Here is a 57,671-nt window from a genome sequence, read left to right on the forward strand (position 1 = left end):
GCGCGGCTTTCGCACAGCACGCGACCGTCATCCAGCTCCAGCGCCGGTATACGCGCCATAGGACTTTTTTGAACAAAGTCTGGCGACTTGTGCTGGCCTGCATTGAGGTCCATATTGACCAAGGCAATGGCGTCATCGGCTATGCCTTTTTCGGCCATGAACATGCGCACGCGCTTGGGGTTGGGTGCTCGCACCGATGTGTACAACTTCATGGCATGTCTCCTGCAGGGTTTAAGGTTTCAGGGTCACCCAGCGGACTCAACTAGACGGCTGTTGCTGTGTTTAACAGGTCTCGCGTTGACAGCGCCACTGTTCTGGCTGCTTGGGCAAAGTCAGTGCCGCTTGATGCATACAAAATAGCACGCGATGAGTTGATTACTGCCATGCCATTGGCGGTACTGCCCGCTTTCACGGTGGCATAGGCATCACCACCTTGCGCACCCACGCCAGGAATCAACAGCGGCACTGTGGGTGCCAACTCTCGCACGCGTGCAATTTCAGCGGGGAAGGTGGCGCCCACCACCAGCCCCACCTGGCCATTGGTGTTCCACTCGGTTTGTGCCAAGCGGGCCAAGTGCTCAAACAGCTTGGGCTGACCGGGCACATCGGCCAAACGTTGGTTTTGCAGGTCACTGCCGCCGGGATTGCTGGTGCGGCACAGCAAAAACACGCCTTTGTCGGCATACGCAAGATAAGGCTCTACGGAGTCTCGCCCCATAAAAGGCGACAAGGTCACTGCGTGCGCACCGTAGCGCTCAAACGCCTCACGCGCGTATTGCTGCGCCGTACTGCCAATATCGCCACGCTTGGCATCCAAAATGACCGGCACATTGGGTGCGCGCTCGCGCATGTAGGCCATGAGGCGCTCCAGCGTCGCCTCGGCACCCATGGCTGCAAAGTAGGCAATTTGCGGCTTGAAGCTACACGCCACATCTGCGGTCGCATCCACAATGGCCTTGCAAAACTCAAACACTGCGTCCGGCTTGCCTTGCAAGTGAGCGGGCATTTTGGCCAGGTCTGGGTCCAGGCCCACACACAACAAAGAGTTATTGGTGCGCTGCGCCGCGCTTAGCAGTTGGGTAAATGTCATGGCTAGATTGTAGTGAAACACTCGCATCTATCCACGCGCGCCACTGCTCACACCAAGCCTGCGCAAGCTCGTCAAATGCAAACACGCCCAGCATTTGCACACGCGGGTGCTGACCGGGCAGCACGCTGGGCGAACGCAGGCCGATGGGGTCATGCAAATCATGACAATGACCTTGACTAACGGGCCCCAGCCACTCGGCACGCTGCAACAAACGACACTGCCAGCCCGCTGGCAACAGCAAGCTGCGCGCTTGCGCCCAGGTCGTGCGCGGCCCAAACCGGGCGGTGTGACCGCTAAACGCCAAAGGCGTTGAGGCTTCTTCACCTGTTGCCCCCCTGGGTAGCGCCTGTGACCAAGGTCCTTGGCCCAGCAAGGCGGTCCATTGCTCATGGTTGGCATGTGGTGTGGCGGCCCACTGCCGCAGCGCATACGTGCTGCGTGCAGGCACAAACCAACGACCGCGCACATGCGCCAACCGCTGCACTGGCTCGTTTGCCCAAGGCTTGGGCAGAGCATGGGTCAATTGCTGGTGTGTGAGTTTGTGCCACTTATGCTGCCAGTTTTCGTGGCCATCCGGGCCAATGGCTTGCAGCGCAGATTGCTGCCAGTCACCGCCCAGCAGCGCTGACTCGTGCGCCAGCGCATAAAACTTCACTGCCAACTCGCAGTGCACCAACTGGCCCAGCTCATCGCGCCACACATAGTCCAACTCCCCCAACTGGGTAGCGGTGGGCTCGCCCTTTGCATTGCATTCAAACAGTTTGACGCCACTGGCTTGCCACTGAAACGCCGGGCTTTGACGCACCGCGTAATCCATCAGCGCTTCGGCCAAGCGCCCCAAACGCGGCGGGTTGGGCTGTACACAGCTTTGGCCGGCTGAGTGGGTCGCCGCATGGTTATCTGTCTGTTGGCTGGGTTGTCTGGATAGGTGTAACAAGCGCTTGGCACTTGGCTTGTGGGTAAGCGCCTGTTGTACGGCCTCCACCAATGCATTGGGGGTAGTGGCTTGTGCATGCAACCACTGCGCCATGCTGGCGTCCTGGCTGCGCGGCCACAAGGCCTGGCCAAACATATGTGCAGTGTCTCGGGCGTGAGCCTCAGTCCAAGGCCAAAATGCAGGCGCCTTGAGCAGCCAGTACAAGTCTCGGGCATATTGATGGGTATGCGCCCATAAAGGGCTCCACACAGGCTGGCCTGCCGCGTTATTGGCCACTTCCGGGCACACGCACTGTCGCGCTTGCTTGAACATGCACCATGGCCATACACAAGTCAGCCCACACCTTGCCTTTGTCTATGGGGTTGCGCAGCAAAGAAGCCAGCGGGTAAGTCACCGCTACCGGCGTGGCTGCATGGTCGGCCGGTCGATAGCTGTGCAGTTGGCTGCGCCACTGGCCCAGCGCTGCAAACTGCTGCGCAGACTGCGCCAATAAGGCTTGTGCCACAGGCTGGCCCATGGCAACCACCATGTGCGGCTGTAACAAGGCAATTTGTCGTTGTACATAGGCCACACAGGCTTTTGCCTCAGTTGGTCCGCCCAATACGCCTGGCAGTGGGCGACATTTGGTCAGACTTGTCAGATAAACGTCGTCTGGCGTCAGCTTCATAGCGCGCCACATGGCTTGCAACAACTCCCATTCGTCACCGTTAACAGGTTGTTGACCTTGGTCAGACGGGGCCAGGCTTTCCACCACAAACAACCACTTGGCGCTGCTGCTGCCCCAGCCTGCGACACGCGCGGTGCTGCCTTCGCACAGCTTGCAAACTTGGCAGGCATCAATACTGGCTGGCAGCTCGTCCCACAGCGTATTGAACACACTCACAGCTGGGCGCAACAACTGCTCAACCGCTGCTGGTGGCGCGGTCTCAGGTTCAGGCGCAGGGGCAACAGATGGCCTGCTCACACCAGCGATGGGGCTTGCGTCTGCTGGCGTTTGTGAAACCGACTGGGCAGCTGCTGGCGCAATTGGTGCCGGCACATCCGCTCGCTGGGCCGGGGCAGCCTCCGACGAGTTGGGCCAAAACCACTGAATACCCATGGCTTTCAGCATGGCGCGCGCGCGCCTGTCCAAGCGCAGGCTTTCGGTCAGTACGGGCGTGGGCACGCCGTCGCTGCCAGGTGGCGCGGGATCAAGCGTGGTTGGGCGTGGCTCGGACATAGCGGGCTATTTTGGCATGCGCCAGTCGGCCAGTGGCAAACGCATCACTTGCGCATCTTCGCGCTGGGTTTTGTTCAAAGGGTAGTAGCGCTTGCGCACGCCAACAGGCGCAAAGCCAAGGCCGGTGTACAGCGCAATAGCCGCTTGGTTGCTCATGCGCACCTCTAACCAAAGCGTTTGGGCATTGTGACCTTGCGCCCATACAGCAAGCGCTTGCATCATCACAGTAGCCCAGCCCTGGCGTCTAAACGTGGGGGCTACCGTGATGTTTAACAAGTGCGCCTCATCCACGCCCATCATGGCCACAAAATAACCCACTATGACCTGGCCTTGGCTGTTATGCCAGGTAGGCAACTCGCCAGGTAGCGGCTCACTCACCAACAGTTGTGCGTGGTTGCGGTGCGCCACGGCGTCTTGTAAATGATTGTGCGTCCACGGGTGGGTGTAGGCGGCTTTCTCAAGGTCGGCAATGACCGCCACGTCGTTGGACGACATGTCGACAAATTTAACGCAGCGCGCGGTCATCGGTACGCCGTCACTGTGCGGCGGCTTGCTCAGCCTTGGCTTGCATGCGCTGCGCTGTAGTCAGTGCCACTTTGTCCCGCACATAAAGGGGGCGCGCCATGGCCGCTGGCACCGCAGCGCCGCTGGCTATCAATGCAGGTACCAGCGTGAGCATGGCGCAAGCGGTGGGCAAGGCTGGACACCACGATACCCGCTGCGCGTGCTCGCCCAACTCCGCGCCGTACACCGCCAGTGCATTGCCACACAAGTGTTGCGCCTGCGCGTTGGTAGCCAACAAGTCTGCCGGCTTGACCAGGGCAGGTGCGGCCAATTGCTGGGGTAGCGTGGTGCTGCCGTCTGACTCAGTCAACGCATAGGTCGCCGTATAAATTTCACCCATGCGCGCGTCCATGCACGCACCAATCACCATGGGCGTGCTGCTGCCCAACTGCGTGCGCGCGGCCTGAGCGCAAGCCATAAGCGTGTTGACCGGCACCACCTCAATGCCACCCGGGCGCGCCGACACGGCCAAGCCTTGCGCCACCGCACAAGCCGCGCGCAAGCCCGTAAACGCGCCAGGGCCCTGCCCAAACGCAATAACATCCAGCTGCGCCACCGCAATGCCAGCCTGCGACAACAGGTCTGCAATGCGCGCCAACATGGTGGACGACGCAGCCGCTGCGCCCTCACCGTCAAACGCATACACGCGCCCCGCACTTTGCAAGGCCAGCGATAAGCGGTCTGTACTGGATTCGATTACTAAAACATGCTGCATGGGGTCCAACTTAATTTGAAATAACGCACAATAGGCATACAAAATGTACTGGGCAGCCAAGCCGCGGACAGCACAACGCCTGATGCACATAGCAGACTATTTTGACCTTTTTTAAAACGGCATGCTTTTAAAAACACGCAGATGTAACTCAAGCGGATGCGCGTCGCAGCAGCGCGCCGCGTTACCCGTTGGGCGAGCCGCCACAGCATTTGCTGCTGGCTTGTTGGTATGTGTCATCGCCGCACTCAACACGGGCTGCGCCACGGCAGCTGGTTTACCGGACAACGTGCAGGCGCGGCTTAGCAACATTGGCGTGCCTGCCAGCGCCGTGTCTGTGGTGGTGGCTCCGGTGCAGGCGAATGCGCCAGCGCTGTTGAGCGTCAACGCGCAAACGCCACGCAACCCTGCGTCTGTGACCAAACTGGTAACAACCGCTGCGGCGCTGGACACCTTGGGTCCAGACTTTATGTGGCACACCAACTTCTACGCCACTGGAGAGGTGCAAGCGGGCTTGCTGCTTGGCAACATGGTGATTCAAGGCGGCGGCGACCCCAAGTTTGTCATTGAGCGCATTACCGAGGCCATGCAAACCCTGCGCAACAAAGGCCTGAAAAACATAATGGGCGACCTGGTGCTGGACAACAGCGCGTTTGCCGTGCCCACCACAGACGCAGGCAGTTTTGACGGCGAAGTGCTGCGCCCCTACAACGTACAGCCCGACGCCCTGTTGGTGAACTTCAAATCTGTCATTTTGAAATTTGACCCAGGCACCAAAAAAGGCGTGGCCACGGTAACGGTAGAGCCACCCATGGCTGGCCTGGATGTGCCCAGTACGGTGCGCCTGCGCAATGGTCGCTGCGGCGATTGGCGCGGCAAACTGGGCGGCAACCTGGAGCAAGCGCACGCCTACACATTCAGCGGGCGCTACCCCAAGTCTTGCGGCCAGAAAGAGTGGCCTGTGGCCTATATTGCACCCGATGAATACGCAGGCAAAGCCTTGTTGGGTATTTGGCGCTCAATGGGCGGCACACTCAGCGGCACTGTGCGCATGGGCACCACACCAGCCAATGCGAGACTGTTGTTATCGGCTACGTCTTTGCCACTGCGAGACATCATTGCAGACGTCAACAAGTTCAGCAACAACGTGATATGGCGCAGCAAGTGTTTTTAACCATGGGCCTGTCCAACCCCAAGCAATTGGCAACAGGCCAAGTCCTGCACACCAAGGCTTTAACGGCATCTTCCAACACGCCTAACAAGGCGCGCTTACTCAGCAACGCTTTTGAGGCCATATTGCCTGTAGCCAATGCGGCCGCCCCTGACAACACAAAGCCCTGGCAAACCCAACCCGCCACGTTTGACACCGCACGCAGTGCAGTCCACAGTTGGTGGTTGTCTCAGGTGGGCAAATCCCGGCCCGACTTGCCTGCCCCCCTAACAGACAACGGCTCTGGCCTGTCACGAGACGGGCGCATCACGGCCAACAGCCTTATTGCCTTGCTCAGGCACGAGGCATCAAAGCCCAACTTTTCAGACTTTTACAACTCGCTGAGCATTGCAGGTGTTGACGGCACTGTTAAAAATATGGGCAGAGACGGCAGCACGCCAAACGCCTACGGCAATGCCCGCTTAAAAACCGGCACGCTCAAAGATGTGAGCGCCATTGCGGGCTATGTCACTGGGCGAAGTGGGCGGCAATATGTGGTGGCCGCACTGGTAAACCACGACGACGCGCCTAAAGCGCGTGCCGCGCTGTACCAGTTGGTCGAGTGGACAGCCAGCCAATAAGCTTGGCAGGCCTGATGGGCTTGGGGCTTAAGCGCTTGCGCGTTGCAACCTGTCGCGCACACCCTCCCAGGCGGCGTTTGCAGGTGGGGCCTGCACCCATATGCGCGCAACACCTGTTTGGTCTAGCGCACGCAATTGCGCAAACAACTCATGCGCGCAATCAGCGGCCAATGCGGGCATGGCGCGACACCGGCCGGTATCAAGGCCACTGGCACTGACCACGGCTTGGCTGGCATACACCGCATCGGTTGGCAACACCTCGCCAGCGGCGCAAGCCTGCAACAAGGCATGTTCAGCCAACACCAGCACGCGGGCACTGGGTGCGTAGTGAGACGCCAGCGAGCCAGACACTTGCGGCGAATGCGCATTGGGCAACGCCAAGCTGCAGCCCAATGCGGCCTCTAGCTGGGCTTTCGTCAGCACGCCGGGGCGCAGCAAAGCGGGTTGTGCTTGGCTGAGATCAACAATGGCAGACTCTATGCCCACTTCACAAGCGCCACCGTCGACCACCACCAGCTGCAACGGCGCCTGATTAATGCGCACGTCTTCAAACTCACTGAGTACATGGGCTGCCGTAGTAGGACTCACGCGACCAAAGCGGTTGGCACTGGGCGCGGCCACACCCAACACGCCCTTAACTGCGGCAGCTTGCAGCACTTTCTGGGCGACTGGATGAGCCGGGCAACGCACACCAATGGTGTCTTGCCCGCCTGTAGCAGCGCTGCACACACCAACACGGCGAGGCAATAAAAGGGTTAGCGGACCTGGCCAAAAAGCATCAATGAGCTTGTAGGCGCTGGCGGGCACCTCGCTGCACAGCTGGCCCAGCAACTGCTGCCACGCCTCGGTACTGGCACAAGGTGCGACGTGCACGATAAGCGGGTGGTTGGCAGGCCTGCCCTTGGCTGCAAAGATATTGGCAACCGCCTGCTCATTGGCTGCATCTGCAGCCAGGCCGTACACCGTCTCAGTCGGCAAGCCCAGCAGTTGGCCCTGGGCCAACGCGCTGGCAGCCACTTCTATGGCTTGCGGATCAGATGCGCTGATACAAACCGCCATACTCAGTGCCACAAGCCCAAAATAGCCTGCACTTGCTCAGCGACTTGGCGCGCCTCGTCAATGGTGTTGCCCGTGATGGTGATGTGCCCCATTTTGCGCGCAGCGCGTGCTTCCAGCTTGCCATACAAGTGCAAATGAGTGCCGGGCAAGGCCAGCACCTGGTCCCAGTCTGGCGTGCGCAGCTCGCCGGTGTTCAGCCACACGTCGCCCAGCAAGTTCAGCATGACGCTGGCGCTGTGCAGACGTGGCTGCACCAGCGGCAATGCCGCCATGGTGCGCACTTGCAAGGCAAACTGCGAGACGTCGCAGGCCTCAAGGCTGTAATGGCCGCTGTTGTGCGGGCGCGGTGCCATCTCGTTCACCACCAAGTCCAGGCCTGCATTGGTTTGCACCACAAAAAACTCAACACACAACACACCCACATAGCTCAAGTCGGCAGCTATGGTTTGCGCAGCTTGCACAGCACGTGCAGCCAAAGCGGGGGCTACGTTGCCATCAAACACCTCGGTACGCGCCAATATGCCGTCAACATGGGTGTTGCTTTGCACCGGCAAGTAAACGCATTGGCCGTTATGGCCGCGTGCCACGACAACAGATATTTCTGCTTGCAAGTCCAGACGCTTTTCCAGCACGCAGGGCACGTGGTGCAGCTGTGCCCATGCCGCACTTAAATCTTGCAAGCGCCCAACGCTTACCTGACCCTTGCCGTCATAACCCATGCGCGCGGTTTTTAAAATGGCGGGGAACAACGATGCGTCCACGGTGGCTGTATCTGCCTGGTCTTGCAACACCGCATAGGGCACAGGACCTACACCACTGCTGGCAGCGCTATTGGCAAAGTGTGCTTTTTCTTCTACCCGGTCTTGGGCAATGGCCACTGCTCCCGCTGGCGGTGAGACTGGCGTGGTACTCGCCAGGCTGCGCAGCGTTGCGGCGGGCACGTTTTCAAACTCAGTGGTGATGGCGTCGCACAAGCGGCCCATGGTGGCCAGCGCTTGCGCGTCGTCAAACGCGGCCATGATGTGGTGATGGCTAATCAGACCTGCCGGGCTGTTGGCGTCTGGGTCCAGCACGGCGGTACGGTAACCCATGGCTTGCGCCACTTGAACAAACATCAACCCCAATTGGCCACCCCCCAACACACCCAACGTGGTGGGACGGCCCTCTGTGGCAGCAAATGCGGGCAGTATGGGCACTGAAAGTTCAGTCATGTGTGTGTTGGAGCTGGGTTGAGGTCAGGTACTGGCCGGGTTTAAAGCATGCCGGTTTAGTTGGGCAACGTCATGGCCTTGGCTGCAGCCGTTTGCTCAGCACGAAACGCCTCAAGCGCCTTGGCCAACGCTGGCTTGTGCAACGCCAGCATGGCCACGGCAAACAAAGCGGCATTGGCAGCACCAGCCTGGCCAATCGCAAACGTGGCCACAGGTATGCCCTTGGGCATTTGCACAATAGAGTGCAGCGAATCGACGCCTTGCAAGTGCTTGCTGGCCACAGGCACACCCAACACAGGCACAGTGGTTTTGGCGGCCAGCATGCCTGGCAAATGAGCTGCGCCACCAGCGCCTGCAATAATGGCTTGCAGACCACGCTGTTGCGCGGCCTGGGCGTAGGCAAACATATCGTCTGGCATGCGGTGGGCCGAGACCACCTGAGCCTCAAAGCCCACACCAAACTGTTTTAGGATGGCGCAGCAGTGCTGCATGGTGTCCCAGTCGCTGTTTGACCCCATCACCACGCCAACTTCAACGCTTGATTCACTTGTTTGCATGCAGACTCCGTTAAAGTTGACATTTTACGGGTCACCCTCATGTTGTTGGTACACAGCTTGCACATACCCGTAACAACCCCATAAAACTGTTTGAGAGCCCACATGATTGACGTCACCGTTGCCAATTTTGAAACCGAAGTCATCGAAGCTTCCAAAACCATTCCCGTGCTGGTGGACTTTTGGGCCCCGTGGTGCGGCCCTTGTAAAACGCTAGGCCCCTTGCTTGAAAAGCTGGAGGTCGATTACGCCGGACGCTTCAAGCTGGCCAAAATTGACTCTGACCAAGAGCAGCAACTCGCTGGTGCTTTTGGTATTCGCAGTATTCCCACTTGTGTGTTGCTGATCAACGGCCAACCCGTTGACGGCTTTACCGGCGCCCTGCCTGAGGGCCAGCTCAAAACGTTTCTGGACAAACACCTGCCTGCCGCTGCAGAGGCGGCGCCCGAAGCAGCGCCAGAGCCATTGGATGACGAAGAAGCGCTGGACAGCCTGGCGCAAGCCGCTGTGGCCGACCAAAACGACGATGAGGCGCAGTTTGCCTATGTGCGCGCCCTGTTGCTAATGGGTAATGTGGCACAAGCCAAAGCCGTGTTTGAGCCACACGCTGCCAAGGCCTTGGCGGTACGCAAACTGGCGTCGCTTCAGATTTGGATGGCCGCATTAGAGGCCACAGGCGACGAGGCCGCCATGCGATCAGCCATCGAAGCCAACAAGCGCGACTTTGCAGCCCGCTACGCCCTGGCCCAGGCGCATATGCGCGCACAGCGTTGGACAGATGCCATGGACGAATTACTGGACATACTCATGCGCGACCGCGCCTGGAACGACCAAGCGGCACGCAAGTGCTTTGTCGCGGTGCTAGACATCATCACGCCACCCACACCAAAGGTCGCCGAAGGCCAGGTGCCACCGGAGGACCCAACCGTGGCGAAATACCGCAGGCGGCTTAGCAGCGTGGTACTCAGCTAAACCTGCAGCACCCCAACAGGCTGTCTCAACACACTTCATCTGGTGCTCACTGTCGCGCGCCAAATGACCACGGATCAACCGTGGCACACACAATGCAACGCCGCCTTTGTGCGCCCTGGAGGGCTAGCCCACCAAACGGCTTAAGGCCTCTTGGTACTTGGCCGTGGTTTGCTCAATCACCGCTTGCGGCAGGTCTGGTGCCGGGGCAGTTTTGTCCCACACCTGTGCGCCCAACCAATCCCGTAAAAACTGCTTGTCATAACTGGGCGGGTTGCTGCCCGGCTGGTATTGGTCTGCAGGCCAGTAGCGTGATGAGTCGGGTGTGAGCACTTCGTCCATCAGCACCAAGTTGTCTTGCTCGTCCAGACCAAACTCAAACTTGGTGTCAGCAATGATGATGCCTTTGGCCAACGCAATGACACTGGCCTTGTTGTAGATGGCAACGCTGGTGTCGCGTATGCGGGTGGACAAGTCAAGCCCAATGGTGTTGACCATGCGCTCAAAGCTGATGTTTTCATCGTGCTCACCGGCCTCTGCCTTGGCCGCCGGCGTAAAGATGGGCTCAGGCAGCTTGGCCGCATTCACCAAACCACGCGGCAGCGGCACTTGGCAGACGCTTTGGCTTTGCTGATATTCCTGCCAGCCGCTACCTGCAAGGTAGCCACGCACCACGGCTTCTACGGGTATGGGGCGCAAGCGCTGCACCAGCATGGCTCTGCCCTGCACCAAAGGCTTGTCCGCCTCACTCACCACGCTTAGCGGGTCGTCACCGGTGAGGTGATTGGGGCACACGTCTCTAAGCTGCTCAAACCAAAACAATGCCATTTGCGTCAGCAGCGCACCCTTGCCGGGAATGGGCTGGGTCATGATGACGTCGTAGGCACTGATGCGATCACTGGCAATCATCAACAAACGATCATCGCCAACGGTGTAGTTGTCACGCACTTTGCCTCTGGCAAGCAAGGGCAACGAAGTCAGTGTGGTGGTGTGCAGTGCGGTGGGTGAGTCGGGTGTGGTCATAGCGGCGCGGGTAACAGTGAATACAAACATGCAGCCACAAAAAAGCGCAGCCGCCTTGTGGCTTGCTGCGCTGTACCGGCTGGGCTGTCAGCCGCTCATAGGCCAGCTGTTTAGTTGACCACTTGGGCCAACTCACCCGCAGCGTACTTGGCTGCAACCACTTGCAAATTATCGCCTTTGATTTTGCTGCCTTGGCCTTCGCAGCCAAATTCAATGTAGCGCTGCTTGCAAATGGCTTGTGCCGCCGCACGCGCGGGCTTTAGCCACTCGCGAGCATCAAACTTGTCTGGATTTTCAAACATAAACTGACGCACTGCGCCCGTCATGGCCAGGCGGATGTCGGTGTCGATGTTGATTTTGCGCACGCCGTATTTGATAGCCTCTTGAATTTCCTCTACCGGCACGCCGTAGGTTTCCTTCATTTGACCGCCAAACTGGCGAATTTGCGCCAACAGCTCCTGGGGCACGCTGCTGGAGCCATGCATCACCAAGTGGGTACTGGGAATGCGCGCGTGAATGGCCTTCACACGGCTGATAGCCAAAATGTCACCCGTAGGCTTACGCGTAAATTTGTAAGCACCGTGGCTTGTGCCAATGGCAATGGCCAGGGCGTCTAGCTGCGTGGCCTTCACAAACGCTGCTGCTTGCTCGGGGTCTGTCAGCATGTCTTCCATGCTGAGTTTGCCCACCGCGCCTATGCCGTCTTCCTCGCCGGCCTCGCCGGTTTCCAGTGAGCCCAAACAACCCAACTCACCCTCAACCGTCACACCCACTTTGTGCGCCAAAGCCACCACTTTCTGGGTGACCTCAACGTTGTACTCAAACGAGGCTGGCGTTTTACCGTCTTCGCGCAACGAGCCGTCCATCATCACAGACGAGAAGCCCAAGTCGATGGCGCCCTGGCAAATGGCTGGGCTTTGGCCGTGGTCCTGGTGCATGACCAAAGGTACGTGCGGAAAGGCTTCAACTGCGGCTTGAATCAAGTGTTTGATGAAAGCCTCACCTGCGTACTTGCGAGCGCCTGCGCTGGCTTGCAAAATAACGGGCGCACCTACTTCATCTGCAGCAGCCATCACAGCTTGCACTTGCTCTAGGTTGTTCACGTTAAACGCAGGAATGCCATAGCCGTTGACGGCGGCGTGGTCTAAGAGTTCGCGCAGGGAGACGAGTGCCATTGCTGTAGTCCTTGGGTTGGTTGAATGTGTTGCAACCCAGAGACGGTATGTAACCGCTTGGTAACTTGCCTCTGGTTTACCCTGATTGTAGCGGCCTGTTCTGACTGTTTTTGTACACAATCAGATCAAAAAAGGGTTGGCCAGTGGTCACAGCCCCAAAGACCCACCCGCTTAAGTTACCAATGGTTACAACTTTGCATACAAACCGTCAAGCTCAGCGAAATTACCTCACCGTGCAAATTTTTAATGAATTAGTACCACCCGGTGTACCCATGGGCTCACCACAGGTGATGGCGTAAATATCGCCGCTTTGCACAATGCCGCGCTTGCGCAAATGTGCTTCAGCGTCTAGCAGTGCAGCGTCTTTGTCGTTCACGGTGTCCATCAGCAAGGGGCGCACATTGCGGTACATGGCCATGCGGCGCTGCGCACTCAAGCGCGTAGTGAGTGCGTAAATGGGCATGGCCAATCTAAAGCGGCTCATCCACAAGGCGGTAGAGCCTGAATCCGTGAGCGCCACAATGGCCTTGGCACCGCAGTGATGTGCGGTGAAAATGGCGCCCATTGCAATGCTTTGGTCAATGCGACGGAAAGACTTGTTGTTGGTGTTGAGGTCTAACTCAGCGTCATAAGCCTGCTCAGCTGCCAAGCAGATAGCGGCCATCTCGCGCACGGTTTCCAGCGGGTATTTGCCCGCTGCGGTCTCGGCGCTGAGCATCACGGCGTCGGTGCCGTCCAGCACGGCGTTGGCCACGTCGCTGACCTCAGCACGTGTGGGCACAGGCGCCAAAATCATGGACTCCATCATTTGCGTGGCGGTGATGACCACCTTGTCGTGCTCGTGCGCCACGCGAATCATGCGTTTTTGCAAGGCAGGCACAGCTGCGTTGCCCACCTCTACAGCCAAGTCGCCACGCGCCACCATAATGCCGTCGCTGGCCCTCACAATACTGGCCAGGTTTGGAATGGCCTCTGCGCGCTCAATTTTGGCAATCAAGCCCGCCTTGTGCTTGTAGGGTTCACCGGCCACATTGCACAGTTGGCGCGCCAGCTCCATGTCTGTGGCGCTTTGTGGAAAACTCACCGCTACATAGTCGGCTTGCAGCGACATGGCGGTTTTGATGTCTTCCATGTCTTTGGCCGTCAGCGCAGGCGCAGACAGGCCACCGCCTTGTTTGTTGATACCCTTGTTGTTGGACAACTCGCCACCCACGCGCACAGTGGTGTGCACTTGCGCACCCTTTACAGTGACGACGTCCAACACAATCAGGCCATCGTTAAGCAGCAGCACATCGCCAGCCTTTACGTCGCGCGGCAACTCTTTGTAGTCCAACCCTACGGCGTTCACGTCTCCCAACTCAGTGCGCGCACCGTCCAGCACAAACGCAGCGCCATTCGCCAGTTCAACCTTGCCCTCGGCAAACTTGCCCACGCGAATCTTGGGGCCTTGCAAGTCGGCCATGATGGCCACCTCACGGCCCACCTGGGCTGCAGCCTTGCGCACCGCTGTGGCACGGTCAACATGGTCTTGCGCCACGCCATGCGAAAAGTTGAGCCGCACCACATTCACCCCAGCCTCAATCATCTTGACCAAGATGGCCGGGTCGCTGGATGCGGGGCCTAAAGTAGCAACAATTTTGGTGGCGCGAGTAACCATGTGGACAAGTCTCCGTTGTCGCCAATGCACCAACCATAGGCACCTGGCATGTAATCAAGTTTCATATTGTGGCTGAAACTTGTTACCAATGGGTTACCAAATTAAATCCGGCTTGCCGCTCACACGGACCCTGCCCGTCTACCCAAGACCTCAAACGCGGGCAGTGTTTTGCCTTCCAGCACTTCCAAGAATGCACCGCCGCCAGTAGAGATGTAGTCCACTTTGGACGCCATGTCGTACTTGGCAATAGCGGCCAGCGTGTCGCCACCGCCCGCGATGCTGAAGGCGGCGCTGTCGGCTATGGCGTGAGCCAGGGTTTTGGTGCCGTGCTCAAAGGCTGCAAATTCAAATACGCCTACGGGGCCGTTCCATACGATGGTGCCGGCGGCTTTGAGTTGCCCGGCCAGCATGGCGGCAGTCGTTGGGCCAATGTCCAAAATCATGTCGTCGTCGGCTACGTCCGCTGCCGCCTTGACGGTAGCTGGTGCGTCAGCAGCAAAGGTTTTGGCTACCACCACGTCTACCGGAATGGGCACGGCCGCGCCGCGTTGGGCCATGGCGGCCATCACGGCCCTGGCGTCGTCTATGAGGTCTGGCTCGGCCAAGCTTTTGCCAATGGGCAGGCCTGCGGCCAACATAAAGGTGTTGGCAATGCCACCGCCCACAATGAGGCCGTCTACCTTGCCAGACAGTGCTTCCAAAATGGTGAGCTTGGTAGACACTTTGCTGCCCGCCACAATGGCCACCAATGGCTTTTGAGGTGCCAGCAAGGCTTTGCCAATAGCGTCCATTTCAGCAGCCAGCAATGGGCCTGCACAGGCAATGGGCGCGTACTCGGCTATACCGTAGGTAGAGGCCTCGGCGCGGTGCGCGGTGCCAAAAGCATCGTGCACAAACACGTCACACAGCTTGGCCATTTGCTGGGCCAAATCAGTGCTGTTTTGCTTCTCACCCACGTTCACGCGGCAGTTTTCCAGCAGCACCACGTCGCCAGGCGCAATGGACACGCCTCCTACCCAGTCTGCCTGCAAGCGCACAGGTTTGCCCAGCAACTCACTCAAACGTTTGGCCACAGGCGCCAAGCTGTCTGCGGGCTTGAAAGCGCCTTCGGTGGGGCGGCCCAAGTGGCTTGTGACCATCACGGCCGCACCGGCTTTAAGCGCCATTTCAATGGCGGGCACGCTGGCACGCACGCGCGTGTCTTCAGTGATGTCGCCTGCATCATTCAGTGGCACGTTCAAGTCGGCCCGGATGAATACACGTTTGCCAGCTACAGCGCCGTCGCGACACAGTTGTTCAAAACGGATGAATTGCATGAGAAAAGTCCTAAATATAAAAGCGAGGCGAACCGGCTATTTTAGAGTTGCGCGGCACTCGGCTGTGATGTCTAGTGCAGGCTGGTAGGCACTGGTTTGTACACCGGCCAAGCCCAACAAACTGTGGAACAAGTTGTCGTGACTCCACGCCTTGCTTTGTTGGGCGCTCAGGCAAGCGGTGTCCAGGCGCACACGCTGTTTGAACGCGGGCGACAGCCACGTGACTTGAGGCACGTGTTTTTGCTCCGTGGGTGCAAAGCTGTAAGGCAAACCATGCAGGTACAGGCCGCTTTCACCCAAAGACTCACCGTGGTCACTCACGTACCACAGCACAGTGTCACTGCTGGTTTGTGTTTTGAGCCAAGCAATGGTTTGGGCCACAAAGTGGTCTGTGTAGCGAATGCTGTTGTCGTATGCATTCACCAGTTCTTGGTGGTCACAGCTTTGCAAGGCGTTGCTGGTGCACTCTGGCATAAAGTCTTTTTGTGCAGCAGGCGAGCGCTTGAAATACGCTGGGCCGTGGCTTCCCATTTGATGCATGACCAGTACCACACCACGCTCGCGCTGGGCCTGAGGCAATTCGGCAATGCGTTGGCTGATACCGTCAAGCATCACCATGTCAAAGCACTCGCCGCCCTCACACAACTCAGGATGATTTGTACTGCGCGTGCTTACCGTTGGTACGCGCGCGCAAGCCCCTTGCAACCCGACTGGTTGTCTATCCACAGCACCGCCAGACCAGCACGTTGCAACACGTCCAGCAAGCCTTCAGCTGGAGCGTTGGCGGACTCAAATGCGTCTTTGTCCATCGCGGAAAACATGCACGGCAACGATGCTGCGGTATTGGTGCCGCAAGACATGACGTTGCTGTAGTACTGCAGCTCTCCAGCGTTTGCAAGAGCGCTGAGCTCAGGGTTGGTAGGACGCTCATAGCCACCCAACTGCCAATTGGCAGCACGCCCGGTTTCACCCACCACCAAGACCATGAGCAAAGGCTTGCTGTCAGGGGTGTAACTGCCACCCAAACGCGCGTCTTCGCCAACCAACTGCAGCGGCAGCTGCTGATGCGGCATTGCGTTCAGGCCCACGCGAGTCACAGCGTACACACTGTTCAAGGGGTTGATGAGATAGCGGATTTGCTTGTGGTTGCGCATGACAGACGCCAGGTCTTGAAACACCAACATGGCCAGCAAACTAGCCGCCACAAAGGCCAACAGCGCCACCACCATGTTGCGCCACAGGCTTTGCAAAAACGGTTTTTGCCGGGTGCGTCGTGTGATCACCCAAACTGCAGGCAGTACGCCCAGCACCAGCATGGTGAGGGCAAAGCGCCACGACATCAGGTCAGAGGCCTCGCGCGCGTCTGTTTGCAACACGTTGGTCAGCATGCTGGCGTCAATGACGATGCCATAGCTTTGCATGAAGTAAGTGCTAGAGGCCGCCGTCAGCAACAGCACGGCGGTCACGGTAGCGAGCAACCACGGCCAGGCCAACAAGACCAGCAAGCCAAACAACACGCAGCCAATGGCCAAACCGAAGGCGACCAAAAAGCCAACACCGCGCCAACCACCCACTTCAGGCAATGCCCACAGTTGCTCCCACAAGCTGATGTTTGAGGCGGTGACCATCCACAGCGCCGCCATTGCAGCCAGCGTAAACTTGGACCAGGGTGATTGCTGTGGCTCTGTAGATTTGAATGAAAACATAAGGAAACTGCTTTTACGGGGACGCCCAATCGCGCCGCTCAACCCTCTAATGATGCACCATTCAGTTGCCGCTTTTATGAACGAACCCTTACACACACCGTCACCGGCTACTTCAATCGCCACAGCGACCAGCCACGCATGGGTTTGGCGCGCCTCATGGATTGGACTGGCGTGTCTGCTGATGTGGGACATCAGTGGACTCGATATGGCGCTTATGCGGGCAGTGGGCACGCCCACAGGCTTTGCACTAACCCACAATTTTTGGATGAGCACTGTATTGCACACCGGCGCGCGCAATGCGTCTGTTGTGCTGTTTTTGGTGATGTGGGTGCTGGCACTGGCGTGGCCACATGGCCCACACCCGCAGCTTGGGTCACGCAGGCAGCGCGTGTGGTTGCTCACAGGGGTTACGCTGTCGTTGTTGCTGATCAGCGGTCTCAAGGCCTTGAGCACCGTGAGTTGCCCTTGGGACTTGGCCGAATTTGGCGGCGTTGCACAGTACGTCTCGCACTGGCAATTCGGTCAGGCAGAGGGCGGCGGGCGTTGCTTTCCCGGCGGCCATGCGTCCAGCGCTTTTGCCTACCTGGCATTGCTGCCACCGTTGCTGCTGGCCAGCAACTCGCACACGCGGCGACAAGCGCGCCTGGCGCTGTATGGTGTATTGGCGGCCGGACTGCTGCTGGGGCTGGTACAAACACTGCGCGGCGCGCACTTTCCCAGCCACAACTTGTGGACAGGGTGGCTGTGCTGGACAGCGGCGTGGTTGTGGTTTGCGCTTGGCCAGTGGGTCAGTGCCCAGCGTCAAGCGCGCCTGCAACGCAAGTCACTACCACCCCAACCCTAGGTGCAGCGGCAAGTACACCAACATGCCGCACACAATGGTGCCCAGTACGCCACCCTTGGTAAAAAACCAAGCAGCGCCTGCTGCTGCCGCAAACACGCGCGCGTCCTGCCAGGTGCTGATCAAGTGGCCGTTTTGCATCACCACTTCAGGCACTATGACAGCGGCCAACGCAGCAATAGGCGCATAGTGCAAACCGCGCTGCACCCAGTTTGGCAGCTTCCAGTCGCTGCTGGACAGCAAAAAAAACGAGCGGGTTAGCAGCGTGATGCAACCCAAACCCACAATCGCCAGCAAAGTCCATGCATCGGTGATGCCCATAAGCTGCATGGTCTCACTCATGAGCGGCCTTTGGTCGAGCGCAGTGCATTGCGCGTGTGCTCAAGCACCAATGCCATGGCCACCGCAGCGGCAATGGCCACCACGATGTTGAGCTTCAGTGGCAGGGCAAAAGCCGCGACCGCAGCGCTGCCAGACAAACCGGCACACAGCAAGCGCAACCTTGTTGTAGCCAATGAGCACGCAATGCCTATGAGCGCCAAGATACCCGCAAAGCTCAAACCCCACGACAAGGGAATGACGCTGGCCAAAGCAATACCTACAAAGCTGGCGCCCATCCAGGCCAGCCAGTTGGCCACCACACTGGCCAACCAATACGCCTGCTGGCCGAAGCGCTCTTGGTCGTTGCTACCCGGCTGGTGATAGCGCTTGGTAAACAGCACGTAAGACATGTCGCCCAGCAAGTAGCAATAGGCCATGCGCGTTCGTCTTGGCAGGTGCATGAAAAACGGGCGCATGTGCGCGCTAAACACCATAAAGCGCAGGTTGACACACAGCGCTGTCGCCCAGATCACCCACAACGGCGCGCCAGAGACAATAAGCGGTGTGGTGGCCAGCTGGGCACTGCCCGCAAACACCACCAGTGTCATGGCGCTGGCCTCGACAATGCTCAGACCTGAATTGGCCAATGCCACGCCAGTGGTCAAACCCCAAGCCGCAATGCCTGGGATGACCGCCATGATTTCTTTCAGGCCCACCTTGAATTCAGGATGAAGCCAGTACTGCCACAAGGTTAGACGCAGCCGCGCCAACGTGGTGCTCATGCGATGGCTCCCAAACCACTTGAGTCGCCTGCGGCAACGGGCAACAGCTGCTGCCCCACCTGCACAGGTGTGCCACCAAGCCACTGCGCAGCGGTCATGCGTTTACCGCCCGCGCGCTGTAGCTGCGTTAGGCGCATGACAGTGCCATGGCCACACACCACGTCAACGCCGTGGGCGCCAACCGCTTGCACTTGGCCCGTGGCCAATCCGGCTGCAGGCAATGTGTTGAGGGCTTGCGCGCCCCATACTGACCACATCAATCGTGCCACCTGTTTGCAACCGCATGGTTGCGCCGGGAAAGGGGTTAAACGCCAGCACTTGGCGCAGCAACACATCAGCAGGCTGCTGCCAGTCTAGTGGTGCTTCGGCCTTTTCAATTTTGTGAGCGTAAGTCACACCCGCGTCGGGCTGAGGCCTGGCAAGCATGCGACCTGCAGCGGCCAGCTCCAAGGCCTGTACCAACAGGCGCCCGCCCAAGATGGCCAGCTTGTCGTGCAAGCTGGCCGTCGTGTCTGCACTATCTATTGCAATGCACTGTTCCAGCAACATGTCGCCAGTGTCCAGACCTGCGTCCATTTGCATGATGGTCACGCCCGTTTGGGCATCACCCGCTTGAATGGCCCGGTGTATGGGCGCAGCACCACGCCAGCGCGGCAACAGCGATGCGTGTACGTTGACACAGCCAAGGCGTGGTGCATCGAGCACCCACTGTGGCAGTATCAAACCATAGGCGGCTACCACCATCACATCGGCTTTGACACTGTTTATGAGGCTTTGGGCTTCACTGGCTTCTTGCGCATAGCGCCCGTCCAGCTTTAAGCCGGTAGGCTGGGCCACGGCAATGTTGTGCGCCAGTGCCAAGGTCTTAACGGCTGACGCGTGCAGCTTCATGCCGCGCCCAGCGGGTCGGTCTGGCTGCGTCAGCACCAAAGGCACCTCAAAGCCTGCGGCCAACAACGCTTTTAAACTGGCCGCCGCAAACTCTGGCGTGCCCGCAAAAATAACGCGCATCAGCGCTCTTCTCGCAGTTGCTTTTGCAGCTTGGTTTTAATGCGATTGCGCTTGAGTGGCGACAAATACTCAACAAACACCTTGCCCATCAAGTGGTCCATCTCATGCTGAATACACACGGCCAACAGCTCTGTGGCCTGCAAGGTCTGGGTGTCGCCGTTGGCATCCAAATGCTTGACATGCACGGCACTGGCGCGCTCTACGCCATCGTAAATACCGGGCACAGACAAACAGCCTTCGTCACCCACTTTCTTGTCATCACTGGCCCACACAATTTCAGGGTTGATGATGACCAACGGCTTGTTGCGCTCCTCGCTCACGTCTATCACTATGAGCCGCTCATGCACGTCAACCTGGGTAGCGGCCAGGCCAATGCCATTGGCATCGTACATGGTGGCCAACATGGCCTTGGACAAATCACGAATCCGTTGGTCAACAACAGCGACCGGCTTGGCAACGGTGTGCAAACGGGCATCGGGATAGCGGAGAATTTCAAGCAAGGTCGACATGGCTTACACAAACTGGTTTCAAACATACAAACTCGCGCACCGCAATGCGCTCAGCCCCTATTGTCGCGCGAATTACCAGTCCCGACTCGCCGCAGGGCTTGCACATCTGTGCGCACCTGCTCAAAATGAGCCTCTACTTGTTAGCGCAAGCGCCTAAAGCTGCATTGCCGTATGACAACCAGGGGGCCACAAATGCATGCCTACAAAAGCAAATGCCATAAAGCCAGTACACCCAGCCCGCAAACATGGCTGCCTTGGCTGCGCCTAAGCCTCACACCGACTGTGGGCGCACGCACAGCCAAGCTGTTGACAGACAGCACGGCTGACATTGACACCTTGTTTGACCAACCTGCGCCTGAGGCGTTCTTGCAGCTGAGTGCCAGGCAGATCAACGCCCTCAAAAGCACGCCGCCCCAGTTTGAACAGGCCGTGCAAGCCACACAACAATGGCTAGACAGCGACCCACTGCACAGCTTGGTCACACCGCAGTGCCCAGACTACCCGGCGCTGTTGGGCGAAATGCCAGACCCACCTGTATTGCTGTACGCCAGCGGCCAACGCCAACTGCTACAGCCAAACGCGGCACTGGCCATGGTCGGCAGCCGCAACGCCAGCGCTCAAGGCCTGCGCACCGCACACGACTTCGCCAACAGCTTGGCCCATAGCGGCTTGTGCATTGTGTCTGGTATGGCACTGGGCATAGACGGAGCTGCGCACGAGGGCGCTTTGGGCGTGTTGCACCACGGCGTGTCGCCCACCATTGCCGTGGTAGGCACGGGGCTTGATCGTGTATACCCCCGCGCACACCAGGCGCTGGCGCAGCGCATTGCACAACAAGGCCTGTTGCTGTCAGAGTTTGCATTGGGCACATGCCCAGAACGCGCCAACTTCCCCAGACGCAACCGCATCATTGCAGGTTTGTCCATAGGCACGCTGGTGGTGGAGGCCTCGCTGGCATCAGGCTCGCTCATTACCGCCCATATGGCTGCAGAAATGGGGCGCGACGTATTCGCCATACCCGGCTCAATACACTCACCCCACGCCAAGGGCTGCCACGCGCTGATACGCCAGGGCGCCAAGCTGGTGGAAAGCGCAGGCGATGTGCTGGGCGAGCTGGGCTGGCTGGGCGCCGCAGTAGCGCAACCACACCATAGCAATGACTTACTCGATACAGACTCGCAAGACCCCGTTTTAAAAGCCCTTGGCTTTGACCCGCTCAACCTGGACCAATTGCTGGACCGCACTGGCATGAGCGCGGCAGCGCTGCAAGCGCAGTTGTTTGAGTTGGAGCTAAGTGGGCGCGTCGCCAGATTGCCCGGCGGGTTGTTTCAGCAAGTTACCGGTACGTCGTCAGCGCTGTAGCTGTCATATAGGGTGCGGCCATGCACACCCTGTTCAGTCTGTTGTGACAGGCAAAGCGGCGTTCTTGCCGCCTGAGTTGCGCGTTAAACCACTGCACCCGAGTTGGGGTCTTCCGGGTCTTCTACGGTGGTTTTGGTTTTAACCAAGTCTTCACGGCGAATGCCTAGCCACATGGCAACCGCAGCGGCTACAAACACGGATGAGTAAATGCCAAAACAGATACCAATGGTCAGCGCCAATGCAAAGTAGTAAAGCGTTGGGCCACCAAACAGCAACATGGACAACACCATGATTTGTGTTGAACCGTGGGTGATGATGGTGCGGCTGATGGTGGACGTAATGGCGTGGTTGATCACCTCAGTTGTAGACAGCTTTCGGTAACGCCTAAAGCTTTCGCGAATACGGTCAAAAATCACCACCGACTCATTCACCGAGTAGCCCAACACGGCCAACACCGCGGCCAACACCGCCAGCGAGAACTCCCACTGAAAGAAGGCAAAAAAGCCCAGGATGATAATGACGTCATGCAGGTTGGCAATGATGGCAGATACGGCGTACTTCCACTCAAAGCGGATAGCCAAGTAAATCATGATGCCCACAATCACTACGCCCAGGGCCATCAAGCCGTTGGTGGCCAGCTCTTCGCCAACCTGAGGGCCTACGTACTCGGTACGACGCAGCTCAACGCCTGCATCGGCCGCGCGCAGAGCCGCCAAAACCACTTCGCTTTGTTGCCCTGATGTTTGACCCGCCATGGTCGGCAAGCGCATGAGCACGTCGCTGGCGGAACCAAAGTTTTGCACTTGTACCTCTTGGTAGCCCAGGCCAGCAAGCGTCTCGCGCACCGCTTGCACATCGGCAGGCTTGTCGTAGGCCACCTCCATGACGGTACCGCCAGTGAACTCAACCGACAGGTTCAGGCCGTTGGCAAACAAAAAGAAAACAGCAGCAATAAACATGGCTGCGGACACCGCATTCAAGGCCAAGGCGTGGCGCATGAATGGGATGTCTTTTTTGATTCGGAAAAATTCCATGACTGAAAGCCTAATAGATATGGTTGTTTAGACAGCGAGACCCGTAGGTTTACTCAGCAGTGCTCACGCCAGTTTGCTGGCTGTTGCCTGGCTTCCAAATGGTGCCAATGGACACGGTCTTGAGTTTCTTTTGGCGTCCGTACCACAGGTTCACCACGCCGCGCGAAAACATCACGGCAGAGAACATACTGGTCAAGATACCAATGCAATGCACCACCGCAAAGCCACGCACAGGGCCAGAGCCAAATGCCAGCAATGCCACGCCAGCAATTAGCGTGGTGATATTGGAGTCAAAAATGGTGCCCCAGGCGCGGTCATAGCCTGCGTTGATCGCGGCCTGCGGTGATGCGCCGGCACGCAGCTCTTCACGCACCCGCTCATTGATAAGCACGTTGGCGTCAATCGCCATGCCCAGCGCCAAAGCCATAGCAGCCATGCCGGGCAGCGTGAGTGTGGCTTGCAGCATAGACAACACAGCCACCAACAGCAGCAAGTTAAACGTGAGCGCCAAACTTGAAAACAAGCCAAACAGCGCGTAGTAAGCGCACATGAAGATGATGACCACCATCAAGCCCCACTTCACGCTGTCAAAACCTTTGGCAATATTCTCAGCCCCCAGTGAAGGGCCAATGGTGCGCTCTTCTATGATTTCCATAGGCGCGGCCAAGGAACCTGCGCGCAATAGCAAAGAGGTGTCTGCCGCCTCTTGCGTGGTCATCTGACCTGATATTTGTACGCGACCACCGCCGATTTCGGTACGAATAACCGGCGCAGTAACGACCTCGCCCTTGCCTTTTTCAAACAGCAAAATGGCCATGCGCTTGCCCACGTTGTCGCGGGTCACATCTTTAAAAATACGCGCGCCTTTGGCGTCCAGGTTCAAGTGCACGGCTGGCTCTTGCGTTTGACTGTCAAAGCCGGCCTGTGCATCGTCCAGGTTGTCGCCTGTCAGCAAAACAGCGCGCTTCACAATCACGGCGCGTCCGTCACGGTCCAGATATTTCTCTGAGCCAAAGGGCACCAGACCGGAGCCGTTTTCAGCCGCACGGCCTTCTGCAGACTCATCCACCAATCGCACCTCCAACGTGGCAGTGCGACCCAAAATGTCTTTGGCCTTGGCGGTATCTTGTACGCCTGGCAACTGCACCACAATGCGGTCTAAACCTTGCTGCTGAATAACCGGCTCAGCCACGCCCAACTCGTTAATACGGTTGTGCAATGTGGTGATGTTCTGCTTGAGAGCTTGCGCCTGAATATCCAGCTCGGCGGCTTGCTTCAGCGTTGCCGTCAGCGTCAAGTTGGGTGCAGTGCCGCCTTGAGTCAAGTCAAGCTCGGCAAAGTCTTGGCCAATAGCACGGTCTGCCGCGTCCAGCGTGGCTTGGTCGCGTGCGCGCAGCACCAGGCTTTGGCCATCACGCTCAATGCCGCCGTATCGAATGCTGTTGTCGCGCAACACCGTGCGCACGTCGGCACCCAGCGAATCCAGCTTTTGTGTCAGTGCTGCCTGCATGTCAACTTGCAACATGAAGTGCACGCCACCGCGCAAGTCCAGTCCCAGGTACATGGGGCCAGCATTCAGCGCTGCCAGCCACGCCGGTGTGCGCGGCACCAGGTTCAGGGCCACCACGTAGCTGGGGTTGTTGGGGTCTGGGTTCAGCGCTTTCTCAATAATGTCACGGGCTTTTAGTTGGTCGTCAGTTGTGACAAAGCGCGTCTTGATGGAGTTGGCCTCAAAGGTGGTGCGCTCTGGTGTGAGGCCTGCGTCCTTAAGCGCCATGTCTATGCGCACCATGGTGTCGTTGGTCAAGCGCACAGCGGTTTTACCCGGCGAGACTTGCACCGCAGGTGCTTCGCCATAAAAGTTGGGCAGTGTGTATATGGTGCCAATCATCAACGCAACCGCGATGACCAAGTATTTCCACAATGGGTAACGATTCATAGCCAAAAGACCTTCAACCACGCGCCTTTTAAGTTGGCGCAAAGCCCAGCGACTCTGGGCAATAAAGCAAAAAAGCGGCTACGCTCAACACGCGGCCGCTTATCGCTACAGGGCTAAGCGCAAGCTCAGTCGCTGCTTACTTAACTGAGCCCTTGGGCAGCACTTGCGCGACGGCTGTACGCTGCATTTGCACCTCAACGCCAGCGGCAATTTCAAGTGAAATTGATGTCTCGCCCACGCGGGTGATCTTGCCCAAAATACCACTGGCAGTAGAGACTTCATCACCTTTGGACAGCGCCTCAACCATGGCCTTGTGCTCTTTTTGGCGCTTCATTTGTGGACGAATCATCACAAAGTACAGCACGACAAACATCAACAACAAAGGCAGCAAGCCCATGATGGAAGAAGCAGTATCGCCGCCGGCGGCTTGAGCGTAAGCGTTAGAAATAAACACAGAGTTCTCCAAAATACGTAGGTTTAGCCCGCGCACGAGACGGCGCGTTCATCACCCAGCATTGTATGCGGGTGGCGCCACCGTCCAAAAGCCTTGAAAAAATCCCTAAAACATGGCGGCACACAGCAGTCTTATCTTGCTGGTGGACACCCGGCCAAGTCTTGCTCAACCGGCTGTGTCTGCCACGCTGCCCATAGCGCCTGCCAACGCGCGCGCGCCGCAGCCATGTGTTTGGCCCGCACATGACCAAAGCCTTTGATGGGTTCCACCACATTGGCCAGCTCGATAGCCTGGCCCAGCGTACCGGGCGTAAGATCTTTGGCCAAAGCCAACACCAGTTGCTGGTAGTCGTCACGCAACGCGCGCTCGGCACGCCGCTCTTGGGTGTAGCCAAAAAGGTCAAATGGCGTGGCGCGCAGACGCTTAAAGCGCGACAACACAGCAAAAGCGCTCATCACCCAAGGCCCAAACGTGCTTTTGGTGAGCTCGCCTTTGGCGTTGCGCTTGGCCAGCAGCGGTGGCGCGAGGTGAAAGTTCAGCGTCACATTTGCGCCAAACTCGTTGGTAATGCGCTTCTTAAACGCGGGGTCAGCGTGCAGCCTGGCCACTTCGTACTCGTCTTTGATAGCCATCATGCGATACAACTGTTTGACCACGGTGTGGGTAAGCGGCAAGCTGCTGCGGCTCTTGTCAACACCTGACAAAGCCGATTCGGCCGCGCGCACTTGCTCGACCACGTCCACATAACGCTGCGCATACGCTTTGTTTTGGTAGGCGGTGAGTAGCTGCACGCGCAAGTCAATCGTGTCTTGCAGTGCAGGTGTGCGGTGCAAGGCGACAACCGCTTTGGGCGCCATCAGCGCTTGCACACCTGCCCAGTCTGCGGCGCAACGCCTGCCCCACGCAAATGCAGCTTGGTTGTCTTTGACGGCTACGCCATTTAGCTCCATGGCACGCAGGATAGACTCGCTGCGCAGCGGCACCCACCCCAATTGCCAGGCAAATCCCAGCACCAGTGGGTTGACGAAAATGCTATTGCCTAGCAACTGGACAGCCACTTGCTCGGCATCAAAGCTTTGCAAGTCACCAGCGCTTACGCAGGCGGCCAGTTGCGCCACACACTCCTCGCTGGGGTTGTGCCACTGTGTGTTGTTCACAAAGGCCGCTGTTGGCGCGCTGTGCGCATTGAGCGCCACGTGCGTGCGCCCCGGCTTGATGCGCATCATGGTCTCTTTGCCAGCGGTCACTATGGGGTCACAGCCCAAAATGGCGTCGGCTGCAGCCATGTCAATGCGCGTGGTGTGAATGTCGCTTTGCCTGGCCGCAATGATGATGTGGCTCCAGGTGGCGCCGCCTTTTTGGGCCAGACCAGCCGCGTCTTGCGTGACCACGCCCTTGCCTTCCATGTGCGCAGCCATGCCCAGCAGCTGACCAATGGTGATCACGCCGGTGCCGCCCACACCCGCCACCAGCAAACCCCAGGGGTGCATGGTGCTGGGCAGTGCGGGCTCTGGCAGCACGGTGCCGTCCCAAGGACTGGGCCGCGTGGCAGCCACTTTGGGCGCGGCAGCTTGGGCAGCAGCTGCACCCTTGACGCTCACAAAACTCGGGCAAAAGCCGTTGGCACAGCTTTGGTCTTTGTTGCAAGAGTTTTGGTTGATGGTGCGCTTGCGCCCAAGTGGCGTTTCGAGCGGCTCTACGGACAAGCAGTTGCTTTTGACACCGCAGTCGCCACAGCCCTCACACACGGCCTCATTAATCACCAAGCGCACATCGGGGTCCACCATGGTGCCGCGCTTGCGGCGACGGCGCTTTTCAGTGGCGCAGGTTTGGTCATAAATGATGACTGTGGTGCCCGCCAACTCTCTGAACGCCAGTTGCACGCGCTCTAGCTCGTCGCGGTGTTCAACGACAACGCCGCTGGGCAGCGCAGCACCTTGGTATTTGTCGGGCTCATCGGTCACCACCACCAATTTGGTTGCACCCTCGGCTTTCAAACTGTGCGCTATTTGCAACACGCTATGACCCTCTGGGCGCTCACCCACTTGCTGGCCGCCCGTCATGGCCACGGCGTCGTTGTACAACAGCTTGTAGGTGATGTTCACGCCTGCGGCAATGCTTTGGCGAATCGCCAACAGGCCGCTGTGGAAGTAGGTGCCGTCGCCCAAATTGGCAAACACGTGCTTTTCGGTGGAAAAGGCAGACTGGCCCACCCAAGGCACGCCTTCGCCGCCCATTTGGGTAAAGCCAATGGTGTTTCTGTCCATCCACACCGTCATAAAGTGGCAGCCAATACCAGCCATGGCGCGCGAGCCGTCTGGCACGCGGGTAGAGGTGTTGTGCGGGCAACCCGAGCAAAACCAAGGCATGCGGTCAGCCAATGCGCCTTTGCTGGTGAGCTCAAGCATGGCGCGCTCTTTGGCGTCAAGCACGGCCAAGTGGCTGTCCATGCGCGCACGCACATTGTCTGGCAACGCCATGTGGCGCAAGCGCCTAGCAATGGCCCGGGCCACGATGGACGGGTTGAGGTCGGCGTTGGCACGCAGCAATGTGTTGGCGCTGGGGTTGGCCTGCGACCACTCACCACCCGTGGTGCTGCCGTCGGCCTCGTCGAACTTGCCCAACACAGTGGGGCGCACATCAGAGCGCCAGTTGTACAACTCTTCTTTGAGCTGGTATTCAATCACTTGGCGCTTTTCTTCCACTACCAAAATCTCACGCAAGCCAGTGGCAAACTCACGCGTGGTTTGCGCCTCTAGTGGCCATACCACCGCCACTTTGTGCACGCGTATACCCAGCTCGCGGCACATCGCGTCGTCCAGCCCCAAGTCTGATAGTGCCTGGCGCGTGTCGTTGTAGGCCTTGCCACTGGCAATGATGCCAAAACGGTCATTGGGCCCCTCAATCACGTTGTGGTTGAGCTTGTTGGCCCTGATGTAAGCCAGCGCCGCGTACCACTTGGTGTCAAACAAGCGGGCCTCTTGCTCCAATGCGTTGTCAGGCCAGCGAATGTGCACGCCACCGGCGGGCATCTCAAAGTCTGGCAACACGATGTTTAAGCGCTGCGTATCGATGGTGACGGTGGCGCTGGACTCTACGATTTCTTGAATCGTCTTCATGCCCGCCCACACGCCGGCAAAGCGGCTCATGGCAATGGCGTGCAGGCCAAGGTCTAGTATGTCTTGCACAGACGCTGGGAAAAACACCGGCAGGCCACAAGCCTTAAAAATATGGTCACTTTGGTGCGCCGCCGTGGAGCTTTTGGCCACGTGGTCGTCACCCGCAACAGCCAACACGCCACCAAGCGGTGTGGTGCCAGCCATATTGGCGTGCTTGAACACATCGGCGCAACGGTCAACGCCAGGGCCTTTGCCATACCAAATGCCAAACACACCGTCAAAGCGCTGCGTGCGTGCTGGCGCAAAGCCCAATTGCTGCGTACCCCACAAGGCAGTAGCCGCCAACTCCTCGTTGACGCCAGGCTGAAACACAATGTTGTTGGCCGCCAAATGCGCCTTGGCCTTGAACAAGGACTGGTCATAGGTGCCCAGCGGTGAGCCACGGTAGCCGCTGATGAAGCCTGCCGTGTTGTACCCCTGCTGCGCGTCGCGCGCACGCTGCAGCATGGGCAACTTGACCAACGCTTGCACACCACTCATGAAGGCGCGCCCGCTGTCTAGTGCGTACTTGTCGTCCAAACTCACTTCAGCAAGTGCGCGGCGAATGTGCTCTGGCATGGGGGCATTCATGGTCTTGTCTCCTTCTGGCAAAGCCTGCGGTATGCCGTGTTGCTGGGGTTTGTGCATTTATCTGTTTTTTTGACGCAGCAGCTGGTCGCAAACGCGTCAAACCACAATGCACAGTGTAAAAACTTGCGTGTGATAAGTGCTTGCGTTTGATGCTTTCAAGACGCTATATTGCGCAATAATCTTGCTCAAAAAGTGGTTTATGGAAACATTAGACAAATTTGACATTGCCATACTGCAAGAACTGCAGTCTGACGGGCGCCTAAGCAACGCAGAACTGGCCACACGGGTGGGTCTCAGTGCCGCGCCCTGCTGGCGGCGTGTGCGCGCGCTAGAAGAGGCCGGTTTTATTACAGGCTACTGTGCACGCATCAACCGCCAACTGGTGGGCCTGGGTGTATTGGCTTTTGTTCGCTTAGACGCTGACCGCAACAACGGCTTTGTAGCCAAAGAGCTAGAAGCCGCTATTACCCAAGTGCCGCAAATTGTGTCTTGCCACTACATCAGTGGCACAGGCACCTTTGAGCTGCAAGTCGTCACTACAGACCTCAATGCCTTTGCCACACTGGCACGCGACGTGTTGCTCAACCTGCCGCATGTCAAAGACTTGCAAACCAGTTTTTCATTGGGCGAGGTGAAAACCTCAGACGCACTGCCGCTTGGGCATTTGCCCGTAAAAGGCAAGCGGTAAAAAAATCACAAGCGAGCGCTGTAACAGCTTGTCGCCCCTACAAGCCCCTAGGCCACAGCACCCACAACTCCAGTGGCTGCTTCAAGCCACCGGCTAAAACGGCAGCGTCTTCGCCCCAGCCCGCAAAAAAGTCAGCGCGAACCGCACCAATGATTGCGCCGCCTGTATCCTGCGCCACGACCAAACGCGCACTGTTAAAGGTTGGGCCCCGCGTGACCATCCACACCGGCGTGCCGTAAGCAATGCTGCGCCTGTCTACAGCGATAGAGCGCATGGGTGTGAGTGGCACGCCTTGCGCGCCGCGCGGGCCGGCTTGGGCGTCCATGCCGTTTAAGTCTTCTTCTTGAAAAAACACGGTACGCGGATTGGTCCACAGCACGCGTTGAACGTCATCAGGGTTGGCAGCGGCCCACGCTTTGATGGCTGGCCAAGACGGGCTGGTGATGGCACGTGTATCTAACAGCACGCGAGCCACGCTGGCGTACGTGTGACCGTTGTGCGCGGCAAAAGCCAAGCGCGCCACTTGTACGCGACCATCGGGCTCGGTAATTTCCACACGTCCAGAACCTTGTATTTGCACAATCAAGGCATCAATAGGGTCAGCCACCCAGGCAATCTCTTTGCCGCGCAATGCGTTCAGCGCCGCCGGATCAGTTTCCATCTCTTTGCGTGAATACCATGTTTGGCCAAGCCGCAAGCTGTCGGGCTTGGTATAAAGCGGCGTTTGGTGCGTGTCTGTGCGCAACCTTGAGGCCTTCATCATGGGCTCGTAATAGCCTGTTAGCAAACCACTGGCGCCGCCACGCAAGTCTGTGACCTTATAAGGCTGCCACTGCTGCATCAACCAGGCAATGCGCTGCTCTGAGCTGCCAATGCTGAGCTGACGTGCAGCATCGCAGTGTGGCTTGATCGCCGCTGGCGCGCCCTCACAGTTACGCAAAAGCGCTGCCCAGGCACGCTCCAGATCGTCGCTACCCCATGCTGGCACATCACGCCACCTGACGGGCTGCCACTGGCTGCTGCTTTGGCGCTTGGCAGCAGGTAGCGGCTGCCTGTCGTCCCATGCAAACCATGGCAACACGGCAGGGTCTACCGGCAAGTCGCGAAAGTCCTGGTAGCTCACGGGCTCAGGTGCGCTGACCTGGCTTGTAACTGGTGGCGGTGGCGTTTGTGGGGACATTACCGCTGGACCTGTGGCGCAGCCAGAGAGCGTTCCTACAATGAGGGCTACAGCCCACCACGTGCGGGCGCTTGAGGTGAAACCGGTTGCTGACATGAGTTTATTGTTGCTTGAGGCGCTTGGCGCGTTATTGATATTTGTGTTCATCGTATGGTGGACCATGTTTAGCGGGCGCAAAGGTGGCGAACCCATTGACCATGACAGCGAGTCAGGTGAATCAACGCCAGCGTCTTCAAACACACCACCAATCACAAAAAAGACCGACTGAGCGCTGCCGTAACGGACACGATTGGCTCACTGGCCAGCTGCTGGCTTTTCGACCTCAGGTTGAGTGGATACGGTAGCAGCGCCAGCGCCTGGCTGCTTGACAGCCTGCGCTGCGGGCTCAGGAACATCAACGGTTTGCACAGGCGCTTTGCCATCTCGCGGCGTTAGCTTAACCTCTTGTACTTGTGGGTCTAGCCAACTACCAGTGACCTGAAACGCCTTGGTATTGGCCGTATTGATAGCGTCGCCAAAGACACGCTCCAGGAAGTAAGTCGCTACGCCGACAACAGGATTGGCAGACGCGGCAAGAAGCGACAAGGTGCCTGCATCGACCTTGGGCACCACCACCACTTGCAACGCTTGCGTCTCGTCCACCATGGAAGCTTGTCCCTCCATCAACACCGTGGCATTGACGCCTGCCATTTGCAAGTTGTTGGTTTGCACCAAGCCGTTCGTGATGCGCGCGTTGCCCGTGACGCTATCAAATGCAAAGCCTTCTAAAAATACGTCTCTGAAGTCAAGCAACAGCCGTCTAGGTAACGACTGCAAACTGAGCACACCAATGAGCCTGGCAATGCCGGGGTCTGCTTTTAAGAACTGACCGCTGGCCACGCTAAGGTCTAAGCCGCCGTTCAGTGTGGTGGTGTCAAAGTTGGTGGGGGCACCCAGCCAAGCCACCTGGCCTTTGACCGTGCCCGCAGAGCCCCGCACCACACCAGGCATGCCAAAACGTGACAACAACTCGCCACTATCGCGCAGCTCTAACTCGAAGTCTAGAAACGTACGCCGCTTATTGGCGTCAAATTCGGCGGTGTCGTCGGGTAGCACAGGTGCCCATTGGCCGTTGGCGCGTAAGCTGGCTTCGGGCACGTCTAACCACAAACGGTTCAGTCGCCACTCGTTGGCGCGCTGGCCAGGTACGCGTGCCACCACACGGTTAAAAGCTTGCAACTCCAGGCGTCCTAAGTCGCGCCCGTCTAAATTCAAGGACTGCACCACCACGTCTAAGGCAGGCATGGCACGCGGCTGCTCGGCCAGCATTTGCACAATATCTTGGGTTTCTTGCTTGGCCAAATGCAGCATGGCCAGGCGCGCGTACAGGTTACCGGCGCCACCGTCTTGGGCGTCAGACTCACGGTATTGCAAGTAGCCATTGAGCTCGTCCGCACGCACGTTGGCGCGCCACAAAGGCCCGACCCGCGCGCCGCCCAAGACCACGTTGTTAAAGCTGCGCCCCTGCGTCGTCAACGACAAGGCCTGAGCCACCATGGTCGTGGGTAAGTAGGCGCGCAACAGCTCCGCAGATGCTTTATCGGGCAGCGCCATCGACATCTTGGACACCGTTTCAGCGTCGTCTCGACCATCGCTCATGGTGCTCATGCCCGTTTGCCTACTGGTGGCTAACAGCACTTGCTGCCAGTCATCCACATTGAAGTTGGCCAAACGTATATCTGCCAGCACGCCCTGGTCTGGCAGGCCAAGGCCAGCAACATCAAATTGCCCCAAGCCCAATGCGCCACGAATCATGGACGGCGCCGTTGTGCGAGACACTGGCATCAGCGCCTGCGCGAATTCACGCACATAGTGGGCGTGCACCACGGGTGCGCCACTGGGGCCAACGCTCAGCACAATGTCTTGGGCACTGGCCATGCCGGGTGCGCGCTGGGCGGCAGGTAGCGGTGTTACCGACACAGCAAGCGGCCAGGTTTGCCCGCTGGCTTTGTTCAAAGGCTGCGGCAAATCCAAACGCAGATTGGTCAGTGGCGCACGCAACTGCCAAGCTAAGCCATCAGTCGTGCTGCGCGCGGACGCTTCAAAGGCCGTGCTGCCGCTGGCGCGCTGCGCCAACATCGCCGCCGTACCCAGCGATGGCGTTTGCGCCACCGCGTTGGCATTGAGCCTGCCATTGACGTTGATGACCAACTCACCCGCTGAGTCCGCAACGCCAGACGACCAGCGCAGGTCTGCATTCAGCGGGCTGCCCAACCACTGTGCGCGCACTTGGTCAACGGTCACGCTGTTGTTGTCAAAGCGCACGCGGGCATTGGCGTTTTGCAGCGCAGGCACGCCGGGCCACAAGGTCAAGCTTGTGTCTTGCAAGCCCACTTCGCCACGCACACGCAGGTCATTGGGGTTGGCCAAAGGCGTCTCAATAGTGAGGGCTAGCGTGGCGTCGCCTTGGCCGCGCCAGTCTTGCATCAAACCGTCACTCCAACGCGCCACTGGCGTGGCGCTGAGTTGTGCCAGCCAAGTGGGTAGGGGCCCGCTGGCTTGCGCCTCCACCAACAATTGGCCGTTGTTGCCCATGTCTCGCAGCTGCACCCGCGCTTGGCTCACCACCACCTGCGGCGCATCGCGCAAGCGCCCGGTCACGTTGCTGATGTCTATGTTGTTGCCACTCATGGCAAATTGCCCAGACATGTTGCCCACTGCCGGCCAAGTCTGCTCGGGGCCCCAGCCGCCTGCGTAGTCCAAATCAACGCCGCTGGCCTGCGCCGTCACGCCAAAGCGCTGTGCGCCCCCGCTCCACAACGCGTCGTCTAGGTGGCTGTCTATGTGCACCTTGACTTGGCTTAGCGTGCCTGCACTCAAGCGGCTTTGCACAAACGACATGGCGTCTGCGTCCATAGAGCGCGGCAAGTAACGCGCCAATTTATTAACAGCCAACAGGTTCACGCCAGCGTCTAGGCGCAAGTAGCCCGCCGCATTGGTGCTGACTTGCCCAGGGTCTTGGGCCCACACGCCAGACGCACTGACCTGCCCGTCTGGTGTGGTGATTTGTACGTTGTCAAAAGCAACCCGCCACAGCTGCTGCCAGTCATTGGCCGTCCAAGCCGCCGGCGCGTCTTGCGTCGCCAACACGTGGCCTGGTGCAGACCACACCACGTTGGCCTGCAAACTGGGCAAAGCCACCGTGGGTGCTTGCCACACGCCAGGCAGCGTGAGCTGGCCTCGGGTGACAGACACCTGCGCGCTACCACCCTCAGCACTGCCACGCCACTGCACACCCACGCCCTGTGCGCCAGGTCGTGCCAGGTCTTTGTCGCCCGCATTGCGCGCAGCTGCCCCGGCGCCCAGCCCAACTCGGTGGCACTGCCACTGGTGTGCCACTGCCGAGGCTTGTCTAGGCTGCCTTGCCAATCTAGTTGCAACTCATTGATATAGCCAGTGGGCCGCCAAGCGCCCAGCTCAGAGCGCAGCGCTGCAGGCAGTGGCAAGCTATCGGACAGCTGGCGCAGCACATCTAAGTTGATGTTCGCCAGCCGCACGGCGCTTTGGTCTGTATTGCGAGCCGGCCAGGCCACGTCTAGCTGTGCGCCATCCCAGCGCACACCTTGCTGGGTTTCAAAGGCCATGTCATCTAGGCTGATGGCCCACTGACGCCCATCCGGTGACGTTGCATTGACGGCGCTTGCGGCCATCTGCTGGCGCAAGTCGAGTCGCGCTTGCAAGCGCTTGAACAGCATGGGCTTTAACGCTGACTTGTCAGGCATCCATGCAGCGGCTACGTCGGTTAGCACCACATCGCTGGTAAAGGCTTTTAAGGTGGCACCGCGCTCAAAGTCTAACCAGCCGCGCCAAGCCGCTTGTGCAGCATCCAGCCGAATCTTGTCTGCCACGCTGGGCGCAAACCGCTGAACGACCGCATGCAAGGCCGCCGCATCCAACTGCGGCCATTGGCCGTAGGCCACGCCTTGCCACTGACGCCAATCACTGCCATGCATGCTAAATAGTGGTGAATCAAACTGGGCTTGCACCGACAAGCGCTGCCCCACATGCGCTGGCGGTGTGAGGTCTATGCGCATGGCATGGCTGCGCACGCCGCTGCGCAAGGCGACGTCTACGTTTTGAACCACCCAACGCTCAGAAGGGCCTACGCCGTCCATGTCGTCTTGCAGGCTGATGCGCGCGTCGCGCACCAACAACTCCGGCTGGTCAAACAGCCAATCTTGCCAAGCTGGTACTTGCGCAAAGGTGCCCGCGGCCAGCGCAATGGGGCCAATGTGCCAGCTGCCATCTGGATGGCGTTGTACCTGCACGCTGGGACTGGTGACTTGCACTTGGTCAAACTCTAGACGCCACAAGCCGCGCATGCTCAAACTGGCCTGAATAGCCGGAATAAACACCGCAGCGTCCACTCCCTCTGCGCCCACTTGCACGTCGCGCACTTCAAAGTGCGACGTCCATTGGCTGGCCTTGGCGCTCAGCACACCAATACGCACAGGTGCGCCCAGCGTCTCGCTCAGCTGTTGCTCTACGTCTGTGCGCCAAAGTTCAATTCGCGGCACAATGACCGCGTGTATCAGCAAATAGGCGCTGGCCACCACTGTCCAAGCTGCAAGCAAGGCAATCAGCAGCCACTTCAGCACCGCGCGCACAAGGCGTGGCTGAGATGTTTGGGCTGGGGTGGCGGCTTGCATGGATTCAAATTATGACCGCCACTTCGGGCGTCCCACAGACAGACACATTAAATACGCTTGGCAACTTGGCCAACCACTCACGTTTTGTGCAGCGCATACGCAGGCGCTATGAGGGCCAACTCGCCATGCTGCGGCCCGGCGCACCAGATAAAGTGGCCATGCAAAGCTGCTTGGACCAATTGCTGACCACAGGGCTTGATCTGGGCCAAGCCCTGCGCGTACTGCGCCAACTGGTGGTAGAGCGCTTGGTGGTGCTGGACTGTGAGCAACAAGCGCCATTAGACGTGGTGACCCACGGCGTTACCGCGCTGGCCGAGTTTGCGCTAGACCACGCGATCACCCAAGCCAGCAAGGAACTTAGCGAGCGACACGGCAACCCGATAGCGGTGAGCCCGGATGCCCGCAACGGCCAAGCCGCCAACATGTGGGTGATCGGCATGGGCAAACTGGGTGCGCGCGAGCTCAATGTGTCCAGCGACATTGACTTGATTTACGTATACGACTGCGACGGTGAAACCACCGGTAACGAGCGCGGTCTGCAGCGCATCAGCAACCACGAATTTTTTGGCAAAGTGGTTAAGCGTATGTACCAGCTGGTGGGTGAAACCACCGAGCACGGCTTTGTGTTCAGGGGGACTTGGCGCTGCGGCCCAACGGCAGCGTGGGTCCAGCCGCATTGTCTATCGATGCGCTGGAAGAATATTTCTTGATACAAGGACGCGAATGGGAGCGTTTTGCATGGCTTAAAAGCCGCGTGGTGGCACCCAGCGCCCTTGTTGCCAATGGCTCAGCCCAAGCCTTGCGCGGTACGGTACTGCCCTTTGTGTTTAGGCGCTACCTCGATTACAGCGTGTTTGATGCCTTGCGCAAACTGCACAGGCAAATCAGAGAACATGCGGCCAAGCGCGCCAGCGGGCACCCTGAACGCGCCAATGACGTCAAACTGTCGCGGGGCGGCATACGTGAGGTGGAGTTCACCGTACAGCTGCTGCAAGTGGTGCGCGGCGGCCAGTTTCCGGAGTTGCGCAAAAGGCCCACGCTGAGCGCACTCAAGCGACTAACGGCGGCTGGCTTGATGGCGCCTGAAAAAGCCGACATGCTGGCTGCAGCCTACGTGTTTTTGCGCCGGGTGGAAACCGTATCCAGTACCTGGACGACCAGCAAACCCACCAACTGCCCACACAAGACGCCGACCTGGCCTGGATGGCCGCCAGCCTTGGCTTTCAAAATACCTGTGCTTTTTTGCATGCGCTGGACAGCCACCGCGAGGTGGTGGCGCAAGAGTTTGATATCTTGTTGGGCGGCAAGAGTGAATGCACCAACTGCAAAAAAACAGTGCACGACGCTGACGACCTGGAGTCGGCTATTGAAGAGCTGGAAGGCGCGTTTAAAGCCCGTATTGCTCAGTGGCAAACCCACCCGCGCGTGCTAGCCCTGCGCGAAGACACGCGCACACGTCTGGCACGTTTGGTGCAGCGCACAGGCGCCTGGCTGGAAGCCGAACGCACCACCGAAATTGGCGCGCTGCGTTTGGCCGACTGGATGGAGCCCATGCTGCGCCGTGACAGCTATTTGGCGCTGCTGCAAGAGCGCCCAGCCGTACACGAACGCTTGCTGCGCTTGTTGGGCGCGGCCAAATGGCCTGCGCGCTACCTGATACAACACCCGGGCGTAATGGATGAGCTGGCCAACCCGGCGCTGCTCGACGAGCGCTTTGACCCCGTGCAGTTTGAAGCCGAGCTTGAGGCCAGGCGGTTTGCCCTGCAAACAACAGGCGAAGACGACGACGAGGAGCTGCTCAACCTGCTGCGCCGCGCCCATCACAGCGAGGTGTTTAGAACGCTGGCGCGCGACGTTGAAGGCAAGCTCAGCGTGGAATTGGTAGCTGACGATTTGAGTGCATTGGCAGACGCCGTGTTGCGCATCACCACACGTTGGTGCTGGCAGCGCTTGAAAGGCACACACCGCGAAGAGCCTGCACTGGCCATCATTGCCTATGGCAAATTGGGTGGCAAAGAGCTAGGCTATGGCAGTGACTTGGACATCGTATTTGTGTTTGACGACGACCACGATGCCGCGCCGGAAATGTACGCCGCCCTGGTGCGCAAGCTCATCAACTGGCTCACCGTCAAAACCGCCGAAGGCGACTTGTTTGAAATTGACACGGCGTTGCGCCCCAACGGCAACTCTGGCCTGCTGGTAACGCGCTTTGCCGCCTTTGCCGACTACCAGGAGCGTCGGGGCAGCAACACCGCGTGGACCTGGGAACACCAGGCCATTACGCGAGCACGCTGCGCCATGGGCAGCCCTGAGCTGGCAGCCAAGTTTGAGGCTGTGCGCCACTCGGTGATGGTGTCGCCGCGTGATGAGGGGGACTTACTGGTAGAGATCACCACCATGCGCGAGAAAGTGCGAGAGGCCCACCGCGTGGCCAGCGACATGTTTGACCTCAAACACAGCCCCGGTGGCATGGTGGACGTGGAGTTTGTCATGCAGTATCTGCTACTGGCCAAAGCCCATGCTCATGCACAGCTGCTGCCCAACCTGGGCAATATCAAGCTGCTGCGCATTGCCAAAGAGTGCGACTTGATACCCGAAGCCATCAGCGACGCCGCCGCTGACGCTTACCGTGCCATGCGCCACATGCAGCACAAGGCACGCTTAGACGAGGCGCCTACGCAAGTCACACCGGTTGAGGTGGCTCACCACCGCGAGGCGGTGCTGGACTTGTGGCGCTACGTGATGCAAGCGCATTAACGGAAGGAGGCACACAAGCCCGCGTGTTGCGCTGTCAGGTGGCCACAGTAGCGGGTGCCAACAACAGCTCTTTGCGAAAGCGGTTGAGCTCTTGCACAGACTTGAAGCTGCGCTCCATGAGCAAACTCATGTTGTGCAAAATGCGCTCCACCACCTTGGTCTCCCAAGCGGCGTCAAAGTTGATTTGCTTGTCCAACCAGTGCTCCAGCCACTCAGGGTTGGGCAGGCGGCTTTGCACGGTGTCACGCGGAAACAAGGTTTGGTTAACGTGCAAATTGGTAGGGTGCAAAGCCTGAGCTGTGCGCCTGGCGCTGGCCATCAGCACGCCTACTTTGGCAAACGACAAACGCGCCTCGTTACCAAATGTGTTGATAGCGCGCTTCATGTAGCGCAAGTAAGCACCGCCGTGACGCGCCTCGTCTTTGCTCAGCGTGCTGTAGATGTGCTTGATCACCGGCTCGTCATGCCATTCGGACGCGCGGCGGTACCAGTGGTTGAGACGAATTTCGCCGCAAAAGTGCAACATCAAGGTCTCTAGTGGCGGCGCGGGGTCAAAGTCAAAGCGCACTTCATGCAACTCTTGCTCTGTGGGCGCCACGTCAGGGCGGAAGCGGCGCAAGTACTCCATCAGGACCAGTGAGTGCTTTTGCTCCTCAAAAAACCAAATCGACATAAACGCTGAAAAATCAGAGTCGTCACGGTTGTCACGCAAAAACATCTCTGTGGCAGGCAAGGCCGCCCATTCGGTGATGGCATTCATCTTGATGGTTTGCGCCTGCTCATCTGTCAGCGCGTTGCCGTCAAATTGGTCCCATGGAATATCTTTATCCATGTCCCAACGAACAGCCTCTAGCTGCTTAAACAGTTCTGGGTAGAGCATGCGGTCTCCTCAAATACGTTTGTGCCACCAACTATAAAAACGTATTTTAGGCAAAGCAGGCATTGGTGGCGCGGCCACCAGCAATGCCCCTGCGGCGCTCACGGCTGCGCGCGTACAGCTTGCCGGGCAGCGCGCCACTGCGTGATGGCACTGAGCAAGTCGCGCGCACTGCCAAACACTGTGGCAGCTTTACCGCCACTGACCAAGCGCAAGGTGGCCGTACTGCCACCCGCCCAAATGGCGATGTGACCAGGCAATTGCTCGCGCAGCTGGGTGATAGCGGCATGCGCTTCTTTAGGCGATGAGTGGCTGCTAAAGCTCAGCGCCACGATGTCTGCGTGCATGATGCGCGCAGCAGCGGCCAAATCAGGCACAGGCGTTTTGGGGCCCAGGGAAATGCGGTCACAGCCCATTTGGGCGAACATGCACTCGGCCATCAGCAAGCCCAGCGCGTGTGGTTCATTGTTGAGCGTGGTGAGCAGCACTTTGGGGCGCCCACCAGCGCCTTGCAACGGCAACTGCGCCATGCCTTGCAGCAACACGCTTTGCACCACCGCAGTAAACAAGTGCTCTTCGTAAATGGCCAGCTCACCGCGCATCCAGCGCTCGCCCACACGTGCAGCCATGGGCGAAATAATGTCTTCAATGGCCTGCGACAAACCCATTGTTTGTACGTGCACCATTAAACTGTCGTGCAACCGCTTGCGCGCGTGTTGGAACAACAGCTCTAACAAGGGGTCTATGGCGGCGTTGACGGTTACCACATCAGCGACCGCTGTTTGTGCTTTGCTTTGCACCAACTCGTTAAGATCATCCAGTGGCTTTGACACCACCTGGCCCGCCCGCATACCCGCGTCCAAAAGTCGCTTGATTAACCGCAAACGTGCCAATTGCTCATCGTCATAGCTGCGTTCATCGCCGTCGCCACGCTGAGGCACGGGAAAGCCGTAACGGCGCTCCCAAACGCGCAGCGTGTCTTTTTGTATGCCGGTGTCCAGGGCGACTTCGGCAATAGTGTGTAAAGCATTGGTCATGTTGTCTAGGACAAAGTATGCCACCAATTCTCGCAACTGGCTAGCAGCCCAGTAATTACCGGTAAGTGCCCGCCCATACAATGACAAATTGCCACAATTGTCTACGACAATAAAGTTTCAACCCCTATTTTTTAACAATGACCGCCTTACCCACAAACGCCTCACCCAGCACCACGCAGCGGCGTCCAAACATTGCCGTGGTTGGCTCCGGCATTGCCGGCTTGTCTGCGGCTTACCACTTGCGTGATGTCGCTCACATCACGGTCTTTGAGGCAGGCGACTATTTTGGTGGTCATACCAATACGGTTGACGTCACCCTGCCCACTGCCAACGGGCAACAGGACACAGTCGGCGTAGACACTGGCTTTCTGGTGCTCAACGAACGCACCTACCCGGCGTTGCTCAAGTTGTTTGCCGAACTGAACATGCCACTGGCCAAGTCAGACATGTCTTTTTCAGTGCAAGTACCAGGGCAGGGCGGGCTAGGCCAAAATGCCCTTGAATGGAGCGGCACCAGCCTGACCAGTCTGTTTTGTCAGCCCATCAACTTGCTACGACCCAGCTTTTGGCGCATGGTGCTGGACATACTGCGCTTCAACAAACTGGCCAAGCGCATGGCAAGCACGCCGCTGGACACGTCTGTCAGCTTGGGCGCATTTTTGACAACGCATGGGTTTTCCAAGCCATTTATTGACTGGTACTTGCTGCCCATGCTGGGTAGTATCTGGAGTTGCCCAACCCAGCAAATGCTGGCGTTTCCGGTGGCCACTTTGGTGCAGTTTTGTGACAACCACGGCCTGATCCAAGTCGCCAACCGCCCTGCCTGGTACACAGTCGCCGGTGGTGCGCGCCAGTATGTGCAAGCCATGGTGGCCAAGCTCGATGACTGCAAGCTCAACACCCCAGTGACCAAAGTACACCGCCTGGATGGTGGCGCAGGCGTAGACATCAGCTACACAAACCCCAACGCCACGTCAGAGATTACCGAGCACTTTGACTATGTGGTGATGGCTTGCCACAGCGACCAAAGCCTAAAACTACTCAGCGCCCCGCATGCTCAAGAGCAGGACATATTGAGCGCCATTGGTTTTCAGCCCAATGTGGCAGTGCTACACACGGATGAGTCGCAACTGCCTGTTGCCCGCAGCGCATGGTCAGCGTGGAACTACGAGCGAGCACCGACCACGCAAGACGAAGACGAGCACGTGTGCTTGCACTACCTCATCAACCAATTGCAACCCTTGCCTTTCAAGAAAGCCGTGGTGGTATCCCTAAACCCCATCAAGCCCATTGCACCTGAGCACGTATTGGGCACCTACCACTACGCACACCCCGTATTTGACGCCCAGGCGGTGGCCGCGCAACAGCAGCTCGCCCACATTCAAGGTCAACACTGCACTTATTACTGCGGCGCTTGGACAGGCTACGGCTTTCACGAAGACGGCCTGAAATCAGGCATCAAGGTGGCGCAGCTGTTACGCGAGCAGCTTGCAGGCAGCAAGGCCCATGCCTGAGCGGCACGCTGCGCTGATTGGCTTTGGGCAAGTGCGCCACAAGCGCTCAAGGCCAAGCCCACACGCCTTTGTGTACCGTAACTTTTTCATTTGGCTCAACATGCGCAGCTTGCCCAAACAGGGCGTAACTGCGCTACCACGCAACCGCTGGAGTGCTTTGTCATTTTTTGACAAAGACCACGGCGAAGGGGGCGACAACGCACTGGCGTGGCTAGACGCGCTGCTGGATGCCAACGGGCTAGGGCATTGCAAGGGTGACGCTTGGCTGCACACCTACCCGCGCGTGTGGGGCTACACCTTTAAACCTGTGAGCTTTTGGTATTGCCACGATGAGGCAGGGCAACTTGGCGCCGTGGTGGCTGAAGTCAACAACACCTTTGGCGAGCGCCACGTGTATGTGCTGCCCCATGCGCAGTTGGGCGCGCCCATAGTGGCAGGCAAAGCCTTTCATGTGTCGCCGTTTTGCGAAGTACGCGGCGAATACCAATTCACCTTCATGCACCGCAACAGCGCACTGAGTGACCACCATCCCAGCCACACCGTGGCACGCATTGCCTACGACGACCAAGCCATTAGCGCGCAACGCACGCCCACCTTGCTCACCAGCGTCAGTGGTCAGCTGCAGCCGCTGGTTGGCGCTAGCAGACGACGGGCCTTGTGGCGCTACCCGCTAATGACCCTGGCCGTTATGGCGCGTATTCACCTGCAGGCGTTTGCGCTGTGGCGCAAGCGTGTACCATTTTTCTACAAACCCACGCCACCCGCCGTTGCCGTGACCCAGGCGCGACCTAACAACAAACAAAACCAAAGCCCCCAGCAAAGCGCACACACATGACCACTTGCTTGAATTCAACCACCCACTCAACCATCCCGGCGCAAGCGCCACGCGCGGCCAAACAGGTGTTCAAACTGCTGCAGCGTATGACGCACGGACAGCTCAGCATCACATTGCCAGACCAGTCACAGCTGCACTTTGGCGTGGGCACGGGCACGCATGCCTACATACAGCTGAACAACTGGCACATGTTCAGCGCCGCGCTCAAAAGCGGCGACATTGGTTTTGCCGAAACCTTTATTGCCCAAGACTGGGACACCCCCAACCTGACCCAATTGCTGCAGGTCTTGCTGCAAAACCGCAAGTCGCTAGACGACGCTATTTTTGGCAACTGGCTAGGGCGCTTTTACTACCAGGTGCGCCACTGGATGCGACGCAATACCGAGGCCAATAGTCGCAAAAACATACATGCCCATTACGACTTGGGCAACGACTTTTACAAGCTGTGGTTAGACCCCAGCATGAACTACTCCAGCGCCTTGTTTGAACAGCCTGGTCAAACGCTGACCCAAGCACAAAACGCCAAAGTGCGCCGCGCACTCAACATGGCTGGCGTTACATCAGGCTCGCGGGTTTTGGAAATTGGCTGCGGCTGGGGCGCATTGGCTGACATGGGCGCCAACGAGTTTGACGCCGAAGTGGTTGGCCTGACCCTGTCACACGAGCAACTGGCATGGGCCCATGCGCGCCTGGCACAAACGCCCAACGCCAGTAAAGCTGACTTGCGCTTGCAAGATTACCGCAGCCCAGATGTCACTACCAACAACGCAGGCGAGCACCAGCTGTACGACGCCGTGTGCTCTATTGAAATGATAGAAGCCGTGGGCCAGGCCTATTGGCCAACCTATTTCCAAACAATGGCCAAGTCGTTGCGACCTGGCGGTAAAGCCTGCATACAAGCCATAGTGATAGACGACAACCTGTTTGACCGCTACATACAAGGCACGGACTTTATTCAACAATACGTGTTCCCCGGCGGCTGCTTGCCTAGCCCCGCCAAGTTCAAAGAGCAAGCGCAAGCTGCTGGTTTGGAGGTGGTTGACAGCTTTGCCTTTGGCCAAGACTACGCCTCAACATTGGCTGCGTGGCATGCCGCATTTGTGCAACAAGAAGACGTGCGCAAACTGGGCTTTGACACCGCGTTCATACGCACATGGTCTTTTTACCTGTGCTACTGCGAAGCAGCTTTTTTAGAAGGCAATACCGATGTCATGCAATTCACATTGCGCTTGCCCAACTAAAGGCGGCAAGTTCGCACCGTGTCACGTGGCACTCGGGCGCGTGGCCTTGGCCAGCGCGTTTGCGCTCGCCGCTTATCTGGCCTACCCGCACGCCGCACAAGCTGCTACGCCCCAAGACACTGTCATCACCAGCATGGCCGAACGCAACGGCGTAGCCGCGGACTTCAAGGTACAAGGCCAAGGGCGCTTGCGCTTTTTAGGTCTGCATGTGTACGACGCCAAGTTGTGGGCAAGCCAAACCATTACCACCGCCAACTACACAACAACGCCCCTGGCCCTGGCGCTGACTTACGGGCGCAGCCTGTACGGCAAACTCATTGCCGAGCGTTCGCTCAAGGAAATGCGTGGTGTCACCGCGGCAAGCGATGCAAGCAGCCGCCTGGCTTGACGCCATGACCAGACTGTTCCCGGATGTTCAGGAAGGCGATCAGCTTACAGGCGTTTACCAACCCGGCCAGCGCGCTGTATTTTGGCTGAACGGCAAGCGCTTGGGGGAAGTCGACGACCCCGCTTTTGCGCCTGCATTCTTTGGCATTTGGCTGGACGAGAAAAGCTCGGAACCAAGCTTGCGCAATCAGCTCTTAGGCATGCCGTGAGTGCTGCGCACGACTGGCGTCAAGCCAGTGCCTACGGCTTTATGGCGGCACCTTTAGCGTTTGCTGCGTTGCCGTTGTATGTGCTGTTTCCACAGTTTTATGCCGCCGAACTTGGCGTCTCTCTTGCCGCCTTGGGCGCATTGCTGTTACTGGTACGTGCACTGGACGCTGTCACCGACCCACTGATTGGCCGCTTGCTAGACAAGCACTTGCGCACCCACAACCTCATGCGCGTTGCGCTAGGCGGCACTGCCGTGCTGGTATTGGGATTTTGGGCTGTATTCAGCGCGCAAACGCACTGGAGCAGCCAGCAGCTGCTGTTATGGGCAGGCGTCATGCTAACGCTTTGTACTGCCGCATACAGCCTACTGACACTTGCACTGCAAACATGGGTTAGCCGCATACAGGAAAGCGCTGAGACCGCGCAAGTGCAACGCACACTCATCGCGTGGCGCGAAGGCTTTGGTTTGCTGGGCGTGGTCATTGGTGCCAGCTTGCCAGCAATCGCAGGCTTACAGGCCACCACAGTGGCGCTGCTGGCCTTGGTCGTGCTGGCGCTGGCGGGCTGGTACCGGGTTCAGCACCAACTCCCGCTGCAAGAAGTGGCAACCAATGCGCCGCCAAACGCTGCGACACAGCGCCACTTGCTGGTGCTTGCCGATGCGCCTGTACAGCGCCCTGCATTTTTCAAGCAGCTCATGGCAGTGCATGTCATCAACGGCATGGCCAGCGCCATACCAGCCACCTTGGTGCTGTTTTTTGTGCAAGACCGCTTGCGAGCACCTGCCGGCAGTGAGGGCTTTTTTTTGCTGCTTTATTTCGCCGCCGCAGGCGCGGGCATGCCGCTGTGGCAACGCGCTATGGCCACGTTTGGCTTGGTCAAGTCCTGGGGCATTGCCATGCTGATGGCCACCGCCGCATTTGCCATAACAGCGACTTTGGGCGAGGGTGATGCCTTGTGGTTTGCGCTGGTATGTCTGGGCAGCGGTATGGCTTTGGGGGCGGATCTGTGCATACCGCAGGCCATGCTTGCACAATGGCTTAACAGGCCGTTTGGCGTTACCGAGCAAGGCACTCGCAAGGACGGTCAGTACTTTGGCTGGTGGAACGTGGTGAGCAAAGGCAATCTGGCCTTGGCTGCGGGCGTGTCACTGCCGCTGCTGGGTTGGCTTGGCTATGTACCCGGCACCAGTGACAACACTGAAGCTTTGGCTTGGGTTTACGGTGCACTGCCCTGCGTCTTGAAAATCATCGCCGCCACTGCGCTGTGGCACTACTGGCTGAAAGGACTCACTCATGCAAACTCGCACGCTTAACAACCCCTCACTCACCGTGAGTCAACGCATGGTCTACAGCTTTAAGCTGCTGATGCTGGCTTGTCTGGTGGCGCTGCTAAGCGCTTGCAGCACAGCCAATATCAACGACTACGCAGACACGCAACCCAAGCTGGACTTGCGCACCTACTTCAACGGACCTGTCATGGCCTACGGCATGTTCCAGGACCGAAGCGGCCAAGTGGTCAAACGATTTGAAGTCGCCATGACAGGTACCTGGCAAGGCAATAGCGGCGTGCTCGACGAATTGTTTACCTACGATGACGGCACAACTGAGCGCCGCGTCTGGCGTTTAACCCAGCATAGCGACGGGCGCGTCACCGGCAGTGCTGACGACGTGGTGGGCGAAGCCAGTGGCGCGGTGCGCGGCTACGCCATGCAGTGGCAATACACCCTGCAGCTACCCGTAGACGGCACCGTGTACGAAATGGCCATGGACGACTGGATGTACTTGCTCAACGAACGCATCATGATCAACCGCACGGCCATGTCCAAGTTCGGCATCCACCTGGGCGAGGTCACACTCACTTTCATTAAACCTGCGCCTTGAGGCCTTACGTGATGTCTACGCTTTTTAAACCCATGAACCCGCCAATAACCGACTGGCGCCACAAGGTGGTGTGGGTTGTTGGCGGCTCAACGGGTATTGGTGAGGCGGTAGCCAACGCGTTGGTCGCACGCGGGGCGCACGTGGTTGTATCCGCCAGATCCGTCGCCCCCCTGGAGGCGTTTGTCGCACAACATGGCCAGGCCCATGCCACTGCAATTGCACTGGACGCCACCGATGCACCCGCTTGCGAGCAGGCCGCCCAGCGCATTTGGCAGCAGCTTGGCCACGTCGACATGGTGTTGTTTGCAGCAGGCACTTACCAGGCTCTGCGCGCCACGGCGTTTGACCTCAACGTCATGACGCAACACTTGCAAGTGAATGTGCAGGCCGCCTACAACGTGCTGGCAGCCGTGTTGCCCAGGCTGCAGGAACAGGGCCTTCAACAGCGTGGCGGACACATCAGCCTCATCAGCAGCGTGGCGGGCTGGAGTGGCTTGCCCAATTCCCTGGCTTATGGGCCCACCAAAGCAGCACTGACACATTTGGGTGAAGTGTTGTATCTGGACCTCGCCAGAACCGGCTTGGGCGTAAGTGTCATACACCCGGGCTTTGTGGCCACGCCACTGACAGCACAAAACAACTTTCATATGCCCGCGCTCATTACGCCTGAAGTGGCCGCGCAGGCCATGCTCAAAGGCTGGGCACAGGGTGCGTTTGACATCCACTACCCCAAGCGGTTTACGCGCTGGCTCAAGCTGATACAACTGCTACCGCACCGCTTGGCACAAGCGCTTATTCTGAAAGCCACCAAGCTATGAGCAAGGCCACCCGCTACGCCCATTTGCAGGCGCCCACGCGCAACGCCATAAACTGGTTTGAGCAATTACAGCAGGCTGATGTCGCACACATGGGCCAACTGTACGACGCCAACACCTACTTCAAAGACCCGTTCAATGAAGTGCACCAAGTGAGTGACGTGCAAGCCATTTTTGAGCACATGTTCCAGCGCTTGAATGAACCCAGGTTTGTGGTGACCAACGCCTTAGACCACCACGATGAAAACGGTCTGGCTTGCATGTTGACCTGGGAGTTTCAGTTTTCGGTCAAGGCAGACAAAGCCGCCAAGCCGTGGGTTATTTTGGGCGCCTCACATCTGCGCTTTAACGAGCAAGGGCTGATCAACCACCACCGTGACTATTGGGATGCGGCAGAGGAGTTGTACGAGCGCATTCCGGTACTGGGCGCATTGATGCGCTGGCTCAAGCGCCAGGCCACACGCTGACAACCCCATTACTGGGGCGGTAGCGTATCCATAAAGCTTTGGCGCAGCTGCAGCTTGGCCAGTAGCCTGTCCAGGTTGGGGTGGCGTGCACGCCAGTCCAGCGCAGGAAAGCGAAAATCCAGATAGCCCAAGGCGCAGCCCACAGACACATCGGACAGGCTGTAGGTGTTACCGCTGCAGTAGGGCTTGTCACCCAGACCCGTACTCATGGCCGCCAAGGACTTGTCGATTTTGTCCATTTGCCTGTCTATCCAGGCCTGGCTGCGCTCGCCTTCTGCACGCCCAGGCCAGGTGGCTTCAAGTCTGGCCAAAATAGCGGCGTCAAGCACGCCGTCGGCCAAGGCTTCCCATGTTTTGCACTCGGCGCGCTCGCGACCGCTGGCAGGTATCAAGCGGCCAACTGGCGACAACGCGTCCAGGTACTCAACAATCACACGTGAGTCAAAAACGGCTTCGCCGCCCTCCATCACCAAGCACGGCACCTTGCCCAGCGGGTTGGCTTGGGCGATGGATGTTTGCGCATGCCACACATCTTCTTCGACAAAGCCGTAATCGAGTTTTTTGTCAATCATCACCACGCGTACTTTGCGTACATAAGGGCTGGTGAGCGAACCGATGATTTTCATATGGGACAGAGTAGATAAGAGTGCTGCAGATTCTAGCGGCTAAAAATAGCCCACACGTACAATCAGAGCATTCCCAACACTGCTGACGTGAGCCTGAATAAAGGGCTCGATTTACATCTATTTATGACCACCGCACCCACCAACGCCTCAATCACCGCCCTGTCTCCGCTTGACGGGCGCTACAACGCCAAACTAGCCGCCTTGCGCCCCATCATGAGCGAGCACGGCTACATGCACAAACGGGTGCAAGTTGAGGTGACGTGGTTTATCGCACTCACGCAAGCCCGTCTTGAACAATGCCCCGCCTTGTCCAGCGCTGCAACAAGGCATTTGTGGCAACTGGTCAGCGGCTATACCGAGGCAGACACCAGCGCCATCAAGCTCATAGAGCGTGAAACAAACCACGACGTCAAGGCCGTGGAGTACTGGATTAAACGCTCGTTCGCCAAAGAGGGCGTCGCACCCGAGGTACAACAAGAGCTGGCCGCTGCCGCTGAATTTGTGCACTTTGCATGCACCAGCGAAGACATCAACAACACCAGCCACGCGTTGCAAATAAAAGCGGCGCGAGAACAAGTGCTGTTGCCACTGATTGGTGACATCTGCGCCAAACTGCAAGACATGGCCACGCTATACGCCAGCGTGCCCATGCTCAGCCGCACACACGGCCAAACTGCAAGCCCAACCACAGTGGGTAAAGAAGTAGCCAACGTGTTGGTGAGGCTGCAACGCGCCACCAAATGCATTGAAAACGTGGCCATCATGGCCAAAATGAACGGCGCTGTGGGCAACTACAACGCTCACCTCAGCGCATGGCCAGACGTAGACTGGGAAGCCTTCGCCAAGCGTGTGGTCGAAGCGCCAGAGCCCGCTGGCTTGGGGCTTAGCTTTCAAGACTACAGCATTCAAATCGAACCACATGACTACATGGCAGAGCTGTTTGACGCGATGGCACGCACCAACACCATACTCATTGACTGGTCACGCGACGTATGGGGTTATGTGAGCCTGGGCTACTTCAAGCAACGCTTAAAAGACGGTGAAATTGGCTCATCCACCATGCCGCACAAGGTCAACCCCATTGACTTTGAGAACGCAGAAGGCAATCTTGGCTTGGCCAACGCGCTGCTGCGCCACTTGAGCGAGAAGCTGCCTATTTCACGCTGGCAACGAGACCTCACCGACAGCACAGTGCTGCGCAACATTGGCGTGGCCTTTGGCTACACCACGCTGGCTTACCAGTCGCTACTTAACGGCTTGAACAAACTAGAGCTCAACGAGGAAGCCCTGGCGGCAGACCTGGACAACGCCTGGGAAGTGTTGGCCGAGCCTATTCAAACCGTGATGCGCCGCTACGCCATTGAAGGCGCTTACGAGCAACTCAAAGCTGTCACACGCGGTAAAACAGTCACCCGCGAGGCTTTGCATGGTCTTATTCAGACGTTGGCGATTCCACAAGTCGACAAAGACAGGTTGCTGGCCATGACGCCTGCTACCTACGTGGGCAAGGCTGCCGAGTTGGCGCTGCGTGTGGGTAAGGCGAATTAAAAAACGGGTTCAGAAGATTGTTAAGCCCTGAGCAAGCCTTGGATCTTTATCCCTGGGCTTGTTCTGACTTTCGCTCCAGCGCGCGCTCGCTGTAACGGTTAAAGCGCCATGCCTCGTCTTCACGTGTGATACGTCGCCAAACAACACGCTTTTCACCGGCCGTCATTTCTGGCCAAAACTGTACCTCGTCAAAGGTGCGTCCACAGCCCTTGCACAAATCATCACCTTGGCTGGTAGAGCAAATGGCAATGCACGGCGTGTCTGGCAGGCTATCAACCCACTGCACCCAAGCATCCAACGCTGGCTTGGGCATGCTGTCTTCATCGGCTTCTGTCTCGCCGTAGTACACCAGCAAGGCATATACCTCGGCCAGGTGGCGCAGCGGCTGACACAGCGTTACACCGTCGGGCGAGGGAGAAACCCGTCGCCAGTAGTTGATTGCAGACTCAATGTCGGTGATGTGTATAGCGGCCATAAAAAGCAAAAACGCCGTGTCATTACGGCGTGCCCCAATTCTAGTGGCATGACAGAAAGTGTCGGTACATCAAGGCTATGACCGCACAGGTCACTCGCCTACTATTGGGGCGCGCGGCAATGCCTTCACCGTTGGTCGTCGGCTTGCTGGTTGCGCCATTCGGTGGAGACCTGCTGCAAACGAACCGCCACAATCGCAGCCTCTTGCTCGTTGTTGTGCTGCTGGTTGGCCAATGCTTGTGCGGCCATAAAGCGGTCTTTGGCGGCTTCCAACTGCCCTGTGTGCGCCGAATACTCGGCTTGCGCGCGCAACGCCCTCAAGGGCTGACGCATGGCCTGCGCCAAATGGCCTGCGACTTGCCACGCCTGCGCATCACCAGGGTGGTCTACCAGCCACAAACGCAGCAGCTGATCAGCTTGGTCTTGCACTGCAGCCCATGATTGCCAGCCAGACACACCCGCGGCAGCGGCTGCGCTGAGCAACTCGCTGCGATAGCTGCGACGAATGTTCTCAGGCGCAGCCGCGTAATGCTGTAACAACCGCATTGACAATCGCGCCATGGCCTCGCCATTGAACAAAGCAGGCCTGTCGGCGGGCGGCATGGCCACCCATACTTGTAGCGCACTCGTTTGTATCAAGGCCTGCAATACCTTGTTGGATGCAGCGGTACGCACGCCAATTTGCTCAAGCCACTGCCACGCCAAGGCGTGTTGCTGCAAAGCCGCTGCGGCTAACGCGCCCTGGTAGACGTCCACTGGCCTGGTATTGCCAGCAACTTGCTTGCCAGCCAGGTTCACCCAAGCCTGCAAACTGTCTTGGCGGGTTTGTACCAGCACCTGTGCACGGGCGCGCATGAACAAGTGCACATCCGGGTCCAGCCAGTCGGCTTGAAGCAAGCCATGCGCTGGTGGGCGCAAATCTGCCAAGCGCAACTGCATGTCGGCCATGCGCTGCGAGGTTAGCGGGTGGCTGCGCAAATACGGGAAAGCGCCATCGTCGTTGAGACGGTTGACGTGTTGCAGTTGCTCAAACATACGAGCAAAGCCTGCCGCCTCAAAACCGGCCAAGTTTTGTACTTGCAAGCCTTGACGGTCGGCCTCACGCTCCATGTCTCTTGAAAAATTCAACTGGCTTTGTGCGGCTGCGGCCTGCCCCCCAATATGGCCGCATTGGCCAAACCGGTGTCGTGCGTTACCGCAAGACTGCCCACAATCATGGCCGCCAATAACCATGGCGCGTTTTGTTCACGCAAACTGATCATGCGCGCAATGTGGCGCTGCGTCACGTGGCTTAGCTCGTGCGCCAACACCGAGGCCAGTGCATGCACGTCATCAGCCATGGCCATCAAGCCCATGTTGACACCTAAATAGCCACCGGGCAGCGCAAAGGCGTTGACACTTGCGTCGTTGATCAGCAGTACTTGCCAGGCCAACTGCTGCGCCATCTCTGGACTGATATCGCCGCGCTCTATGCCAGCTGCATACAAGGCTTGCCACACGTTGTCTATGTACTGCTCCAGCACCACGTCAGTGCCCACGTCCCCACTGGCATACAAGTTGCCCACAATACGTGCGCCCAGGCGCCGCTCGTCACCCAGGCTCAAGTCGCCCACTTCGCCTAGCGCGGGCAGTGGCACTTGTTGGTCTTGTCCGTGTGCCGCGCCCGACAACAAGCTGCCAACCAGCAAGGCGGCACAAACAACATGTCGATGAAAGAGGTACATAGTCTTTTATGATGCTGGGCAAGACGCCCACTTTTACACACACCGCATAAAGGCCGCCGTGAGTACTTCACCCCTAACCCATTTTGACGCCCAAGGGCATGCCCACATGGTAGACGTAGGCAGCAAGGCTGACACCAAGCGTGTTGCGGTGGCTACTGGCTTTATCAGCATGCTAAGCGCAACACAGGCGCTTATCGCACAAGGCACTGCAAAAAAAGGCGATGTACTGGGCGTTGCCCGTATCGCCGCCATACAAGGGGCCAAGCGCACATCAGACCTCATTCCGCTATGCCACCCCTTGGCTTTAAGCCACGTCAGCGTGCAATTCGAGCTGGCAAGCAACGGCGTGCGCTGTACCGCCACTGTAGAAACCACTGGCCCCACCGGCGTAGAGATGGAAGCCCTCACGGCCGTACAAATCGGCCTGCTCACCATTTACGACATGTGCAAGGCCGCCGACCGCGGCATGACCATCACAGACGTGAAGCTACTTGAAAAAATGGGCGGCAAGTCTGGGCATTGGGTGGTGGCGAAGTGAGCACCAACACATTAGAGAAGCGCAAAGTCGGCAGGCACAAGACCACAGGCCAATTCATACCCTGAGCAAAGTCTCCCTGAACGTGATTGTGCAGGCAGCAAGTAACTGCCCCATCACTGCTCGGCCTCTACCCCCGTATTGTCCGCCGTACACTTGGGCTGCGTTTTGTCGCGCCTCATGGTCCACTGCAACAACGGCGAGCCTGGTATCGGCGTCACAGCCATGACCACGGTACAAGCGCCCGCATTGGCTGCGCCATTGATAACAACGTAAAGCGACGTCTCATCGCTGCTGGCCTTGACAGTGGCCACGCCGTTGGGCAACACAAGAGAGCCGCTGTCATTGAGGCCTGCAGTAACACCCAGTTCGGCCAAACTGTCGCAGGCTTCAATGGCACCACCTTGCTCTACCAGGCACCGCGCTGCCTCGGTTTGGAGCACGGCGACACCCGATAAGTTGGTAGCCCATCGTGCGCGCTGCGTGTTGTTTTGGTAGGCCGGAATGGCCACAGCGGCCAGCACACCTATGACGGCAACCACCACCATCAGCTCTATCAAGGTAAAGCCTATTTGGTTGTTGACGCGATTTGAGCGGCGCTCAGGTTTGACGGCGTGCATATAAGCTCCCTGCTTCATTGTGTTGGTGGCCGGCTAAGGCAACATAGGCTTGAACACGCTGGCTTGCGACAAGTCGCCAAGGCGTTCGCGAAGGCGCCATTACCATCAAGCATACAAGCCGCTGGTAGCTACACAATCAGTGCTATCACTGTAAGGGCATAAAAAAATGGCAACGCATTGCGGCGTTGCCATTTGATTTAAGCATCAAACGCTGGCTGTAACTTACAGCAAGCCCTTGAGCAGCTTGCCCATCTCGGATGGGTTGCGTGTCACTGTAAAGCCACAGGCTTCCATAATGGCCAACTTGGCTTCGGCTGTGTCGTCGCCGCCAGAGATCAACGCACCGGCGTGACCCATGCGCTTGCCCGGAGGCGCTGTGACACCCGCAATAAAGCCCACGATTGGCTTTTTCATGTTGTCTTTGCACCAAAGCGCCGCTTCGGCCTCGTCTGGTCCGCCGATTTCGCCAATCATGATGACCGCATCGGTATCAGGATCGTCGTTAAACATGCGCATCACGTCAATGTGCTTCAAGCCGTTGACGGGGTCTCCACCAATACCAACAGCACTTGACTGGCCCAAGCCCAGCTCAGTCAACTGACCTACGGCTTCGTAAGTCAAGGTACCGGAACGAGACACCACGCCGATACGGCCTTTTTTGTGGATGTGGCCAGGCATGATGCCGATCTTGATTTCGTCGGGTGTAATCAAACCGGGACAGTTGGGACCCAGCAACAAAGTCTTTTTGCCGCCCGCTGCCTCTTTGGCGGCCATGCGACGGCGCACTTCAAGCATGTCGCGCACTGGAATGCCTTCGGTGATGCAAATCGCCAAGTCCAGGTCGGCTTCAACCGCTTCCCAAATCGCAGCAGCCGCACCGGCTGGCGGCACGTAAATCACGGATACGGTGGCACCCGTGTCAGCCGCTGCTTCTTTGACAGAGCCAAAAATCGGGATGTTAAAGATGGACTCGCCAGCCTTCTTGGGGTTCACACCAGCCACGAAACACGCTTTACCGTTTGCGTACTCTTGGCACTTTTCGGTGTGGAACTGACCCGTTTTACCGGTGATACCCTGGGTGATGACCTTGGTGTCTTTATTAATGAGGATAGACATGCTTATTCCTTATTTTCTGTCGGGCTTAGGCTGCTTTAACAGCGGCAACGATTTTCTCGGCGGCTTCAGCCATAGAGTCGGCGCTGATGATTGGCAAACCAGAATCGGCCAACATTTGCTTGCCCAATACCTCATTGGTGCCCTTCATACGCACAACCAGCGGCACGCTCAGGTTCACAGCCTTACAAGCTGTAATCACGCCCTCGGCAATGGTGTCGCAGCGCATGATGCCACCAAAGATGTTGACCAGAATGGCCTTGACTTTGGGGTTCTTCAACATGATCTTGAACGCCTCAGTCACCTTCTCAGGTGTCGCGCCGCCGCCCACATCCAGGAAGTTGGCTGGCTCAGCGCCAAACAACTTGATGGTGTCCATGGTGGCCATGGCCAGGCCAGCGCCGTTGACCAAACAGCCAATGTTGCCTTCCAGGCTGATGTAGGCCAGGTCAAACTTGGAAGCCTCTACTTCAGCTGCGTCTTCTTCGTCTAGGTCGCGGTAAGCCACGATCTCTGGGTGACGGTACAGCGCGTTTGAGTCAAAGTTGAACTTGGCGTCCAAGGCCATAACGCCACCCTTGCTGTCGCGGTTCAGTGGGTTGATCTCAACCAATGACGCGTCCGTGTCCATGTAGCACTTGAACAGCTTTTGGAAAATATCGACAGCCTGTGCGGTCGAGTCTGCCGGCATGCCAATGGCGTCAGCAATCTTTTTGGCTTGCTCGTCGCTGAAGCCAACCAACGGATCAATGAACTCGGTGATGATTTTCTCGGGCGTGCTGTGTGCCACTTCCTCAATGTCCATGCCACCTTCGCTGGACGCGATGAAGGCCACTTTTTGTGTGGCACGGTCTGTCACAACGGACACGTAGTATTCTTTTTGAATGTCGGCGCCGTCTTCTATGTAGAGACGACGTACTTTCTGGCCTTCAGGGCCAGTCTGATGCGTTTTGAGCTGCATGCCCAGAATCTCGCCAGCCAATGCCTTGACATCATCAATAGACTTGGCCACTTTCACGCCACCGCCCTTGCCGCGGCCACCTGCGTGGATTTGGGCTTTTACCACCCATACTGGGCCGCCCAATTTTTGTGCGGCCTCAACAGCCTCCTGCACGGTAAAAGCAGCGATACCCCTTGGTGTGGGTACGCCGAACTGACGCAAGATTTCCTTGCCTTGATACTCGTGAATCTTCATGTCAGGACTCTCAAAGTGTGAACGCAACACTTCCTACGCAAACCTGTGTTTAGGCGAATCCTAGGCACGGCGCACGAGGGAAAAAACAAACCGGAACTGTATCATGTTGCAACGCACCAAACGTTTCTGCAAACTGACACCAGCGCTGGTCTTAGCCCGTCACGCGGCAAGGGCAGCACACAACACGCATGAATCCTCAAATATAAGATATGACTGATATATTCATTGATGGCGAAGCCGGCACCACTGGCCTACAGATTCGCGAGCGTTTGCAAACGCTAAGCCACGTCAGGCTGCTCAGCATTGACCCCGCGCAACGCAAAAATCCAGACGCAAAAAAGCAGCTGCTGACCCAAGCCGACGCCGTGGTGCTGTGCTTGCACGACGATGCCGCTCGCGACACCGTGGCCTTGATAGACGCGCTGTCAGCCGCTGGCCACAAAGCGCCACGCATTGTGGACGCTTCTACGGCGCACCGCACCGCAGCAGGCTGGGTCTATGGTTTTCCAGAACTGTGCGCCGCACAGCTAGCCCTGATCAAGAACGCATCACGCGTGGCCAACCCAGGCTGCTACGCCACAGGTGCCATTGCCTTGCTGCGCCCGCTGATAGACGCCGGTCTGTTGCCCACAGATGCACGGGTGAATTTGCCCAGCGTTAGCGGCTACAGCGGCGGTGGACGCACCATGATTGAAGACTACGAGGCAGACCGCGCGCCCAAGTTTCAGCTCTATGGCTTGAGCCTGCAACACAAGCACCTGCCTGAGATCATGCACACGGGCTTGCGAGTACCACCGTTGTTTGTGCCCAGTGTCGGCAACTTTGCACAAGGCATGTTGGTACAGCTACCGCTACACCACAACCAACTGGCAGCAGGCACCAATACAGCAGGCCTATTGGCAGCACTGCAAGCGCACTACAAGGGCAGTGAGTTTGTACGCGTCATTGACGGCGGCCATGCTGGCATGAGCCCAGCCAACCTGGACGCTACGGCGCTGGCCAACACCAACGATTTAGAGCTACACGTATTTGGCAACGACAGCAACGCGCAAACGCTGCTGGTCGCCAGGCTGGACAACCTGGGCAAAGGTGCAAGCGGCGCGGCGGTGCAAAACTTGGGCTTGATGTTTGGCTGGTAGACGGTACTGATCAGCAGCGGCTGTTGGCAACTCAGTTATCCAGCACCCGCACCTTGACTTTTTTGCCCTTGATGCGACCTGCGTTTAGCTTGTCACAAGCCTTGTTGGCAATGGCTTTGTCCACAGCGACATAGGTTGAAAATTCACCCAATGCAATTTTGCCAACTTGGGCCTTGTCAAAACCCGCCTCGCCAGTCAGCGCACCCAGGATATCGCCAGCGCGAATTTTTTCTTTGCGACCGCCCGCTATTTGCAGCGTGCGCATAGGCGCTTGCAACACAGGCTTGCCAGTGTTGAGTTGACTTAGTGTTTGCCAGCGGGCAGGTCGCTTGGTTTGCTCTTCTATGCGAGCCACGCGGCCCATCTCTGGCATGCTGACCAAACTCAGCGCAATACCCGTGGCGCCCGCACGGCCCGTGCGACCAACGCGATGTACATACACTTCTGCATCTGGTGTCGTGTCTACGTTGATAACAGCGCTTAGGTTGGCAATGTCTAAACCACGCGCGGCCACGTCTGTGGCCACCAGCACTGAGCAGCTGCGGTTGGCAAACTGCACCAACACCTGGTCACGGTCGCGTTGGTCCAGATCGCCGTGCAAGGTGAGGGCTGAAAAGCCTACTGCGCGCAACACCTCTACCAAGTCATTGCACTGCGCGCGGGTGTTGCAAAACGCCACTGTCGACTCTGGCTGGTAGTGATTCAACAAGTCAGACACCGCATGCAAGCGCTGCGCGTCATCCACTTCGAAGAACCACTCGTCAATGGTGATCGCCTCATGCACGGTATCCACCTGCACGCGCTGAGGCTTGCGCATAAAGCGCGCCGCCATGCTGTCAATTGCGTCGGGGTAGGTCGCTGAAAACAACAAGGTCTGGCGCTGTGCTGGCGCGTACTTCACAACGGCCGCAATGTCGTCGGCAAAGCCCATGTCCAGCATGCGGTCGGCCTCATCCAGCACCAGCGTAGCGAGGTTATCCAGCCCCAAATGCTCGCGCTGCAAATGGTCTAACACCCGACCTGGTGTGCCCACTACGATGTGCGCGCCATGCTCCAGGCTGGCGGTTTGCCCGCGCAACGCCACGCCACCGCACAAGGTGAGAATTTTGACGTTGGTCAAGGCGCGCGCCAAA

Annotated in this window: 49 protein-coding genes and 5 pseudogenes (2 of these 54 running past the window's edge); 19 read left to right on the forward strand and 35 right to left on the reverse strand. The window is 58.2% G+C overall.

Annotated elements, in window-relative coordinates:
• The 6 genes and pseudogenes from LN050_08105 to tsaB all read right to left on the reverse strand — a co-directional run.
• Positions 1–212: pseudogene (locus tag LN050_08105) on the reverse strand (glutathione S-transferase family protein) (it extends 420 nt beyond the left edge of the window).
• Positions 213–262: 50 nt separating this feature from the next.
• A complete protein-coding gene (gene pyrF / locus LN050_08110) occupies positions 263–1,090 on the reverse strand; it encodes an orotidine-5'-phosphate decarboxylase (protein UFS55756.1) in 828 nt (275 codons plus the stop codon).
• On the reverse strand, positions 1,047–2,339 hold the full coding sequence (locus LN050_08115; protein ID UFS55757.1) for a DUF1853 family protein: 1,293 nt from the start codon (positions 2,337–2,339) through the stop codon (positions 1,047–1,049). Before LN050_08115 ends, pyrF begins: the two co-directional genes overlap by 44 nt.
• Positions 2,293–3,246 (reverse strand): uracil-DNA glycosylase, encoded by a 954-nt coding sequence (locus LN050_08120; protein ID UFS55758.1) that lies wholly within the window; start codon positions 3,244–3,246, stop codon positions 2,293–2,295. The genes LN050_08115 and LN050_08120 overlap by 47 nt, the downstream gene beginning before the upstream one ends.
• Before the next feature lie 6 nt (positions 3,247–3,252).
• Positions 3,253–3,741: a ribosomal protein S18-alanine N-acetyltransferase gene (gene rimI / locus LN050_08125; protein UFS55759.1), complete on the reverse strand. Its 489-nt coding sequence runs from the start codon at positions 3,739–3,741 to the stop codon at positions 3,253–3,255.
• 40 nt (positions 3,742–3,781) lie between these two features.
• Entirely contained in the window at positions 3,782–4,525 is a 744-nt protein-coding gene (gene tsaB, locus LN050_08130) for a tRNA (adenosine(37)-N6)-threonylcarbamoyltransferase complex dimerization subunit type 1 TsaB (protein UFS55760.1), read from the reverse strand.
• A gap of 121 nt (positions 4,526–4,646) precedes the next feature.
• Between tsaB and dacB the strand changes: the two genes are divergently transcribed.
• Both dacB and LN050_08140 read left to right on the forward strand, forming a co-directional pair.
• Positions 4,647–5,696: a D-alanyl-D-alanine carboxypeptidase/D-alanyl-D-alanine-endopeptidase gene (gene dacB / locus LN050_08135; GenBank protein UFS55761.1), complete on the forward strand. Its 1,050-nt coding sequence runs from the start codon at positions 4,647–4,649 to the stop codon at positions 5,694–5,696.
• The gene (locus LN050_08140) at positions 5,675–6,313 is read left to right on the forward strand and encodes a D-alanyl-D-alanine carboxypeptidase (protein UFS55762.1); all 639 of its coding nucleotides are present in this window, start codon (positions 5,675–5,677) and stop codon (positions 6,311–6,313) included. Before dacB ends, LN050_08140 begins: the two co-directional genes overlap by 22 nt.
• Positions 6,314–6,340: 27 nt before the next feature.
• Here the strand turns inward: LN050_08140 and LN050_08145 are convergent, their stop codons facing one another.
• Genes LN050_08145 through purE form a run of 3 tightly spaced genes read right to left on the reverse strand, consistent with a single transcriptional unit; the run spans position 6,341 to position 9,140 of the window.
• On the reverse strand, positions 6,341–7,372 hold the full coding sequence (locus tag LN050_08145; protein ID UFS55763.1) for a threonylcarbamoyl-AMP synthase: 1,032 nt from the start codon (positions 7,370–7,372) through the stop codon (positions 6,341–6,343).
• Between the two features lie 2 nt (positions 7,373–7,374).
• Complete coding sequence (locus tag LN050_08150; GenBank protein ID UFS55764.1) at positions 7,375–8,583, reverse strand: 5-(carboxyamino)imidazole ribonucleotide synthase; 1,209 nt, start codon at positions 8,581–8,583, stop codon at positions 7,375–7,377.
• A 56-nt stretch (positions 8,584–8,639) separates the two neighbouring features.
• Positions 8,640–9,140, reverse strand: coding sequence for a 5-(carboxyamino)imidazole ribonucleotide mutase (gene purE, locus LN050_08155; protein ID UFS55765.1), 501 nt, complete (start codon positions 9,138–9,140; stop codon positions 8,640–8,642).
• A 102-nt stretch (positions 9,141–9,242) separates the two neighbouring features.
• Here purE and trxA point away from each other — a divergent pair, with 102 nt between their 5' ends.
• Complete coding sequence (gene trxA / locus LN050_08160; GenBank protein UFS55766.1) at positions 9,243–10,109, forward strand: thioredoxin; 867 nt, start codon at positions 9,243–9,245, stop codon at positions 10,107–10,109.
• 123 nt (positions 10,110–10,232) lie between these two features.
• Here trxA and LN050_08165 read toward each other — a convergent pair whose 3' ends face one another.
• The 5 genes and pseudogenes from LN050_08165 to LN050_08185 form a co-directional block, all read right to left on the reverse strand.
• A complete protein-coding gene (locus LN050_08165; GenBank protein UFS55767.1) occupies positions 10,233–11,129 on the reverse strand; it encodes a phosphoribosylaminoimidazolesuccinocarboxamide synthase in 897 nt (298 codons plus the stop codon).
• A gap of 110 nt (positions 11,130–11,239) precedes the next feature.
• The gene (gene fba, locus LN050_08170) at positions 11,240–12,304 is read right to left on the reverse strand and encodes a fructose-bisphosphate aldolase class II (GenBank protein UFS55768.1); all 1,065 of its coding nucleotides are present in this window, start codon (positions 12,302–12,304) and stop codon (positions 11,240–11,242) included.
• Between the two features lie 223 nt (positions 12,305–12,527).
• Positions 12,528–13,961 (reverse strand): pyruvate kinase, encoded by a 1,434-nt coding sequence (gene pyk, locus LN050_08175; GenBank protein UFS55769.1) that lies wholly within the window; start codon positions 13,959–13,961, stop codon positions 12,528–12,530.
• 119 nt (positions 13,962–14,080) lie between these two features.
• Positions 14,081–15,277, reverse strand: a complete 1,197-nt coding sequence (locus LN050_08180) for a phosphoglycerate kinase (protein UFS55770.1) — start codon at positions 15,275–15,277, stop codon at positions 14,081–14,083.
• Between the two features lie 36 nt (positions 15,278–15,313).
• A pseudogene (locus LN050_08185) lies at positions 15,314–16,905 on the reverse strand (phosphoethanolamine--lipid A transferase).
• A gap of 154 nt (positions 16,906–17,059) precedes the next feature.
• Between LN050_08185 and LN050_08190 the strand changes: the two are divergent.
• The gene (locus tag LN050_08190; GenBank protein ID UFS55771.1) at positions 17,060–17,827 is read left to right on the forward strand and encodes a phosphatase PAP2 family protein; all 768 of its coding nucleotides are present in this window, start codon (positions 17,060–17,062) and stop codon (positions 17,825–17,827) included.
• Here the strand turns inward: LN050_08190 and LN050_08195 are convergent.
• From LN050_08195 to def, 4 genes and pseudogenes are all read right to left on the reverse strand, one after another.
• Positions 17,810–18,145 carry an AzlD domain-containing protein gene (locus LN050_08195; protein UFS57366.1) on the reverse strand — a complete coding sequence of 112 codons (336 nt, stop codon included), beginning with the start codon at positions 18,143–18,145 and terminating at the stop codon, positions 17,810–17,812. The two genes, LN050_08190 and LN050_08195, sit on opposite strands and share 18 nt — an antisense overlap.
• A gap of 17 nt (positions 18,146–18,162) precedes the next feature.
• The gene (locus tag LN050_08200; GenBank protein ID UFS55772.1) at positions 18,163–18,927 is read right to left on the reverse strand and encodes an AzlC family ABC transporter permease; all 765 of its coding nucleotides are present in this window, start codon (positions 18,925–18,927) and stop codon (positions 18,163–18,165) included.
• Positions 18,924–19,938 (reverse strand): annotated as a pseudogene (fmt, locus tag LN050_08205) (methionyl-tRNA formyltransferase). The gene LN050_08200 and the pseudogene fmt overlap by 4 nt, the downstream one beginning before the upstream one ends.
• Positions 19,938–20,447 (reverse strand): peptide deformylase, encoded by a 510-nt coding sequence (gene def, locus LN050_08210; protein UFS55773.1) that lies wholly within the window; start codon positions 20,445–20,447, stop codon positions 19,938–19,940. The pseudogene fmt and the gene def overlap by 1 nt, the downstream one beginning before the upstream one ends.
• 192 nt (positions 20,448–20,639) lie before the next feature.
• On the opposite strand from def, the gene dprA reads away from it, so the two are divergent.
• Positions 20,640–21,809: a DNA-processing protein DprA gene (dprA, locus tag LN050_08215; protein UFS55774.1), complete on the forward strand. Its 1,170-nt coding sequence runs from the start codon at positions 20,640–20,642 to the stop codon at positions 21,807–21,809.
• 83 nt (positions 21,810–21,892) lie between these two features.
• On the opposite strand, the gene secF is transcribed toward dprA, so the two are convergent.
• From secF to LN050_08235, 4 genes are all read right to left on the reverse strand, one after another.
• Positions 21,893–22,843, reverse strand: coding sequence for a protein translocase subunit SecF (gene secF / locus LN050_08220; protein ID UFS55775.1), 951 nt, complete (start codon positions 22,841–22,843; stop codon positions 21,893–21,895).
• A gap of 49 nt (positions 22,844–22,892) precedes the next feature.
• Entirely contained in the window at positions 22,893–24,782 is a 1,890-nt protein-coding gene (gene secD / locus LN050_08225; protein ID UFS55776.1) for a protein translocase subunit SecD, read from the reverse strand.
• 136 nt (positions 24,783–24,918) lie between these two features.
• Positions 24,919–25,236, reverse strand: a complete 318-nt coding sequence (gene yajC, locus LN050_08230; protein ID UFS55777.1) for a preprotein translocase subunit YajC — start codon at positions 25,234–25,236, stop codon at positions 24,919–24,921.
• Positions 25,237–25,367: 131 nt separating this feature from the next.
• Complete coding sequence (locus tag LN050_08235; protein ID UFS57367.1) at positions 25,368–28,985, reverse strand: indolepyruvate ferredoxin oxidoreductase family protein; 3,618 nt, start codon at positions 28,983–28,985, stop codon at positions 25,368–25,370.
• A 199-nt stretch (positions 28,986–29,184) separates the two neighbouring features.
• Between LN050_08235 and LN050_08240 the strand changes: the two genes are divergently transcribed.
• Entirely contained in the window at positions 29,185–29,673 is a 489-nt protein-coding gene (locus tag LN050_08240; protein UFS55778.1) for an Lrp/AsnC family transcriptional regulator, read from the forward strand.
• Positions 29,674–29,710: 37 nt separating this feature from the next.
• On the opposite strand, the gene LN050_08245 is transcribed toward LN050_08240, so the two are convergent.
• The 3 genes from LN050_08245 to LN050_08255 form a co-directional block, all read right to left on the reverse strand.
• Positions 29,711–31,015, reverse strand: a complete 1,305-nt coding sequence (locus tag LN050_08245; GenBank protein UFS55779.1) for an MltA domain-containing protein — start codon at positions 31,013–31,015, stop codon at positions 29,711–29,713.
• Between the two features lie 132 nt (positions 31,016–31,147).
• Positions 31,148–33,733: a hypothetical protein gene (locus LN050_08250; protein ID UFS57368.1), complete on the reverse strand. Its 2,586-nt coding sequence runs from the start codon at positions 33,731–33,733 to the stop codon at positions 31,148–31,150.
• Positions 33,734–33,804: 71 nt separating this feature from the next.
• Positions 33,805–35,541: a hypothetical protein gene (locus tag LN050_08255; GenBank protein ID UFS55780.1), complete on the reverse strand. Its 1,737-nt coding sequence runs from the start codon at positions 35,539–35,541 to the stop codon at positions 33,805–33,807.
• 11 nt (positions 35,542–35,552) lie between these two features.
• On the opposite strand from LN050_08255, the pseudogene glnE reads away from it, so the two are divergent.
• Positions 35,553–38,298 (forward strand): annotated as a pseudogene (gene glnE, locus LN050_08260) (bifunctional [glutamate--ammonia ligase]-adenylyl-L-tyrosine phosphorylase/[glutamate--ammonia-ligase] adenylyltransferase).
• A 34-nt stretch (positions 38,299–38,332) separates the two neighbouring features.
• Here glnE and LN050_08265 read toward each other — a convergent pair.
• Both LN050_08265 and LN050_08270 read right to left on the reverse strand, forming a co-directional pair.
• Positions 38,333–39,178: a ferritin-like domain-containing protein gene (locus LN050_08265; protein ID UFS55781.1), complete on the reverse strand. Its 846-nt coding sequence runs from the start codon at positions 39,176–39,178 to the stop codon at positions 38,333–38,335.
• Positions 39,179–39,276: 98 nt separating this feature from the next.
• Positions 39,277–40,212 carry a MerR family transcriptional regulator gene (locus LN050_08270; protein UFS55782.1) on the reverse strand — a complete coding sequence of 312 codons (936 nt, stop codon included), beginning with the start codon at positions 40,210–40,212 and terminating at the stop codon, positions 39,277–39,279.
• A 137-nt stretch (positions 40,213–40,349) separates the two neighbouring features.
• Here LN050_08270 and LN050_08275 point away from each other — a divergent pair, with 137 nt between their 5' ends.
• The 9 genes from LN050_08275 to LN050_08315 are packed head-to-tail and all read left to right on the forward strand — an operon-like array spanning position 40,350 to position 47,564.
• Positions 40,350–41,726 (forward strand): FAD-dependent oxidoreductase, encoded by a 1,377-nt coding sequence (locus LN050_08275; protein ID UFS55783.1) that lies wholly within the window; start codon positions 40,350–40,352, stop codon positions 41,724–41,726.
• The gene (locus LN050_08280) at positions 41,719–42,561 is read left to right on the forward strand and encodes a DUF1365 domain-containing protein (GenBank protein UFS55784.1); all 843 of its coding nucleotides are present in this window, start codon (positions 41,719–41,721) and stop codon (positions 42,559–42,561) included. Before LN050_08275 ends, LN050_08280 begins: the two co-directional genes overlap by 8 nt.
• A gap of 8 nt (positions 42,562–42,569) precedes the next feature.
• A complete protein-coding gene (locus LN050_08285; protein ID UFS55785.1) occupies positions 42,570–43,802 on the forward strand; it encodes a cyclopropane-fatty-acyl-phospholipid synthase family protein in 1,233 nt (410 codons plus the stop codon).
• 25 nt (positions 43,803–43,827) lie between these two features.
• Positions 43,828–44,190 (forward strand): hypothetical protein, encoded by a 363-nt coding sequence (locus tag LN050_08290; protein UFS55786.1) that lies wholly within the window; start codon positions 43,828–43,830, stop codon positions 44,188–44,190.
• Between the two features lie 4 nt (positions 44,191–44,194).
• Positions 44,195–44,398, forward strand: coding sequence for a chalcone isomerase family protein (locus tag LN050_08295; GenBank protein ID UFS55787.1), 204 nt, complete (start codon positions 44,195–44,197; stop codon positions 44,396–44,398).
• Positions 44,395–45,714, forward strand: a complete 1,320-nt coding sequence (locus LN050_08300; protein UFS55788.1) for an MFS transporter — start codon at positions 44,395–44,397, stop codon at positions 45,712–45,714. The genes LN050_08295 and LN050_08300 overlap by 4 nt, the downstream gene beginning before the upstream one ends.
• Before the next feature lie 52 nt (positions 45,715–45,766).
• A complete protein-coding gene (locus LN050_08305; protein ID UFS57369.1) occupies positions 45,767–46,282 on the forward strand; it encodes a DUF3833 domain-containing protein in 516 nt (171 codons plus the stop codon).
• A 32-nt stretch (positions 46,283–46,314) separates the two neighbouring features.
• Positions 46,315–47,100: an SDR family NAD(P)-dependent oxidoreductase gene (locus LN050_08310; protein UFS55789.1), complete on the forward strand. Its 786-nt coding sequence runs from the start codon at positions 46,315–46,317 to the stop codon at positions 47,098–47,100.
• A complete protein-coding gene (locus tag LN050_08315; GenBank protein UFS55790.1) occupies positions 47,097–47,564 on the forward strand; it encodes a nuclear transport factor 2 family protein in 468 nt (155 codons plus the stop codon). Before LN050_08310 ends, LN050_08315 begins: the two co-directional genes overlap by 4 nt.
• Positions 47,565–47,572: 8 nt before the next feature.
• On the opposite strand, the gene LN050_08320 is transcribed toward LN050_08315, so the two are convergent.
• Positions 47,573–48,190 (reverse strand): glutathione S-transferase N-terminal domain-containing protein, encoded by a 618-nt coding sequence (locus tag LN050_08320; GenBank protein UFS55791.1) that lies wholly within the window; start codon positions 48,188–48,190, stop codon positions 47,573–47,575.
• A 123-nt stretch (positions 48,191–48,313) separates the two neighbouring features.
• Here LN050_08320 and purB point away from each other — a divergent pair, with 123 nt between their 5' ends.
• Positions 48,314–49,738, forward strand: a complete 1,425-nt coding sequence (gene purB / locus LN050_08325; protein UFS55792.1) for an adenylosuccinate lyase — start codon at positions 48,314–48,316, stop codon at positions 49,736–49,738.
• Positions 49,739–49,784: 46 nt separating this feature from the next.
• Here purB and LN050_08330 read toward each other — a convergent pair whose 3' ends face one another.
• The 3 genes from LN050_08330 to LN050_08340 all read right to left on the reverse strand — a co-directional run bounded on the left by LN050_08330 (position 49,785) and on the right by LN050_08340 (position 51,900).
• Positions 49,785–50,213 carry a DUF3717 domain-containing protein gene (locus tag LN050_08330; GenBank protein ID UFS55793.1) on the reverse strand — a complete coding sequence of 143 codons (429 nt, stop codon included), beginning with the start codon at positions 50,211–50,213 and terminating at the stop codon, positions 49,785–49,787.
• A 125-nt stretch (positions 50,214–50,338) separates the two neighbouring features.
• A complete protein-coding gene (locus LN050_08335) occupies positions 50,339–51,340 on the reverse strand; it encodes a hypothetical protein (GenBank protein ID UFS55794.1) in 1,002 nt (333 codons plus the stop codon).
• Positions 51,337–51,900, reverse strand: a complete 564-nt coding sequence (locus tag LN050_08340) for a M48 family metalloprotease (protein ID UFS55795.1) — start codon at positions 51,898–51,900, stop codon at positions 51,337–51,339. Before LN050_08340 ends, LN050_08335 begins: the two co-directional genes overlap by 4 nt.
• A gap of 94 nt (positions 51,901–51,994) precedes the next feature.
• Between LN050_08340 and moaC the strand changes: the two genes are divergently transcribed.
• A complete protein-coding gene (moaC, locus tag LN050_08345; GenBank protein UFS55796.1) occupies positions 51,995–52,474 on the forward strand; it encodes a cyclic pyranopterin monophosphate synthase MoaC in 480 nt (159 codons plus the stop codon).
• Positions 52,475–52,941: 467 nt separating this feature from the next.
• On the opposite strand, the pseudogene LN050_08350 reads toward moaC, so the two are convergent.
• From LN050_08350 to sucC, 3 genes and pseudogenes are all read right to left on the reverse strand, one after another.
• A pseudogene (locus LN050_08350) lies at positions 52,942–53,091 on the reverse strand (prepilin-type N-terminal cleavage/methylation domain-containing protein).
• A gap of 222 nt (positions 53,092–53,313) precedes the next feature.
• Positions 53,314–54,207, reverse strand: a complete 894-nt coding sequence (gene sucD / locus LN050_08355) for a succinate--CoA ligase subunit alpha (GenBank protein ID UFS55797.1) — start codon at positions 54,205–54,207, stop codon at positions 53,314–53,316.
• Between the two features lie 25 nt (positions 54,208–54,232).
• A complete protein-coding gene (gene sucC / locus LN050_08360; GenBank protein ID UFS55798.1) occupies positions 54,233–55,399 on the reverse strand; it encodes an ADP-forming succinate--CoA ligase subunit beta in 1,167 nt (388 codons plus the stop codon).
• A gap of 209 nt (positions 55,400–55,608) precedes the next feature.
• Here sucC and argC point away from each other — a divergent pair, with 209 nt between their 5' ends.
• Positions 55,609–56,538, forward strand: coding sequence for an N-acetyl-gamma-glutamyl-phosphate reductase (argC, locus tag LN050_08365; protein ID UFS55799.1), 930 nt, complete (start codon positions 55,609–55,611; stop codon positions 56,536–56,538).
• 31 nt (positions 56,539–56,569) lie between these two features.
• Here the strand turns inward: argC and dbpA are convergent, their stop codons facing one another.
• Positions 56,570–57,671, reverse strand: partial view of an ATP-dependent RNA helicase DbpA gene (dbpA, locus tag LN050_08370; protein UFS55800.1) — the 3' portion only. The gene runs 281 nt beyond the window's last position; the window shows 1,102 of its 1,383 coding nt (coding positions 282–1,383); the start codon falls outside the window, past its right edge; it ends in the stop codon at positions 56,570–56,572.

The organism is Comamonadaceae bacterium M7527, assembly GCA_021044545.1.
Classification (GTDB): Bacteria; Pseudomonadota; Gammaproteobacteria; order Burkholderiales; family Burkholderiaceae_C; genus RS62.

Bases quoted from the DNA above. Each gene is read 5' to 3' on its own strand.
- LN050_08295 (UFS55787.1), top strand. From the start codon at position 44,195: ATGACCAGACTGTTCCCGGATGTTCAGGAAGGCGATCAGCTTACAGGC.
- LN050_08140 (UFS55762.1), top strand. From the start codon at position 5,675: ATGGCGCAGCAAGTGTTTTTAACCATGGGCCTGTCCAACCCCAAGCAA.
- rimI (UFS55759.1), bottom strand. From the start codon at position 3,741: ATGTCGTCCAACGACGTGGCGGTCATTGCCGACCTTGAGAAAGCCGCC.
- LN050_08145 (UFS55763.1), bottom strand. From the start codon at position 7,372: ATGGCGGTTTGTATCAGCGCATCTGATCCGCAAGCCATAGAAGTGGCT.
- LN050_08195 (UFS57366.1), bottom strand. From the start codon at position 18,145: ATGGGCATCACCGATGCATGGACTTTGCTGGCGATTGTGGGTTTGGGT.
- LN050_08280 (UFS55784.1), top strand. From the start codon at position 41,719: ATGCCTGAGCGGCACGCTGCGCTGATTGGCTTTGGGCAAGTGCGCCAC.
- LN050_08150 (UFS55764.1), bottom strand. From the start codon at position 8,583: ATGACTGAACTTTCAGTGCCCATACTGCCCGCATTTGCTGCCACAGAG.
- tsaB (UFS55760.1), bottom strand. From the start codon at position 4,525: ATGCAGCATGTTTTAGTAATCGAATCCAGTACAGACCGCTTATCGCTG.
- LN050_08275 (UFS55783.1), top strand. From the start codon at position 40,350: ATGACCGCCTTACCCACAAACGCCTCACCCAGCACCACGCAGCGGCGT.
- secF (UFS55775.1), bottom strand. From the start codon at position 22,843: ATGGAATTTTTCCGAATCAAAAAAGACATCCCATTCATGCGCCACGCC.
- LN050_08165 (UFS55767.1), bottom strand. From the start codon at position 11,129: ATGACCACACCCGACTCACCCACCGCACTGCACACCACCACACTGACT.
- LN050_08245 (UFS55779.1), bottom strand. From the start codon at position 31,015: ATGGTCCACCATACGATGAACACAAATATCAATAACGCGCCAAGCGCC.
- LN050_08235 (UFS57367.1), bottom strand. From the start codon at position 28,985: ATGAATGCCCCCATGCCAGAGCACATTCGCCGCGCACTTGCTGAAGTG.
- pyrF (UFS55756.1), bottom strand. From the start codon at position 1,090: ATGACATTTACCCAACTGCTAAGCGCGGCGCAGCGCACCAATAACTCT.
- LN050_08320 (UFS55791.1), bottom strand. From the start codon at position 48,190: ATGAAAATCATCGGTTCGCTCACCAGCCCTTATGTACGCAAAGTACGC.
- purB (UFS55792.1), top strand. From the start codon at position 48,314: ATGACCACCGCACCCACCAACGCCTCAATCACCGCCCTGTCTCCGCTT.
- LN050_08180 (UFS55770.1), bottom strand. From the start codon at position 15,277: ATGCAATTCATCCGTTTTGAACAACTGTGTCGCGACGGCGCTGTAGCT.
- dprA (UFS55774.1), top strand. From the start codon at position 20,640: ATGCATGCCTACAAAAGCAAATGCCATAAAGCCAGTACACCCAGCCCG.
- sucD (UFS55797.1), bottom strand. From the start codon at position 54,207: ATGTCTATCCTCATTAATAAAGACACCAAGGTCATCACCCAGGGTATC.
- trxA (UFS55766.1), top strand. From the start codon at position 9,243: ATGATTGACGTCACCGTTGCCAATTTTGAAACCGAAGTCATCGAAGCT.
- LN050_08240 (UFS55778.1), top strand. From the start codon at position 29,185: ATGGAAACATTAGACAAATTTGACATTGCCATACTGCAAGAACTGCAG.
- LN050_08250 (UFS57368.1), bottom strand. From the start codon at position 33,733: ATGTCGTTTGTGCAAAGCCGCTTGAGTGCAGGCACGCTAAGCCAAGTC.
- pyk (UFS55769.1), bottom strand. From the start codon at position 13,961: ATGGTTACTCGCGCCACCAAAATTGTTGCTACTTTAGGCCCCGCATCC.
- LN050_08315 (UFS55790.1), top strand. From the start codon at position 47,097: ATGAGCAAGGCCACCCGCTACGCCCATTTGCAGGCGCCCACGCGCAAC.
- sucC (UFS55798.1), bottom strand. From the start codon at position 55,399: ATGAAGATTCACGAGTATCAAGGCAAGGAAATCTTGCGTCAGTTCGGC.
- LN050_08120 (UFS55758.1), bottom strand. From the start codon at position 3,246: ATGTCCGAGCCACGCCCAACCACGCTTGATCCCGCGCCACCTGGCAGC.
- LN050_08115 (UFS55757.1), bottom strand. From the start codon at position 2,339: ATGTTCAAGCAAGCGCGACAGTGCGTGTGCCCGGAAGTGGCCAATAAC.
- LN050_08200 (UFS55772.1), bottom strand. From the start codon at position 18,927: ATGAGCACCACGTTGGCGCGGCTGCGTCTAACCTTGTGGCAGTACTGG.
- LN050_08265 (UFS55781.1), bottom strand. From the start codon at position 39,178: ATGCTCTACCCAGAACTGTTTAAGCAGCTAGAGGCTGTTCGTTGGGAC.
- LN050_08330 (UFS55793.1), bottom strand. From the start codon at position 50,213: ATGGCCGCTATACACATCACCGACATTGAGTCTGCAATCAACTACTGG.
- LN050_08310 (UFS55789.1), top strand. From the start codon at position 46,315: ATGAACCCGCCAATAACCGACTGGCGCCACAAGGTGGTGTGGGTTGTT.
- LN050_08190 (UFS55771.1), top strand. From the start codon at position 17,060: ATGAACGAACCCTTACACACACCGTCACCGGCTACTTCAATCGCCACA.
- def (UFS55773.1), bottom strand. From the start codon at position 20,447: ATGTCGACCTTGCTTGAAATTCTCCGCTATCCCGATGCCCGTTTGCAC.
- dacB (UFS55761.1), top strand. From the start codon at position 4,647: ATGCTTTTAAAAACACGCAGATGTAACTCAAGCGGATGCGCGTCGCAG.
- fba (UFS55768.1), bottom strand. From the start codon at position 12,304: ATGGCACTCGTCTCCCTGCGCGAACTCTTAGACCACGCCGCCGTCAAC.
- LN050_08270 (UFS55782.1), bottom strand. From the start codon at position 40,212: ATGACCAATGCTTTACACACTATTGCCGAAGTCGCCCTGGACACCGGC.
- secD (UFS55776.1), bottom strand. From the start codon at position 24,782: ATGAATCGTTACCCATTGTGGAAATACTTGGTCATCGCGGTTGCGTTG.
- argC (UFS55799.1), top strand. From the start codon at position 55,609: ATGACTGATATATTCATTGATGGCGAAGCCGGCACCACTGGCCTACAG.
- LN050_08255 (UFS55780.1), bottom strand. From the start codon at position 35,541: ATGCAAGCCGCCACCCCAGCCCAAACATCTCAGCCACGCCTTGTGCGC.
- purE (UFS55765.1), bottom strand. From the start codon at position 9,140: ATGCAAACAAGTGAATCAAGCGTTGAAGTTGGCGTGGTGATGGGGTCA.
- LN050_08305 (UFS57369.1), top strand. From the start codon at position 45,767: ATGCTGGCTTGTCTGGTGGCGCTGCTAAGCGCTTGCAGCACAGCCAAT.